The 57,671-nt window shown below is 60.6% G+C and carries 46 protein-coding genes (1 of these 46 running past the window's edge); 32 read left to right on the plus strand and 14 right to left on the minus strand.

What is annotated here, in order from left to right; all coding sequences use genetic code 11:
- The first annotated feature begins 298 nt into the window (after positions 1-298).
- The 15 genes from rnr (at position 299) to ACTJLA_RS19585 (ending at position 20,139) form a co-directional block, all read left to right on the plus strand.
- Positions 299-2,926: a ribonuclease R gene (gene rnr, locus ACTJLA_RS19515; RefSeq protein WP_314545979.1), complete on the plus strand. Its 2,628-nt coding sequence runs from the start codon at positions 299-301 to the stop codon at positions 2,924-2,926.
- On the plus strand, positions 2,923-3,684 hold the full coding sequence (gene rlmB / locus ACTJLA_RS19520; protein ID WP_003188074.1) for a 23S rRNA (guanosine(2251)-2'-O)-methyltransferase RlmB: 762 nt from the start codon (positions 2,923-2,925) through the stop codon (positions 3,682-3,684). Before rnr ends, rlmB begins: the two co-directional genes overlap by 4 nt.
- A 324-nt stretch (positions 3,685-4,008) precedes the next feature.
- Positions 4,009-4,431 carry a 30S ribosomal protein S6 gene (gene rpsF, locus ACTJLA_RS19525; protein WP_003236224.1) on the plus strand — a complete coding sequence of 141 codons (423 nt, stop codon included), beginning with the start codon at positions 4,009-4,011 and terminating at the stop codon, positions 4,429-4,431.
- A gap of 28 nt (positions 4,432-4,459) precedes the next feature.
- On the plus strand, positions 4,460-4,690 hold the full coding sequence (gene rpsR, locus ACTJLA_RS19530; protein WP_002551829.1) for a 30S ribosomal protein S18: 231 nt from the start codon (positions 4,460-4,462) through the stop codon (positions 4,688-4,690).
- 36 nt (positions 4,691-4,726) lie between these two features.
- Positions 4,727-5,620: a hypothetical protein gene (locus ACTJLA_RS19535; protein WP_314545982.1), complete on the plus strand. Its 894-nt coding sequence runs from the start codon at positions 4,727-4,729 to the stop codon at positions 5,618-5,620.
- A gap of 18 nt (positions 5,621-5,638) precedes the next feature.
- A complete protein-coding gene (gene rplI / locus ACTJLA_RS19540; protein WP_003171376.1) occupies positions 5,639-6,085 on the plus strand; it encodes a 50S ribosomal protein L9 in 447 nt (148 codons plus the stop codon).
- 110 nt (positions 6,086-6,195) lie between these two features.
- Positions 6,196-7,593: a replicative DNA helicase gene (gene dnaB, locus ACTJLA_RS19545; RefSeq protein WP_003188079.1), complete on the plus strand. Its 1,398-nt coding sequence runs from the start codon at positions 6,196-6,198 to the stop codon at positions 7,591-7,593.
- Between the two features lie 124 nt (positions 7,594-7,717).
- Positions 7,718-10,021: a YgiQ family radical SAM protein gene (locus ACTJLA_RS19550; RefSeq protein WP_034125867.1), complete on the plus strand. Its 2,304-nt coding sequence runs from the start codon at positions 7,718-7,720 to the stop codon at positions 10,019-10,021.
- Positions 10,022-10,223: 202 nt separating this feature from the next.
- The gene (locus ACTJLA_RS19555) at positions 10,224-11,156 is read left to right on the plus strand and encodes a hypothetical protein (protein ID WP_014716676.1); all 933 of its coding nucleotides are present in this window, start codon (positions 10,224-10,226) and stop codon (positions 11,154-11,156) included.
- Positions 11,153-11,602, plus strand: a complete 450-nt coding sequence (locus ACTJLA_RS19560; protein WP_314545988.1) for a hypothetical protein — start codon at positions 11,153-11,155, stop codon at positions 11,600-11,602. The genes ACTJLA_RS19555 and ACTJLA_RS19560 overlap by 4 nt, the downstream gene beginning before the upstream one ends.
- Positions 11,603-11,769: 167 nt before the next feature.
- Positions 11,770-12,690, plus strand: a complete 921-nt coding sequence (locus tag ACTJLA_RS19565; RefSeq protein WP_034125657.1) for a hypothetical protein — start codon at positions 11,770-11,772, stop codon at positions 12,688-12,690.
- Positions 12,687-13,136 carry a hypothetical protein gene (locus ACTJLA_RS19570; RefSeq protein ID WP_034125658.1) on the plus strand — a complete coding sequence of 150 codons (450 nt, stop codon included), beginning with the start codon at positions 12,687-12,689 and terminating at the stop codon, positions 13,134-13,136. Before ACTJLA_RS19565 ends, ACTJLA_RS19570 begins: the two co-directional genes overlap by 4 nt.
- A 187-nt stretch (positions 13,137-13,323) precedes the next feature.
- On the plus strand, positions 13,324-16,614 hold the full coding sequence (locus ACTJLA_RS19575; protein ID WP_314545996.1) for a transglutaminase family protein: 3,291 nt from the start codon (positions 13,324-13,326) through the stop codon (positions 16,612-16,614).
- 148 nt (positions 16,615-16,762) lie between these two features.
- A complete protein-coding gene (locus ACTJLA_RS19580; RefSeq protein WP_105225565.1) occupies positions 16,763-19,249 on the plus strand; it encodes a circularly permuted type 2 ATP-grasp protein in 2,487 nt (828 codons plus the stop codon).
- Complete coding sequence (locus ACTJLA_RS19585) at positions 19,249-20,139, plus strand: transglutaminase family protein (protein ID WP_089042129.1); 891 nt, start codon at positions 19,249-19,251, stop codon at positions 20,137-20,139. Before ACTJLA_RS19580 ends, ACTJLA_RS19585 begins: the two co-directional genes overlap by 1 nt.
- A 131-nt stretch (positions 20,140-20,270) precedes the next feature.
- Here the strand turns inward: ACTJLA_RS19585 and ACTJLA_RS19590 are convergent, their stop codons facing one another.
- Complete coding sequence (locus tag ACTJLA_RS19590; protein ID WP_034125662.1) at positions 20,271-20,453, minus strand: hypothetical protein; 183 nt, start codon at positions 20,451-20,453, stop codon at positions 20,271-20,273.
- Between the two features lie 333 nt (positions 20,454-20,786).
- Here ACTJLA_RS19590 and azu point away from each other — a divergent pair, with 333 nt between their 5' ends.
- Positions 20,787-21,233 carry an azurin gene (gene azu, locus ACTJLA_RS19595; RefSeq protein WP_314546004.1) on the plus strand — a complete coding sequence of 149 codons (447 nt, stop codon included), beginning with the start codon at positions 20,787-20,789 and terminating at the stop codon, positions 21,231-21,233.
- Between the two features lie 138 nt (positions 21,234-21,371).
- Here azu and nadE read toward each other — a convergent pair whose 3' ends face one another.
- The 3 genes from nadE to ACTJLA_RS19610 all read right to left on the minus strand — a co-directional run bounded on the left by nadE (position 21,372) and on the right by ACTJLA_RS19610 (position 24,515).
- Positions 21,372-22,199, minus strand: a complete 828-nt coding sequence (nadE, locus tag ACTJLA_RS19600; protein WP_014716685.1) for an ammonia-dependent NAD(+) synthetase — start codon at positions 22,197-22,199, stop codon at positions 21,372-21,374.
- Positions 22,200-22,202: 3 nt separating this feature from the next.
- The gene (gene pncB, locus ACTJLA_RS19605; protein ID WP_003188094.1) at positions 22,203-23,417 is read right to left on the minus strand and encodes a nicotinate phosphoribosyltransferase; all 1,215 of its coding nucleotides are present in this window, start codon (positions 23,415-23,417) and stop codon (positions 22,203-22,205) included.
- A 207-nt stretch (positions 23,418-23,624) separates the two neighbouring features.
- Positions 23,625-24,515 carry a LysR family transcriptional regulator gene (locus ACTJLA_RS19610; protein ID WP_034125663.1) on the minus strand — a complete coding sequence of 297 codons (891 nt, stop codon included), beginning with the start codon at positions 24,513-24,515 and terminating at the stop codon, positions 23,625-23,627.
- Positions 24,516-24,668: 153 nt separating this feature from the next.
- Between ACTJLA_RS19610 and amaB the strand changes: the two genes are divergently transcribed.
- The 9 genes from amaB to ACTJLA_RS19655 all read left to right on the plus strand — a co-directional run bounded on the left by amaB (position 24,669) and on the right by ACTJLA_RS19655 (position 35,941).
- Positions 24,669-26,159: an L-piperidine-6-carboxylate dehydrogenase gene (gene amaB, locus ACTJLA_RS19615; protein ID WP_019818294.1), complete on the plus strand. Its 1,491-nt coding sequence runs from the start codon at positions 24,669-24,671 to the stop codon at positions 26,157-26,159.
- A gap of 197 nt (positions 26,160-26,356) precedes the next feature.
- Entirely contained in the window at positions 26,357-27,640 is a 1,284-nt protein-coding gene (gene amaA, locus ACTJLA_RS19620) for an L-pipecolate oxidase (protein ID WP_054918839.1), read from the plus strand.
- 374 nt (positions 27,641-28,014) lie between these two features.
- A complete protein-coding gene (locus ACTJLA_RS19625; protein ID WP_034125665.1) occupies positions 28,015-29,151 on the plus strand; it encodes a branched-chain amino acid ABC transporter substrate-binding protein in 1,137 nt (378 codons plus the stop codon).
- 284 nt (positions 29,152-29,435) lie between these two features.
- A complete protein-coding gene (locus ACTJLA_RS19630) occupies positions 29,436-30,350 on the plus strand; it encodes an ABC transporter permease subunit (protein ID WP_003188099.1) in 915 nt (304 codons plus the stop codon).
- Between the two features lie 2 nt (positions 30,351-30,352).
- Positions 30,353-31,630: a high-affinity branched-chain amino acid ABC transporter permease LivM gene (livM, locus tag ACTJLA_RS19635; RefSeq protein WP_003188100.1), complete on the plus strand. Its 1,278-nt coding sequence runs from the start codon at positions 30,353-30,355 to the stop codon at positions 31,628-31,630.
- Positions 31,627-32,502 (plus strand): ABC transporter ATP-binding protein, encoded by an 876-nt coding sequence (locus tag ACTJLA_RS19640; RefSeq protein WP_005784285.1) that lies wholly within the window; start codon positions 31,627-31,629, stop codon positions 32,500-32,502. Before livM ends, ACTJLA_RS19640 begins: the two co-directional genes overlap by 4 nt.
- Positions 32,499-33,215 carry an ABC transporter ATP-binding protein gene (locus ACTJLA_RS19645; protein WP_005784287.1) on the plus strand — a complete coding sequence of 239 codons (717 nt, stop codon included), beginning with the start codon at positions 32,499-32,501 and terminating at the stop codon, positions 33,213-33,215. The genes ACTJLA_RS19640 and ACTJLA_RS19645 overlap by 4 nt, the downstream gene beginning before the upstream one ends.
- Before the next feature lie 823 nt (positions 33,216-34,038).
- Positions 34,039-34,806: an SDR family oxidoreductase gene (locus tag ACTJLA_RS19650; RefSeq protein ID WP_034125868.1), complete on the plus strand. Its 768-nt coding sequence runs from the start codon at positions 34,039-34,041 to the stop codon at positions 34,804-34,806.
- 229 nt (positions 34,807-35,035) lie between these two features.
- Positions 35,036-35,941, plus strand: a complete 906-nt coding sequence (locus ACTJLA_RS19655) for a cation diffusion facilitator family transporter (RefSeq protein ID WP_003188105.1) — start codon at positions 35,036-35,038, stop codon at positions 35,939-35,941.
- Positions 35,942-36,050: 109 nt separating this feature from the next.
- Here the strand turns inward: ACTJLA_RS19655 and ACTJLA_RS19660 are convergent, their stop codons facing one another.
- The 5 genes from ACTJLA_RS19660 to ureE all read right to left on the minus strand — a co-directional run bounded on the left by ACTJLA_RS19660 (position 36,051) and on the right by ureE (position 39,717).
- Complete coding sequence (locus ACTJLA_RS19660; protein WP_313042470.1) at positions 36,051-37,160, minus strand: AGE family epimerase/isomerase; 1,110 nt, start codon at positions 37,158-37,160, stop codon at positions 36,051-36,053.
- Positions 37,161-37,321: 161 nt separating this feature from the next.
- Positions 37,322-37,894, minus strand: a complete 573-nt coding sequence (locus tag ACTJLA_RS19665; protein ID WP_057977783.1) for a HupE/UreJ family protein — start codon at positions 37,892-37,894, stop codon at positions 37,322-37,324.
- Between the two features lie 22 nt (positions 37,895-37,916).
- A complete protein-coding gene (gene ureG, locus ACTJLA_RS19670; RefSeq protein ID WP_003188109.1) occupies positions 37,917-38,531 on the minus strand; it encodes an urease accessory protein UreG in 615 nt (204 codons plus the stop codon).
- Positions 38,532-38,545: 14 nt separating this feature from the next.
- Complete coding sequence (locus tag ACTJLA_RS19675; protein WP_314546025.1) at positions 38,546-39,220, minus strand: urease accessory protein UreF; 675 nt, start codon at positions 39,218-39,220, stop codon at positions 38,546-38,548.
- A complete protein-coding gene (gene ureE / locus ACTJLA_RS19680) occupies positions 39,217-39,717 on the minus strand; it encodes an urease accessory protein UreE (RefSeq protein ID WP_054896372.1) in 501 nt (166 codons plus the stop codon). Before ureE ends, ACTJLA_RS19675 begins: the two co-directional genes overlap by 4 nt.
- Positions 39,718-40,057: 340 nt before the next feature.
- Here ureE and ACTJLA_RS19685 point away from each other — a divergent pair, with 340 nt between their 5' ends.
- Positions 40,058-40,564, plus strand: coding sequence for a C40 family peptidase (locus ACTJLA_RS19685; RefSeq protein ID WP_034125672.1), 507 nt, complete (start codon positions 40,058-40,060; stop codon positions 40,562-40,564).
- A gap of 5 nt (positions 40,565-40,569) precedes the next feature.
- Here ACTJLA_RS19685 and ACTJLA_RS19690 read toward each other — a convergent pair whose 3' ends face one another.
- Entirely contained in the window at positions 40,570-41,202 is a 633-nt protein-coding gene (locus ACTJLA_RS19690; protein ID WP_003188114.1) for a TetR family transcriptional regulator, read from the minus strand.
- 151 nt (positions 41,203-41,353) lie between these two features.
- A complete protein-coding gene (locus ACTJLA_RS19695; RefSeq protein WP_003188116.1) occupies positions 41,354-41,674 on the minus strand; it encodes a hypothetical protein in 321 nt (106 codons plus the stop codon).
- A 357-nt stretch (positions 41,675-42,031) separates the two neighbouring features.
- Between ACTJLA_RS19695 and ACTJLA_RS19700 the strand changes: the two genes are divergently transcribed.
- Positions 42,032-44,098 (plus strand): AsmA family protein, encoded by a 2,067-nt coding sequence (locus ACTJLA_RS19700; RefSeq protein WP_440841941.1) that lies wholly within the window; start codon positions 42,032-42,034, stop codon positions 44,096-44,098.
- A gap of 98 nt (positions 44,099-44,196) precedes the next feature.
- Here the strand turns inward: ACTJLA_RS19700 and ACTJLA_RS19705 are convergent, their stop codons facing one another.
- On the minus strand, positions 44,197-44,727 hold the full coding sequence (locus ACTJLA_RS19705; protein ID WP_034125674.1) for a ferritin-like domain-containing protein: 531 nt from the start codon (positions 44,725-44,727) through the stop codon (positions 44,197-44,199).
- Positions 44,728-44,824: 97 nt separating this feature from the next.
- On the minus strand, positions 44,825-45,715 hold the full coding sequence (locus ACTJLA_RS19710) for a DMT family transporter (protein ID WP_060764594.1): 891 nt from the start codon (positions 45,713-45,715) through the stop codon (positions 44,825-44,827).
- Between the two features lie 98 nt (positions 45,716-45,813).
- On the opposite strand from ACTJLA_RS19710, the gene ACTJLA_RS19715 reads away from it, so the two are divergent.
- From ACTJLA_RS19715 to ACTJLA_RS19725, 3 genes are all read left to right on the plus strand, one after another.
- On the plus strand, positions 45,814-46,602 hold the full coding sequence (locus ACTJLA_RS19715) for an AraC family transcriptional regulator (protein WP_034125676.1): 789 nt from the start codon (positions 45,814-45,816) through the stop codon (positions 46,600-46,602).
- A 71-nt stretch (positions 46,603-46,673) separates the two neighbouring features.
- The gene (locus tag ACTJLA_RS19720) at positions 46,674-46,973 is read left to right on the plus strand and encodes a PsiF family protein (protein ID WP_003188123.1); all 300 of its coding nucleotides are present in this window, start codon (positions 46,674-46,676) and stop codon (positions 46,971-46,973) included.
- Positions 46,974-47,215: 242 nt separating this feature from the next.
- Positions 47,216-48,229: an AI-2E family transporter gene (locus ACTJLA_RS19725; protein WP_003188124.1), complete on the plus strand. Its 1,014-nt coding sequence runs from the start codon at positions 47,216-47,218 to the stop codon at positions 48,227-48,229.
- A gap of 620 nt (positions 48,230-48,849) precedes the next feature.
- On the opposite strand, the gene ACTJLA_RS19730 is transcribed toward ACTJLA_RS19725, so the two are convergent.
- The gene (locus ACTJLA_RS19730; RefSeq protein WP_054896375.1) at positions 48,850-50,118 is read right to left on the minus strand and encodes an Hsp70 family protein; all 1,269 of its coding nucleotides are present in this window, start codon (positions 50,116-50,118) and stop codon (positions 48,850-48,852) included.
- A gap of 158 nt (positions 50,119-50,276) precedes the next feature.
- Between ACTJLA_RS19730 and ACTJLA_RS19735 the strand changes: the two genes are divergently transcribed.
- Together ACTJLA_RS19735 and ACTJLA_RS19740 are read left to right on the plus strand one after the other, a co-directional pair.
- Positions 50,277-57,218, plus strand: coding sequence for a dermonecrotic toxin domain-containing protein (locus ACTJLA_RS19735; protein WP_294363308.1), 6,942 nt, complete (start codon positions 50,277-50,279; stop codon positions 57,216-57,218).
- A 230-nt stretch (positions 57,219-57,448) separates the two neighbouring features.
- Positions 57,449-57,671, plus strand: partial view of a DnaJ C-terminal domain-containing protein gene (locus ACTJLA_RS19740; RefSeq protein ID WP_034126393.1) — the start only. The gene runs 716 nt beyond the window's last position; 223 of the gene's 939 nt are visible here — the first part of the coding sequence; its start codon is at positions 57,449-57,451; its stop codon lies beyond the right edge, outside the window.

Here is a 57,671-nt window from a genome sequence, read left to right on the forward strand (position 1 = left end):
AGACTCGAACTTCCACGACCTTGCGATCACCAGCACCTGAAGCTGGCGTGTCTACCAATTTCACCACCTGGGCATTATCTGACAACGTTGCCGTCGTCGATGGCGCGCACTATACGGAGCGATATTTGAGCTGTAAACCCCTGCCATGAAAAAAGCCTGGAAAATTTCGCCAGTGGTCGTGCAAGGTGCGCTCCGGGGGCCGCAAAGGGCTTTTAAACGCTTGTTGATACCTGAAATTTCCCGTTTCAATACGCGTATGCCAAACTAACCCGCATATAGACAAGGTGAAAACTCTCTAATGGCCGATTGGCAGTCCCTCGATCCCGAGGCCGCTCGTGAAGCGGAAAAATATGAAAACCCTATTCCTAGCCGCGAACTGATCCTGGCGCACCTCGCCGATCGTGGTTCGCCTGCTAGCCGTGAGCAACTGGTTGAAGAATTCGGTCTGACCACCGAAGACCAGCTCGAAGCCCTGCGCCGCCGTCTGCGTGCGATGGAGCGCGATGCTCAATTGATCTACACCCGTCGTGGCACTTATGCGCCGGTCGACAAGCTGGACCTGATCCTGGGTCGCATTGCCGGCCACCGTGACGGCTTCGGCTTCCTGATCCCGGACGATGGCAGCGACGACTTGTTCATGAGCCCGGCGCAAATGCGTCTGGTGTTCGATGGCGACCGTGCCCTGGCGCGGGTTTCTGGCCTCGACCGCCGTGGTCGTCGTGAAGGCGTGATCGTCGAAGTGGTGTCCCGCGCCCACGAATCCATCGTCGGCCGTTACTTCGAAGAAGGCGGCATCGGCTTCGTTGTGCCGGATAACCCGAAGGTCCAGCAGGAAGTGCTGATCACCCCGGGCCGCAATGGCGCCGCGAAGGTCGGCCAGTTCGTCGAGGTGAAAATCACCCACTGGCCTACTGCGCGCTTCCAGCCCCAGGGCGATATCGTTGAAGTGGTCGGCAACTACATGGCGCCGGGCATGGAAATCGACGTTGCCTTGCGCACCTACGATATCCCTCACGTCTGGCCTGAGGCCGTGCTCAAGGAAGCCGCCAAGCTCAAGCCGGAAGTCGAAGAGAAAGACAAAGAAAAACGCATCGACCTGCGTCATCTGCCGTTTGTCACTATTGACGGTGAAGATGCCCGCGACTTCGACGATGCGGTCTACTGCGAAGCCAAGCCTGGCAAGCTGCGCCTGTTCTCCGGCGGCTGGAAGTTGTACGTCGCGATTGCCGACGTATCCAGCTACGTGAAGATCGGTTCGGCCCTGGATAACGAAGCCCAGGTGCGCGGCAACTCCGTGTACTTCCCAGAGCGCGTGATCCCGATGCTGCCCGAGCAGCTGTCCAACGGCCTGTGCTCCCTGAACCCGAAAGTCGACCGTTTGGCCATGGTGTGCGAGATGACCATCTCCAAAACCGGCGAAATGACCGACTACCAGTTCTACGAAGCGGTGATCCACTCCCAGGCACGCCTGACCTACAACAAGGTCAGCACCATCCTGGAAACGCCGAAGACCAGCGAAGCCAAGGCCCTGCGTACCGAGTACGCTGGCGTGGTGCCTCACCTCAAGCAGCTGTACTCGCTGTACAAGGTGTTGCTGGGTGCCCGTCATACCCGTGGCGCGATCGATTTCGAAACCCAGGAAACCCGCATTGTCTTCGGCTCCGAGCGCAAGATTGCGGCGATCACCCCGACCACCCGTAACGACGCGCACAAGCTGATCGAGGAGTGCATGCTGGCGGCCAACGTGGCCACTGCCGAGTTCCTCAAGAAGCACGAAATTCCTGCGTTGTACCGTGTGCACGACGGCCCGCCGCCGGAGCGCCTGGAAAAACTTCGCGCCTTCCTCGGCGAACTCGGCCTGTCCCTGCACAAAGGCAAGGACGGCCCGACGCCGAAGGATTACCAGGCCCTGCTGGCCAGCATCAAGGACCGTCCGGATTACCACGTAATCCAGACCGTGATGCTGCGCTCGCTGAGCCAGGCGGTGTACAGCGCCGATAACCAGGGCCACTTCGGCCTGAATTACGAGGCGTACACCCACTTCACTTCGCCAATTCGCCGTTACCCGGACTTGCTCACGCACCGGGCGATCCGCAGCGTGATCCATTCCAAGCAGAACACCCCGCACGTCAAGCGCGCCGGTGCCATGACCATTCCGAAAGCACGGATCTACCCGTACGACGAAGCGGCCCTGGAACAACTTGGCGAGCAGTGCTCCATGAGCGAGCGCCGCGCTGACGAAGCCACCCGCGACGTGGTGAACTGGCTCAAGTGCGAGTTCATGAAGGATCGCGTGGGCGAGTCGTTCCCGGGTGTCATCACCGCCGTGACCGGCTTTGGCCTGTTCGTCGAGCTGACCGACATCTACGTCGAGGGCCTGGTGCACGTCACCGCCTTGCCGGGTGATTACTACCACTTCGATCCTGTGCATCACCGCCTGGCGGGCGAGCGCACCGGTCGCAGCTTCCGCTTGGGCGATACCGTTGAAGTGCAGGTCATGCGTGTCGATCTCGACGAGCGCAAGATCGACTTCGGCATGCCTGACAAGCCGGCAGAGCCTGCGGGTCGTAAAAAACGTGGTGAAACCACGGCGCCTGCGTCCAAAGGCAAAGCGGCCACCCCAAAAACCACGGCCGAGCCTGCACCTGCCAAGGCTGGTCGTCGTTCTTCCGCCAAGGACAAGGCCCCTGAAGCCTACCGCCCAAGCGACGCGGCGGCGAAAAACGCCGAGCTGCGCAAGAGTCGCGAGTTGAAGCAGCAGTTGCTCAACGAAGCCAAAAGCGGTGGTAAAGCGGCGTCTGGGGGAAAGTCCCACGGGGCGGAAAAGCCGTCGAGCAAGCCAAGTAAACACCGTAAAGGCCAGCCAAAAGCGGGTTCGGCTCCCGCAAAAAGCGGCGGGTCGCGCAAACCTAAGGCCAAGTCATGAGTCTGGAAAAAATCTACGGCGTGCACGCCGTAGAAGCACTGCTGCGTCACCATCCCAAGCGCGTCAAGCAGGTGTGGTTGGCCGAAGGTCGCAGCGAGCCGCGCGTACAGGCGCTGGTCGAGTTGGCTACGCAGAATAAGGTTGCCATCGGCCAGGCCGAGCGTCGTGAAATGGACGTGTGGGTCGAAGGCGTTCACCAAGGTGTGGTGGCTGACGTCAGTCCGAGCCAGGTGTGGGGCGAGGCGATGCTCGACGAGCTGCTCGACCGTACCGAAGGTGCACCGTTGCTCTTGGTGCTGGACGGCGTGACCGACCCGCACAACCTCGGCGCCTGCCTGCGTTCGGCGGATGCTGCCGGTGCGCTGGCAGTGATCGTGCCCAAGGACAAGTCGGCGACCCTGACGCCGGTGGTGCGTAAAGTCGCCTGCGGTGCGGCGGAAGTGATCCCGCTGGTGGCCGTGACCAACCTGGCGCGTACCCTCGAGAAGCTCCAGCAGCGCGGCCTGTGGGTCGTGGGCACGGCGGGGGAGGCTGAGGTCAGCATTTATGACCAGGACCTTACCGGCCCTACCATCCTGATCATGGGCGCCGAAGGCAAAGGCATGCGCCGCCTGACCCGTGAGCATTGCGATTATCTGGTGCACCTGCCGATGGCCGGTAGTGTCAGCAGCCTCAATGTGTCGGTGGCGACGGGCGTGTGCCTATTTGAAGCCCAGCGTCAGCGTGGTGCCAAGGCTAAGGCCAAGCCCAAGAAGTAATCACCATGTGGGGCTTGCCCCAATCCTGATGTAGGGGCGAGCTTGCTCGCGAAAAACGTCAACGATAACGCGGGCTTCCTGAATGAGCGCGGTGTCTGTGAGTTTTTCGCGAGCGAGCTCGCTCCTACATTTGTGTTTGTGGTGCTTGGGGTTGTTCAAATAATCACCAATTGCCTTGCGCCGCTTCTCCCCCTTCTCTACAATTGCGCCCCTTGCCTTCCTGGCAGGCACCGATGTGCCTCCCTTGCGGCAAGATCCATAAGTGTCATTCACTCCTTGTCTGACCGTTTTTGAGCGGCAGGCTACAACCCGTAAGGAGCATTCATGCGTCATTACGAAATCATCTTTTTGGTCCACCCGGATCAAAGCGAGCAAGTCGGCGGCATGGTTGAGCGTTACACCAAGCTGATCGAAGAAGACGGCGGCAAAATCCACCGTCTGGAAGATTGGGGCCGTCGTCAACTGGCCTACGCAATCAACAATGTTCACAAGGCTCACTACGTGATGCTGAACGTTGAGTGCACTGGCAAGGCCCTGGCCGAGCTGGAAGACAACTTCCGCTACAACGATGCTGTGATCCGTAACCTGGTCATCCGTCGCGAAGAAGCCGTTACTGGCCAATCCGAGATGCTCAAGGCTGAAGAAAACCGCAGTGAGCGCCGTGAGCGTCGCGACCGTCCTGAGCACGAAGGCGCTGATAGCGCTGATAGTGATGACAGCGACAACAGCGATAACGCTGACGAGTAATCCACGGACCTTTTAAGGAGCCTATCAAATGGCACGTTTCTTCCGTCGTCGTAAATTCTGCCGCTTCACCGCTGAAGACGTGAAAGAGATCGATTACAAAGATCTCAACACTCTGAAAGCCTACGTATCCGAGACCGGCAAAATCGTTCCAAGCCGTATCACCGGTACCAAAGCACGTTATCAGCGTCAGCTGGCCACCGCTATCAAGCGCGCCCGCTTCCTGGCCCTGCTGGCCTACACCGACAGCCACGGCCGCTGAGACCGGGCAGTCGACAAGTAGTAAGGGATTGAATGCATGCGCGCCTTAGCTGAGTTCATCATGCGCGGTCGCGTGCAGGCCACTCTGGTAGTGGCTGGATGTGCGGCATTGCCGTTGCTTTATTGGTTGGGTGCTGCCGCAGGTTGCCTTGTGCTACTGCGGCGCGGTTTGAAGGACGCCCTTGGCGTTCTTGCCCTGGGTTTGTTGCCGGCCTTGATCTGGTGGCTGCAAATGGGTGATCCACGGGTACTTCTGGTACTGCTGGGGTCATCGAGCCTTGCGTTGGTTTTGCGCGCAAGTGAGTCCTGGGTCCGCACGCTGCTGGTCAGCGTGGCATTGGGGGTGGTGTACTCAGTGATGCTTGGCGCGGCTTTCCGCCCGCAGATCGAGGCGCTGGCGCAGGAGATCGTCAAGATCCTGCCGTTGGCCCTCGGGGATCTCTACCAGCATTTGTCGGTAGATGAGCGAGCGCGGTTTGCGTCACTGATTGCCCCGGTCCTGACCGGCCTGATTGCGGCTTTGTTGCAGGTCGTCAGCGTGCTGAGCCTGATTCTTGGGCGTTATTGGCAGGCGTTGTTGTACAACCCGGGTGGTTTTGGTCGCGAGTTTCGCAGTATCAGAATCCCAGCGGGGCCGGCGATGTTGCTGCTGGCGTGCATGGTTGTCGGGCCGAACTTCGGCCCACAGATGGCCTTGCTGGCGCCGATTTGCAGTGTACCGCTGGTGTTTGCCGGGCTGGCCCTGATTCATGGGCTTGCCGCGCAAAAGCGACTGGCCAGGTTTTGGCTGGTGGGGTTGTACGTCACGCTGTTGCTGTTCATGCAGCTGATCTATCCGTTACTCGTGGTCTTGGCCATTGTTGACAGCCTGATTGATTTTCGCGGTCGTCTGGCGTCGAAAGACGCCGATAACGCGAACGGTGAAGGTTAAAAGTTAGAGGATTTTCACATGCAACTGATCCTTCTGGAAAAAGTCGCCAACCTGGGCAACCTGGGCGACAAAGTGAACGTTAAGGCCGGCTACGGTCGTAACTACCTGCTGCCATACGGCAAAGCCACCGCTGCAACCGCTGCCAACCTGGCTGCGTTTGAAGAGCGTCGTGCTGAGCTGGAAAAAGCCGCAGCAGACAAAAAAGCGTCGGCCGAAACTCGCGCTGCCCAACTGGCTGAGCTGGAAGTGACTATCACTGCCACCGCTGGTGACGAAGGCAAGCTGTTCGGTTCGATCGGCACCCACGACATCGCTGATGCACTGACCGCCTCCGGCGTTGAAGTGCAGAAGAGCGAAGTTCGTCTGCCGAACGGCACCATCCGCAACGTAGGCGAATTCGACGTAGCCGTGCACCTGCACGCCGAAGTTGAAGCCACCGTACGCGTTGTCGTGGTAGCAGCTTAAGTCGCACCTAACTGACTGGCACCTCGCGTGCCAGCCGGTTAACATCGGGCACGATCCTGTTTACAGGTCGTGCCTTTTGTTTTTCTACACACCCCAAATTCCAAGTGGCCATGAACGAAATCTCTGCTCCTGAGCAATACGATCTGCAAACCGCTGCCCTGAAGGTGCCGCCGCATTCCATCGAGGCCGAACAGGCCGTGCTCGGTGGCTTGATGCTGGACAACAACGCCTGGGAACGCGTGCTGGATCAAGTCTCGGACGGTGACTTCTATCGTCATGACCACCGCCTGATCTTCCGCGCCATCGCCAAGCTGGCCGACCAGAACTCACCGATCGACGTGGTAACCCTGGCCGAGCAGTTGGACAAGGAAGGCCAGACCTCCCAAGTGGGTGGCCTGGGCTACCTCGGTGAGCTGGCAAAAAACACGCCGTCCGTCGCCAACATCAAGGCCTATGCCCAGATCGTCCGCGAGCGCGCCACGTTGCGCCAGTTGATCGGCATCAGCACCGAAATCGCCGACAGCGCCTTCAACCCCGAAGGCCGCACCGCTGCCGAGATCCTTGACGAAGCCGAGCGCCAGATCTTCCAGATCGCCGAGGCCCGCCCGAAAACCGGCGGCCCGGTCAGCGTCAACGACCTGCTGACCAAAGCCATCGACCGCATCGACACCCTGTTCAACACCGATGCCGCGATTACCGGTATTTCCACCGGTTACACCGACCTCGACGAAAAGACCAGCGGCCTGCAGCCGTCCGACTTGATCATCGTCGCCGGTCGTCCGTCCATGGGTAAGACCACCTTCGCGATGAACCTGGTGGAAAACGCCGTGTTACGCAGCGACAAGGCGGTGCTGGTGTACTCCCTCGAGATGCCAGGCGAATCGTTGATCATGCGTATGCTCTCGTCGCTTGGCCGTATCGACCAGACCAAGGTGCGTTCCGGCCAGCTTGAAGACGACGACTGGCCGCGCCTGACCTCAGCGGTCAACCTGCTCAACGACCGCAAGCTATTCATTGATGACACTGCGGGTATCAGCCCGTCCGAAATGCGCGCGCGTACCCGGCGCCTGGTGCGTGAGCATGGCGACATCGCCCTGATCATGATCGACTACCTGCAGTTGATGCAGATCCCCGGTTCCAGTGGCGACAACCGTACCAACGAGATTTCTGAAATCTCTCGTTCCTTGAAGGCCCTGGCCAAGGAATTCAACTGCCCGGTGGTGGCGTTGTCCCAGCTCAACCGTTCCCTGGAACAACGTCCCAACAAGCGTCCGGTGAACTCCGACTTGCGGGAATCCGGAGCGATCGAGCAGGACGCCGACGTGATCATGTTCGTGTACCGCGACGAGGTGTACCACCCCGAGACGGAACACAAGGGCATTGCCGAAATCATCATCGGCAAGCAGCGGAACGGCCCGATCGGGTTTATCCGGTTGGCGTTCATCGGCAAGTACACGCGTTTCGAGAACCTGGCGCCGGGTAGCTACAACTTCGACGACGACGAGTAGTTTCAAGCGCCTGTAAGGGCCTCATCGCAGGCAAGCCACAATTCCGACTACTACCGTCGGAATTGGTCAAAATTTGTGCTATATTCCGCGCCCGCGATTTTTCATCTTCACACCGGTCACCGTCATGCAAACAGCCAAGCCGTTATTTGACTATCCCAAGTACTGGGCCGAATGTTTCGGTCCTGCGCCATTCCTGCCGATGAGCAGGGAGGAGATGGATCAGCTTGGCTGGGATTCGTGCGACATCATCATCGTCACCGGTGATGCCTATGTTGACCACCCATCGTTCGGCATGGCGATCATCGGCCGGCTGCTGGAGTCCCAGGGCTTTCGCGTCGGGATCATCGCGCAACCGAACTGGCAGTCCAAAGACGACTTCATGAAGCTCGGCGAGCCGAACCTGTTCTTCGGCGTCGCGGCCGGCAACATGGACTCGATGATCAACCGCTACACCGCCGACAAGAAAATCCGCTCCGACGACGCCTATACCCCTGGCGGCATGGCTGGCAAACGCCCCGACCGTGCGAGCCTGGTGTACAGCCAGCGTTGCAAGGAAGCCTACAAGAACGTGCCGATCGTGCTTGGCGGCATCGAAGCTTCCCTGCGTCGTATCGCCCACTACGACTACTGGCAGGACCGCGTGCGCAACTCGATCCTGATCGACGCCACCGCCGATATCCTGCTGTACGGCAACGCCGAGCGGGCCATCGTCGAAGTTGCCCAGCGTTTGTCGTGGGGCCACAAGATCGAAGACATCACCGATGTGCGCGGTACCGCGTTCATCCGCCGTGATACGCCGGCCGGTTGGTACGAAGTGGATTCCACGCGCATCGACCGTCCGGGCAAGATCGACAAGATCATCAACCCGTACGTCAACACCCAGGACACCCAGGCCTGCGCCATCGAGCAGGAAAAGGGGCCGGTGGATGATCCGGAAGAAGCCAAGGTTGTGCAGATCCTGGCCAGCCCGCGCATGACCCGTGACAAGACCGTGATCCGCCTGCCATCGGTGGAAAAAGTCCGCGGCGACGCGGTGCTCTATGCCCACGCCAACCGCGTGTTGCACCTGGAAACCAACCCAGGCAACGCCCGCGCCCTGGTGCAGAAGCACGGTGAAGTTGACGTGTGGTTCAACCCGCCGCCCATTCCGATGACTACCGAAGAAATGGACTACGTGTTCGGCATGCCTTATGCCCGCGTACCGCACCCGGCGTATGGCAAGGAGAAGATCCCGGCCTACGACATGATCCGTTTCTCGGTGAATATCATGCGTGGCTGCTTCGGCGGCTGCACCTTCTGCTCGATCACCGAGCACGAAGGCCGCATCATCCAGAACCGTTCCGAAGAGTCGATCATTCGCGAGATCGAAGAGATCCGCGACAAAGTGCCGGGCTTCACCGGCGTGATCTCCGACCTCGGCGGCCCGACGGCGAACATGTACCGCATCGCCTGCAAAAGCCCGGAAATCGAATCCGCGTGCCGCAAACCGTCGTGCGTGTTCCCTGGCATCTGCCCGAACCTGAACACCGACCACTCGTCGTTGATCCAGCTGTACCGCAGCGCCCGTGCGTTGCCGGGTGTGAAGAAGATCCTGATCGCTTCCGGCCTGCGCTACGACCTGGCCGTCGAGTCGCCGGAATACGTCAAAGAGCTGGTCACCCACCACGTCGGTGGTTACCTCAAGATCGCCCCGGAACACACCGAGGAAGGTCCGCTCAACCAGATGATGAAGCCGGGCATTGGCAGCTATGACAAGTTCAAGCGCATGTTCGAGAAGTACACCAAGGAAGCGGGCAAGGAGCAGTACCTGATCCCGTACTTCATCGCCGCCCACCCGGGCACCACCGATGAAGACATGATGAACCTGGCCCTGTGGCTCAAGGGCAATGGCTTCCGTGCCGACCAGGTGCAGGCGTTCTACCCGTCGCCGATGGCCACCGCCACCGCGATGTACCACTCGGGCAAAAACCCGCTGCGCAAGGTCACCTACAAGAGCGACGCGGTGACCATCGTCAAGAGCGAGGAGCAGCGCCGCCTGCACAAGGCGTTCCTGCGTTACCACGACCCGAAGGGCTGGCCGATGCTGCGTGAAGCATTGACCCGCATGGGCCGTGCCGACCTGATCGGGTCGGGCAAGGACCAGTTGATCCCGCTGCACCAGCCGTCCACCGACAGCTACCAGAGCGCCCGGCGCAAGAACTCGACGCCGGCCGGCAGCCATAAGGTCGCCAAGGAAACCACCACCAGGATCCTCACCCAGCACACCGGCCTGCCACCCCGTGGCAGCGACGGCAGCAACCCGTGGGACAAGCGCGAGCAAGCCAAGGCTGCGGCCCAGGCGCGCAATAAGCAGGCGGCCAAAGAGCGCAGCGATGCGGCCAAGGGCAAGGGCGGCAAGCCTACGCGCAAGCCGGTTGTACCGCGGTGATCGACGCCTGAAATGCAAAACGCCAGCCTCGTGCTGGCGTTTTGCTTTCTGGTCGGTGGTGAGTCTGTTTGGTAAGGTGGCGCCCATTAGATTTCTATCGCAGGCAAGCCAGCTCCCACAGGAGAATGTATTTCAAGCGTGGGAGCTGGCTTGCCTGCGATGAGGCCGGTCTGGGCACTCTCGATTTCAAGGAAGAACACTTATGGGCAACCCCTTGCTCAACATCGGCATGGACTCCAACCGCTCCCAATTCATGGCGCGCCAGCGCATTGAGAGCCAGATCAACCTGCCGCGGCTGTTCGCCGTCATTGACGCCGACCCCAGCATCGTCGGCGCTGGCGTGGTGTACATCGACGCCGACTTCAACGTGATCACCCTGCGCGAATTCAAGCCCATCTGCAGCATCAAACCCAAGCGCGTCATTTTGCGCGAGGCGCAGAAGTACATCTCGCCGGCGCAGTTTGTCGAGCAGGTGAAGACCGACCCCCGTGAAGGGCGCCTCCAGAAGGAGGCCTTTGACATGGGGCTTTCCTGTGGGGCGGCGGTGATCGGCTGGATCGTGGTGTTCAGTGGCAGCGTCGCCGTACCGTTCACCGCCGGTGCCAGTGCTTTTGTGGTGGGTATCGGTGTCACGGCGGCGCTGGCCAGCAGCGCTCAGTGCGGGTTTGGCGTGGCCCGGACCTATAACGAGATCCTTGACCCAGATGCCAACGACCGCATGGACGACGCCCAGTGGTATGGCGCGGTGTCACCGATTCTCGATGCCGCGTCGTTGGTCGGGATCGGAACGGGAGCCTTCACCACATTAAGGCTGCTCAAGGCCAAAAAAGCCGCTGCGTTGGGCAAGAGCTGGTATGAATTGCTCAAGGGCTTGAATCGCCAGGAGCGCAAGAAGTTGACCCAGGAATTGCTCAGTCTCAAAGACCCAAGCCTGACCCCCAAGTTGCTCAAGTTGCAGCAGCGCGCCGGCACGTTGCCCAAGCGCTACAGCTCCACGGAAATTCGTCATGCCACGCTCACCCAGCTCAAGGACGCCTTGGGCGGCATGTTGGGTATCTGGGGCAGCTATCGAACCGGTCACGTTGGCTCGGCATCGACGCTTGCCATTGGCCTGTATGAGGAACTGACGGAATGAAGGGGTTTCCCGATAGGCGCAGTTTCCTTGCGCGTTATTTTCCGGTGTTCATGGGCACCATCTTCATGGCGATTTTCTCTGGTTCGGTGGCTGTGTCCACGGCGGGCGTAACCTATTTGCGCGGGGTTGAACCGGCGCTCAAGGCCAACTACTCCGGGGCTGCAATACTGGTGCTGGTAGCGGTGCTGGTGTTTGGCAATGTGATGATTGCACGCGGATTCCCCTGGGCGACCCGGCTGGTGGCGAGCTACTTGGTGTGTTGCCTGCTGTTCGTTTTGCCGATGATTCAATACGGCCTCAATACCCTGGTGTACGGTTCGGCGGTGCTGTTTCCGCTGCTGGGTTTGTTGCTGCTCAACAGCAAGCGCCATCGTGAAATGCGTCAGCGATTACTCGAAATACGTCACCTGCGTCGGGCGGCGGTTGCGCAACGCAAGACCCGTTGATTAGATAGGTTTATTGGCGGTAGGTGGCCTGTTTGTTAGGGGGGGCGCTCATCAGATTGCTATCGCAGGCAAGCCAGCTCCCACAGGGGAATGCATTTCAAGTGTGGGCGCTGGCTTGCCTGCGATGAGGCCGGTCTGGGCACTTTCAATTTCAAGGAAGAACACTTATGGGCAGCTCCTTGTTCAACATCGGCATGGATTCCAACCGCTCTCAATTTATGGCGCGCCAGCGTATCGAGAGCCTGATCAACCTGCCACGGCTGTTCGCCGCCATCGATGCAGACCCCGCCATTGTCGGTGCAGGTGTTGTGTATATCGATGCCGATTTCAACGTTGTCACCCTGCGCGAATTTCAGCCCATCTGCAGCATCGCACCCAAGCGTTTGATCCTGCGTGAGGCGCAGAAGTACATCGCGCCAACGCAATTCGCTCAGCAGGTGCAAGACAATCCGCGTGAGTCCCGCTTGGTGGGCGAAGCGGTCAATACCACGCTATCGTGTGCCGGCGCGGTTATCGGTTGGATCGTGGTGCTCAGTGGTTCCGTCGCAGTTCCGTTTTCGGCGGGGGCCAGTTCGGTGGTCGTGGCGCTCGGCTATACGGCCGCGGCAGCCAGTTCTGTGCAGTGCTTTGCCAGCGGCTATCGCACCGTCAATGAGATCCGCAACCCCGCGCGCAATGATCAGCTCGACAGTGAGGAGTGGTACCAATACACCATGATTGCCCTGGATGCGGCGTCGTTGGTTGGGGTGGGTTCATCGGCATTGGCAACGGTCAAGCTGGTGCGGCTGAATAAGGCCTCTACCGGGAAAAGTGTGAGAGAGGTGCTCAGGGGCCTGAATCGACAGGAGCGCGCCAAGTTGACCAAAGAGCTGCTGAGCATCAACGACCCACGCTTGACGTCCAAGATGATCAAGTTAAAGCAGTTGTCGGGCGAGTTGCCTAAGCGGTTCACGCCCACCGAGGTCAAGCATGCAACGGTCACGCAGATCAAGGACGCGTTGGGCGCAGCCATCGGTTTTACCGGTAGTGCGGTGTCAGGGAACGTACGCACAATTGCCATAGGTCTGTATGAGGAGGCCGAACAATGAACGAGCTGCCTAGCATTCGCAGTTTTCTGTCGACGTATTTCCCCGTCTTTATGGGGGCGATATTCGTCTGCATTTTCACCCTCGTGTTTGCGGTTCCGGTGTTCTTCGATAGCTATATGCCAAGCCTGTCCATGGCAGATAATGCCAAATACTCCTTCCTGGCGGGTATCGCACTCACGCTAGTCATTGTGCACTGCAATTTCATGATCGCACGCGGGCGTCCCCAATGGATTTGGCCGCTAGTGTTGCTGCTGGGGGTATGCTTTCTGGGTGTATTGCCAACACTCAATGATCAACCGAACGGGGTGGTATACGCCTTGAGCCTGGTGTTTCCATTAATTGGGCTATTGCTGTTCAACAGCAAACGCCACCGTGAAATGCGCCAGAAACTGGTCGAAGTCCGCTGCCTGCGCCAGGCCATGATTGCCCAACACAAACACCATTGATTGGGTAGATTCACCACCTGCCCTCAGCCCGGCGCTACAAATGTGTGCAGCGCCTGCACCATAGCCACAACGTTGGCGCCGTTTTGGTGCTGTACTGCACCGGGCCTGACGTTTTAGTGCAATGACTGCTGCTGTGGCATAAGTCTTGCGCGCGTTGTGCTTATGCCCTGGCTCGCAGGAGGCCGCCGTGTCGATTCATGTCGCGTTGCACCACGTTACGCATTACCGCTACGACCGTGCTGTCGAACTCGGCCCACAGATCGTTCGGCTACGCCCGGCAGCCCATAGTCGTACGCGAATACTGTCCTACGCGCTGAAGGTGTTGCCCGAGCAGCATTTCATCAACTGGCAGCAAGACCCCCAGGGCAATTATCTGGCGCGCCTGGTGTTCCCGGAAAAGACTGACGAGTTGCGCATTGAGGTCGACCTGGTCGCCGAGATGGCGGTGTTCAATCCGTTCGATTTTTTCCTCGAGCCGTACGCCGAAAAAATCCCGTTCAGCTACGCCGCCGATGAGCAGCGCGAGCTGGCGCCGTACTTGGAAACCCTGCCGCTGACGCCAAGGTTTGCCGCTTACCTGGCCGGTATCGATCGCACGCCGCTGCCTGCTGTGGATTTCCTGGTCGGCCTCAACCAGCGCCTGGCCGCCGATATCGGTTACCTGATTCGCATGGAGCCGGGTGTGCAAACCCCGGAATTTACCCTGGAAAACGCGTCCGGCTCCTGCCGCGACTCGGCCTGGTTGTTGGTGCAATTGCTGCGCAACCTCGGGTTGGCGGCGCGATTTGTCTCTGGTTATCTGATTCAACTGACCGCCGACGTCAAAGCCCTCGACGGCCCGTCCGGTACCGAGGTGGACTTCACCGACCTGCACGCCTGGTGCGAAGTGTATCTGCCCGGCGCTGGCTGGATTGGCCTGGATGCCACGTCCGGGTTGTTCGCCGGTGAAGGGCATATCCCCTTGGCCTGCAGCCCCGATCCATCGTCTGCCGCGCCCATCAGTGGGTTGGTTGAGCCGTGCGAATGCGAGTTCACCCATGAGATGTCGGTGGAGCGCATCTGGGAAGCGCCACGGGTGACCAAGCCCTACACCGAAGCACAATGGTTGGCGATCCAGGCCCTGGGCCGGCAGATCGACGGCGACCTGCTCAAGGACGACGTACGCCTGACCATGGGCGGCGAGCCGACCTTCGTCTCTATCGACGACCCAGACGGCGCCGAATGGAACACCGCAGCCCTGGGCCCGGACAAGCGTCGCCTGTCGGCCGAGCTGTTCCAGCGCCTGCGCCAGCACTATGCGCCCAAGGGCCTGGTGCATTTCGGCCAAGGCAAGTGGTACCCCGGCGAGCAACTGCCGCGCTGGTCGCTCAATTGCTACTGGCGCCGCGACGGCGTGCCGATCTGGCACAACAGCGCACTGATCGCCGATGAGCAAGAAGACTACGGCGCCGATGGGGTGATGGCCGGGCGTTTCCTGGCCAGCGTCGCCGAGCGCCTGAAACTGCCGGCGCGCTTTGTGTTCCCGGCGTTCGAGGACAATTTCTACTACCTGTGGCGCGAAGGGGCGCTGCCCCAGAACGTCACCGCCCAGGACCCGCGCCTGAGCGACGACCTGGAGCGTGAGCGCCTGCGCAAAGTGTTCAGCCAGGGCCTGGATAAAGTCATCGGCCAGGTGCTGCCGCTGGCACGTACTGCGGCCAATGACCGCTGGCAGAGTGGGCGTTGGTACCTGCGCGACAACCATTGCCGGTTGGTGCCGGGTGATTCGCCGCTGGGTTACCGGCTGCCCTTGGCTTCCCAGCCCTGGGTGACGGCGGCTGAGTATCCGTTCATACACCCCACCGACCCGAACCAGGACCAGCCCGAGCTTCCCACTGCGGCGCAATTGCGCAGCCATGGCGAGCCGGCCCCGGACGACGAGCGTGTGCCCAAGGTCGACGAGTCCGCCGACTGGCTGACCCGTACCGCGCTGTGCGCCGAAGCACGAGAAGGCCGCCTGTACCTGTTTATGCCGCCGCTGGAGCGCATCGAGGATTACCTGGAGCTGGTGACTGCCATTGAGGCCACCGCCGAAGAGCTGCATTGCCCGGTACTGCTGGAGGGCTACGAGCCGCCAGCGGATACGCGCCTGAGCAATTTCCGGGTCACGCCAGACCCTGGTGTCATCGAGGTCAACGTACAGCCTTCCGCCACCTGGGACGAGTTGGTAGAACGCACCGAATTCCTCTACGAAGAGGCCCGGCAAACCCGCCTGACCACCGAGAAGTTCATGATCGATGGGCGCCATACCGGCACCGGTGGCGGTAACCACTTCGTACTGGGCGGTGCGACGCCCAAGGATTCGCCCTTCCTGCGCCGACCGGACCTGCTGCGCAGCCTGATCAGCTACTGGCATAACCACCCGTCGTTGTCCTATTTGTTCTCCGGCCTGTTTATCGGCCCCACCTCCCAGGCACCCCGGGTGGATGAGGCGCGCAACGATGCGCTGTATGAACTGGAAATCGCCTTCGCACAGATGCCTGCACCGGGCGAGGAGTGCCCGCCGTGGTTAGTGGATCGCCTGTTGCGCAACCTGCTGATCGACGTGACGGGTAATACCCATCGCGCCGAATTCTGTATCGACAAACTTTACTCACCCGACGGCGCCACTGGCCGCCTGGGGCTGCTGGAACTGCGCGCCTTTGAAATGCCCCCCCATGCGCGCATGAGCCTGACCCAGCAGTTGTTGCTGCGGGCGCTGGTCGCGCGGTTCTGGCGCGAGCCCTATGCGCCGCCGAAGCTGGCGCGCTGGGGCACTGAACTGCATGACCGTTTCCTGTTGCCGCATTTTATCGAGCAGGACTTTGCCGACGTGATCGTCGAGCTGAACGCGGCCGGCTACCCGCTGCGTGCCGAATGGTTCGCGGCGCATCTGGAGTTTCGTTTCCCCAAGGTGGGCGACTACGCCGTCAGCGGTATCGAACTGGAAATGCGCCAGGCCTTGGAACCCTGGCACGTGCTGGGCGAGGAGGGCGCAGTGGGTGGCACGGTGCGGTATGTGGATTCGTCCCTGGAGCGCCTGCAAGTGAAGTTGAGCGGGTTGCCACCGCAACGCTACCTGCTGACCTGCAATGGCGTGCCGGTGCCGCTGCAACCAACCGGCCGCGTCGGCGAGTTCGTGGCGGGCGTGCGTTACCGCGCCTGGCAACCGGCCAACTGCTTGCAACCGACCATCCCCGTGCATGCGCCGCTGGTATTTGACCTGCTCGACACCTGGATGCAGCGTTCGTTGGGTGGCTGCCAATACCATGTGGCGCACCCGGGCGGGCGCAATTACGACAGCCTGCCGGTGAACGCCAATGAGGCGGAGAGCCGGCGCATGGCGCGGTTTTTCCGCTTGGGGCATAGCCCGGGCAAGCTGCCAGTGCCGGCTGTAACGGTAAACGATGAGTTGCCAATGACCCTGGATTTGCGGCGCTTCACAAAAAATAAGGAATGAACATGATCCAAGTGTGGGAGGGCTTTTGTGGCGAGGGAGCTTGCTCCCGCTGGGGTGCGAAGCNCCCTCGCCACAACAAGCCAGCTCCCACATTGGATCGTAGTGAATTTGAGTTAACCTGACTTCCCTTGCCTCTGCCGAGCGTTCCATGTCCGACTTGCTCGACCGTTACCCGCTCACCGCGGGCACCTATCACGAACTGCTGGACGCCAGCGGCGCGGTGCGTGCCCATTGGCGACGCTTGTTCGATCACCTGCAACGCAGCACGCCCGCACAACTGGCCCAGCGCCAGGCGTTGTTGACGCGTCAGATCCAGGAAAACGGCGTCACCTATAACGTCTACGCCGACCCCAAGGGCGCCGACCGCCCCTGGGAACTGGACCTGCTGCCTCATGTGCTGGCGGCCGAGGAGTGGCAGCAACTGTCGGCCGGCATCGCCCAGCGTGCGCGCCTGCTCAATGCGGTGCTGGCCGACCTGTATGGCCCGCAGCGCCTGATCAAGGAAGGCTTGCTGCCGGCCGAACTGGTGTTCGGGCATAACAATTTTCTGTGGCCGTGCCAGGGCATCCAGCCGCCCGACGGTGCGTTCCTGCATCTGTACGCGGTCGACCTGGCGCGCACGCCGGACGGCCGCTGGTGGGTCACCGCCGACCGTACCCAAGCCCCATCGGGCGCCGGCTACGCCCTGGAAAACCGCACCATCGTGTCCCGCGCCTTCCCGGACCTGTACCGGGATATGCAGGTGCAGCACCTCACCGGTTTCTTTCGCACGCTGCAGGAAACCCTGGCGCGCCAGGCCCCTGGCGATGACCAGCCGCCACTGATCGTGCTGCTCACGCCGGGGCGTTTCAACGAAAGCTATTTCGAACACCTGTACCTGGCGCGCCAGCTCGGCTACCCCTTGGTAGAGGGCGGCGACCTCACCGTGCGCGACAGCACCGTGTTCCTGAAAACCCTTAGCGGCCTGCGCCGGGTGCACGCGATCATGCGTCGCCTTGATGATGATTTCTGCGACCCGCTGGAGTTGCGCACCGACTCCGCGCTCGGCGTGCCGGGCCTGCTCGACGCCGTACGCCAAGGCAATGTGCTGGTGGCCAATGCCTTGGGCAGCGGCGTGCTGGAGTCCCCGGGGTTGCTGGGCTTTTTGCCCAAGATCAACGAGTTTTTGTTCGGTGAAGCCTTGATCCTGCCGTCGATTGCCACCTGGTGGTGCGGCGAAGCGCCGGTGCTTGCCGAAGCCTTGGAAAAACTCCCGGAGCTGCTGATCAAGCCGGCATTTCCCTCACAAAGTTTCGCCCCGGTGTTTGGTCGCGACCTTGACGACGAACAGCGCCAGGCCCTGGCTGAACGCATGCGTGCGCGACCCTATGCCTATGTCGCCCAAGAGCTGGCGCAACTGTCTCAGGCGCCGGTATGGCACACCGTGGATGACCACTTGCAACACCGTGCCATTGGTATGCGTGTCTACGCCGTGGCCAGTGAAGACGGTTATCGGGTACTGCCCGGCGGCCTGACTCGCGTGGCGGCCGACGCCGATGCCGAGGTGGTGTCGATGCAGCGCGGCGGGGCGAGCAAGGACACCTGGGTACTCGGCGAACGCGTGCCGGGTGGCGAGCAGTGGCGCGCCCAACGCACCATTGGCGCCTATGACCTGGTGCGCCGCGATCCCTATCTGCCCTCGCGCGTGGTGGAAAACCTGTTCTGGTTCGGTCGTTACTGCGAGCGCTGCGACGACAGTGCGCGCTGGCTGCGCATTGTGCTGGCGCGGTATGTCGATGGCGACGATCCGCTGGCGTTGCAGGCCGCCGTCGAACTGGGCGAAAGCCTGCGCCTGTTGCCGGAGGAGGGCGAGCTGCCTGAGCGCCTGCTCGCCGCCTTGCTGGGTGATGACTGGCCTTCAAGTCTGCGCGCCAACCTGCAGCGTCTGCAGTGGGCGGCGTCCCAGGTGCGCGGCAAGTTGTCCAGGGAAAACTGGCAGGCCCTGGTGGAGCTGCAACGCGAAGCCATGGAACTGGAAAGCGACACTGCAGACTTTGGCGAGCTGCTCGACTTTCTCAACCGCCTGGTGATGTCCCTGGCGGCACTGTCCGGTTTTGCCCTCGACGACATGACCCGCGATGAAGGCTGGCGCTTCTTGATGATGGGCCGGCGCATCGAGCGTCTGCAGTTTCTGAGCAGCAGCCTTGCGGCATTCCTGCGCGGCGTGGCGGTGTTCGATCAGGCCGGGCTGGAATGGTTGCTGGAGCTGGGCAACAGCAGTATCACCTACCGCTCGCGCTACCTGGCGGTGCCGCAGTTGATCCCGGTGCTCGACCTGCTGCTGCTCGACGAGCAGAACCCCCATGCGGTGCTGTTCCAGCTCAAGTTGGTGAGCCGCACCCTGCGCCGTCTCAATGATGATTTTGGCGTGCCCCGTGAAACCGGGCTGGCGCCTTTGGTCGAGTGCCTGGCGCGTTTTGACCTGGGCTGCCTGGAGAACGGCCTGTTTGGCGAAACCAGCGTGCGTGCCGCGCTGGACGGCCTGGCCGACCTGCTGCAAGCGGTGGCCGATGAAAGCGGGCAAGTGTCGGATCGCCTGGCGCTGCGCCATTTTGCCCACGTGGATGATGTCAGCCAGCAAACGGTGTCGGTGTAATGAGCGCGCGCTACCAGATTTTCCACGATACCCATTACCACTATGACAGCCCGGTGTCCCTGGCCCAGCAACTGGCGCACCTCTGGCCAAGGCCGTGCGCCTGGCAGAAGTGCACCTGGCAGCAGTTGGATATCAGCCCGGAACCCACCTCGCGCCGCGACGAACTGGACGTATTCGGCAACCCGATCACTCGCCTGGCGTTCGAACGGCCCCATGATGAATTGCTGGTGAACGCCGGGCTCACCGTGGAAGTGCTGGCGCGACCCGCTCTGGACTTCCAGCGGTCGCCGCCCTGGGACCACACCCGCGACAGCCTGACTTACAGCAGCCAGGCATTGAGCACCGAACTGATCGAAGCCTGTCGTTATCGCTTCGAGTCGCCCTATGTCCATCTGAAGAAAACTTTCGTCGAGTTCTCCGAAAGCTGCTTCCCGCCCGGCGAGCCTTTACTGCTGGGCACGCAGGCATTGATGGAGAAGATCTTCAGCGAATTTACCTTCGATGCCGAAGCCACCCAGGTCGCCACGCCGCTGGTTGAAGTGCTGGAGCGCCGTCGCGGCGTGTGCCAGGACTTCGCTCACCTGATGCTTGCCTGCCTGCGTTCGCGGGGCCTGGCGGCGCGCTATATCAGCGGCTACCTGCTGACCCAGCCACCGCCCGGCCAGCCACGGCTGATTGGCGCGGATGCGTCCCATGCGTGGGTCTCGGTGTTTTGCCCGGTATCAGGCTGGGTGGATTTTGACCCGACCAACAATGTGCAGCCGGCGCTGGAGCACATCACCCTGGCCTGGGGCCGGGATTTCTCCGATGTGTCGCCGTTGCGTGGGGTGATTCTGGGGGGAGGCAGCCACGACCCGGAGGTGCGGGTGACGGTGATGCCGCTGGAATGAAAAACGATCATTCCCACGCTCTGCGTGGGAATGCCTGCTGTGACGCTCTGCGTCACCCTTGCGCTGGCTTCAAGCCTGGTGCGGGACGCGGAGCGTCCTGGGCTGCATTCCCACGCGGAGCGTGGGAACGATCATTCAGTTGGAGCTTTCGGGGTTTCGGTCTCGTCAGGTGCCGCTTCACCTTCGGCATCCGGGTTCAGCGCGCCGGCTTCTTCCTCAGCAGCGGCTTTCTTGCGTTGCAGCTTTTCCTCTTTCTTCTGTTCCTTGGCCAAGTCTCTCTGACGTTTGGCGAAGGAGTAATTAGGTTTGGCCATGGGCGATCCTCTAGGGTCGAAGGTGAGGGTGGGCGGCGCGCAGCTGCCTCGGGTCGTCATGGTAGCAGCTTCGGGGGGGCGTTTGCTTTCACTTACCGCAGGCGTAGGCAGCCAGGAGGCCGTTGAACAGGTGATTGAGGTGCATGGCATGAACTCCCGTGAGTGATGGGCCGATCATAATCAGGGTGCGGCAGTTTGGCTGGTTGATTGTGTTGATGAAGCTGATAGCCTAAAGTTGTATACAATCTGTTGATTCAGATCATAAGAACTCAAGCCTGATTGAGGCACCCTTACCGCAATCCGCGTTTTTAAAACCCTGCCTTGGAGATTCACATGTTTGCCAAACTCGTTGCTGTTTCCCTGCTGACTCTGGCGAGCGGCCAGTTGCTTGCTGCAGAGTGCAAGGTCACTGTCGACTCCACCGACCAAATGTCGTTCAACACTAAAGAAATCACCATCGACAAGAGCTGCAAGCAGTTCACCGTTGAGCTGACTCACTCGGGTAACCTGCCCAAGAACGTGATGGGCCATAACTGGGTGCTGACTACCGAAGCCAATATGCAACCGGTGGCAACCGACGGCATGGCTGCGGGGATCGACAAGGATTACCTGAAAGCCGGTGATGAGCGCATCATCGCCCACACCAAGATCATCGGTGCTGGCGAGAAAGACTCGGTGACCTTCGACGTCTCCAAGCTGAAGGCCGATGAGACGTACAAATTCTTCTGCTCGTTCCCAGGCCACATCTCGATGATGAAAGGTGCTGTGGTCCTGAAGTAAGACCGCGTTACCGTTCATCGCAGGCAAGCCAGCTCCCACACTTGACCGCATTCCCATGTTGGAATCCGGTCAAGNGTGTGGGAGCTGGCTTGCCTGCGATGCCGATCTGACAATCAATGCAAAACGATCGGGTTCACCTCAAGGCGCAAACGGCATCACCCGCTTGTGCTCGGTCTTGCGATAGGTCTCGCAGATAATCCTGAACGCCTCCTCACGCACCGGCTCCCCCTGCAGGAACGCATCGATCTCGGCATAGGTCACGCCATGTGACGCCTCGTCCGGCTTGCCCGGCGACAGGTCTTCGAGGTCGGCGGTCGGCACCTTCTCCACCAGCGATTCCGGCGCACCAAAGTGGCGGGCAATGGCCCGCACCTGATGTTTCACCAGCCCGCTCAACGGTGCCAGATCGCACGCGCCATCACCGAACTTGGTGTAGAAGCCCATCACCGCCTCCGCCGCATGGTCGGTGCCGATCACCAGCCCACCGGCCGCGCCAGCGATGGTGTACTGCGCCACCATACGCATGCGCGCCTTGGTGTTGCCCAGCACGAAGTCACGGGACGCCGCGGCCTTGCCTTCAAAGGCGGCCACTTCATTGGCCAGGGCTTTAACCGCCGGGCCGATGTTCACGGTGTGACGTTCATCCGGCTCGATAAAGTCCACCGAGGCCTGGGCGTCGTGCTCGTCGAACTGGGTTTCGTAGGGCAGGCGCACGGCGATAAAGCGGTACGCCTCATCGCCGGTGCTGGCGCGCAGTTCCTGCACCGCACGTTGGGCCAACAGGCCTGCGGTCAGGGAGTCGACACCACCACTGATGCCGAGCACCAGGGTCTTGAGCCCGGAATTGCGCAGGCAGTCCTGGATAAAGGCCACGCGCCGGGCAACCTCGGCTTCGAGTGCGGCCTGGTCCTTGAACGGGGCTTGCACCTTGAGCTGTTGTGCAATCTCACGCTGTACGGCTTGCATGATTCACTCCTTGCTGGATAGGGCAGGTACTTTGAAAACGTGACGCAAATAGGCGACAAAATTCGGGTCGGTGCAATGGGTCTTGCCCGCTTCATCGGAGATCTTCGCGACGGGCTGGCCATTGCAGGCGGTCATTTTAAGCACGATGCTCATCGGTTCCACCCCTGGAATATCACAGGTCAGGTTGGTGCCGATGCCAAAGCTCACATTAATGCGACCGCGCAACGCCCGGAATATTTCCAAGGCTTTGGGCAATGTCAGACTGTCGGAGAACACCAGGGTCTTGCTCATCGGTTCGATGCCCAGCTTGTGGTAGTGAGCGATGGCTTTTTCTGCCCACTGGATCGGATCACCGGAGTCATGGCGCAGGCCGTCGAACAGCTTGGCGAAGTACAAGTCGAAGTCGCCGAGGAAGGCGTCGGTGGTGATGCAATCGGTGAGGGCGATACCCAGCAGGCCACGGTACTCGCGTACCCAGCAATCAAGGGCGGCGATCTGGCTGTCGATCAGGCGCGGGCCGAGTTGCTGGTGGGCCATGATCCACTCATGGGCCATGGTGCCCAGCGGCTTCATATCGAATTCGCGCGCCAGGTGCACGTTGCTGGTGCCGACAAAGCGCCCAGGGAAATCGTGCTTGAGCACGCTGACCACTTCCTCCTGCACCCGGTAGGAAAAACGCCGGCGCGTGCCGAAGTCCGCCACTTGCAGCTCCGACAGCTCATCGCTGCTGGCGTTGGCGGTCAACCAGTCGAACTTGCGATACAGCTGCTCGCGGGCCTGTTCAAGGATCACGGTCTGGTAGCGGTAGCGGTTACGCACCTCGCTGACGATGGCCAGCATTGGCACTTCAAACAGGATCACATGCAGCCACGGCCCGCGCAGGCGGATAAACAACTCGCCGTTTTCGATGCCGGTTTGCACATACCGCAGGTTGAAGCGAAACAGCCCGAGGAAGCGCAGAAAATCCGGCTTCATAAAGCTGATGCGTTCCAGGAAACCCAATTGATCGGGGCTCAGGCTCAGCTCGGCGAGGCGCTCGATCTGGTAACGAATCTCCGCCAGGTAAGGGCGCAGGTCTTCACTGTTACGGCAACGAAACTCCCATTCAACTTCCACGTTCGGGTAGTTGTGCAGCACCGCCTGCATCATGGTCAGCTTGTAGAAGTCGGTGTCGAGCAGGTTCTGCACGATGCGATCGGCAAACACACTCTCGCTCATAACGGAAATCTCCAGACGGGTCGGCGATGGAGGCCGGCCTTTACGCACAATTGAGGAAGGGGGTTAGTGGCGCATAGACTTGTGGGGTTTTGCCAGTGATTTTTTCAGTAAGGCCACTGGCGCCATCGCAGGCAAGCCAGCTCCCACATTTGGAGTGCATTCCAAACGGTGGGAGCTGGCTTGCCTGCGATGGCGATTCTCCAGGCGCTAAAGCACCTGCTCCATCATCCACTTCACAAACTCGCGCACCTTGGGCACCTCCGCCGAATGCTCAGGATACGCCAGGTAGTAAGCATCCTGGCTTGGCATCGCATGTTGCCAGGGGATCACCAACTTGCCCTCGGCCAATTCCTCCTCCACCAGAAAACGCGGCAACAGCGCCACGCCGCATCCCACCTGCGCCGCACGAATACACATATAAAACGTGTCGAACCGCGGCCCATGGTAGCTGTGCTCGGTATGGAAACCCTGGCTGGCGAACCAGTCATGCCAGCCTTGGGGCCGTGACGCGTTTTGCAGCAGCACCAGCTCGCTCAGTTGTGTGGGGTCGGTGAAGGGCTGGGCGGGCAGGCTGTCGGGCGAACACACCGGTACCAGCTCTTCACTGAACAATTTCAGGCTCTCGGTGCCGGGGCGTGCGCCCTGGCCGAAATAGAACGCCATGTCGGCCTTGCCTTGCAGTAACTCGTCCGGGTCCTGTTCGTTGCACAGGTCCAGGTGGATCTGCGGGTGGCGCAAACGCCAACCCTTGAGGCGCGGTACCAGCCAGCGTGCGCCAAAAGTGTAGGGCGTGGACACGCGCAGCACTTCGGTTTCACCGCCGTAGGAGCGCAGGTAGTGGGTGGACATTTCCACTTGGGTGAGGATCTTGCGCACTTCCACCAGGTACAGGTCGCCCGCCGGGGTCATCTGCAAGCGGCGGCGCACGCGGCGAAACAGCAAGTGTTGTAACAGCTCTTCCAGCTGCGCTACTTGTTTGCTCACCGCGCTTTGGGTGAGGTTCAGTTCCTCGGCGGCGCGGGTGAAGCTCAGGTGGCGGGTGGCCGCTTCGAAACACTGCAGGGCGGTGATCGAGGGCAAATATCTTTTGTTCAGCACGGCATGCCTCTTTTTATTCTTTGCATGAATAAAGGGAATGATATCTCGCCTAATCGTCGTTTGTTGGCAAGTCTTGGGCCAGCTACAAATAGGCTCAGGATCGCCGTGCAAGCAGCGGCGCGATTTTTCTACGCAGATTTGAAGGAGTGACCCATGGTTGCCGCATTGCTTGATCGTCTCGGGGTAAACCCGGCGCTGTACCAGGCTGGGAAACAACCCGTGCATTCACCGATTGATGGCAGCCGTATCGGCAGCGTCCATTGGGAAGGTGCCGCCGAGGTGGAGCAACAGGTCAGTCGCGCCGAGCATGCATTCGAAGCCTGGCGCAAAGTGCCGGCGCCGCGACGTGGCGAGCTGGTGCGCCAGTTCGGCGACGTATTGCGCGAGTACAAGGCCGACCTGGGCGAACTCGTTTCCTGGGAGGCCGGCAAGATCACCCAGGAAGGTTTGGGTGAAGTGCAGGAAATGATCGACATCTGCGACTTCGCCGTCGGCCTGTCGCGCCAGTTGTACGGCTTGACCATCGCCTCCGAGCGCCCCGGCCACCATATGCGTGAAACCTGGCACCCGCTGGGCGTGGTCGGCGTGATCAGCGCCTTTAACTTCCCCGTGGCCGTGTGGGCGTGGAACACCGCGCTGGCCTTGGTGTGCGGCAACGCGGTGATCTGGAAACCGTCGGAAAAGACCCCGCTCACTGCACTGGCCTGCCAGGCCTTGTTCGAGCGCGTACTGAAAAAATTCGACGGCGCCCCCGAGTACCTCAGCCAAGTGATCATCGGCGGCCGCGACGCCGGCGCTGCGCTGGTGGATGACCCGCGCGTTGCCCTGATCAGCGCCACCGGCAGCACGCGTATGGGCCGTGAAGTGGCACCCAAAGTCGCCGCGCGTTTCGCCCGCAGCATCCTTGAGCTGGGCGGCAACAACGCGATGATCCTCGGCCCAAGCGCCGACCTGGACATGGCCGTACGCGCTATCCTGTTCAGCGCAGTGGGCACAGCCGGCCAACGCTGCACCACCCTGCGCCGGCTGATCGCCCATGAGTCGGTCAAGGAAGAAATCGTCACCCGCCTCAAGGCCGCCTATTCCAAAGTGCGCATCGGCCACCCACTGGAAGGCAACCTGATCGGCCCGCTGATCGACAAGCACAGTTTCGACAACATGCAGGACGCCCTTGAGCAAGCCTTGAGCGAAGGCGGCAAAGTGTTCGGCGGCAAGCGCCAACTGCAAGACAAATTCCCCAACGCCTACTACGTATCGCCAGCCATCGTGGAAATGCCCGAGCAAAGCGACGTAGTGTGCAGCGAAACCTTCGCGCCGATTCTTTACGTGGTCGGCTACACCGACTTCGCCGAAGCCCTGCGCCTGAACAACGCCGTGCCACAAGGCTTGTCATCCTGCATCTTCACCACTGACGTGCGTGAAGCCGAGCAGTTCATGTCGGCGGTGGGCAGCGACTGTGGCATTGCCAACGTCAACATCGGCCCGAGCGGCGCGGAGATCGGTGGCGCGTTCGGGGGTGAAAAAGAAACCGGCGGCGGGCGTGAATCGGGCTCGGATGCGTGGCGCGGGTATATGCGCAGGCAGACCAATACCGTGAACTACTCGCTGGAGCTGCCTCTGGCACAAGGCATCACGTTCGACTGAGCCTCAGGTCGGAGTGAGATCAATGTGGGAGCAGGCAAGCCAGCCCCCACAGGTGATACTGATCGTTCCCACGCTCTGCGTGGGAACGCATCCTGTGACGCTCTGCGTCACGACAATGCGGACGCGGAGCGTCCAAGGCTACATTCCCACGCAGAGCGCGGGAACGAGCGGTGGTGAATTCATCCCGGAGTCTGGCAATGGCACTGCGCGAAACATGTTTATGGGAACACCTCACTCCAGGCCGCCCCGACCGAGCCGCGCTCAAGGGCGCTGTCAAGGTGGATGTGTGCGTGATCGGCGCCGGAATCACCGGTTTGTCGGCGGCCATTCATTTGCTGGAACAGGGTAAAAGCGTCGTCGTACTGGAAGCCCATCGCACCGGCCACGGTGGTTCGGGGCGCAACGTCGGGCTGGTCAACGCCGGCCTGTGGATTCCACCGGACGAGATCGAGGCCGGTTTCGGCACGGCGGTGGGCAGCCAACTCAACCGCATGTTGGGTGCGGCGCCGTCCCTGGTGTTCAGCCTGATCGACAAGTACAACATCGACTGCCAATTGCGCCGTGAAGGCACCTTGCACATGGCGCACAACGCCCGTGGCGAGGCGGATTTGCGCAGCCGTGAGGAGCAGTGGAAACGCCGTGGCGCACCGGTTGAGTTACTCACCGGCCAGGCCTGCGAGCAGGCCACCGGTACCCGGAAAATCGCCGCCGCGTTGCTGGATCGGCGCGCCGGCACCTTGAACCCCATGGCCTACACCACTGGGTTGGCGAATGCCGCCGCAGCGTTGGGCGGGCAGTTGTTCGATCATTCCCCGGTCACCCAGCTTGAACGCCAAGGCGCCGATTGGTCGGTGCAGACCGCCGAGGGCGCGGTGCAGGCCGCGCAGGTGGTGATCGCCTCCAACGCCTACACCGAAGGCGAATGGACCGAACTGCGGCGTAACTTCTTCCCCGGCTATTACTATCAGGTGGCCTCGGCGCCGCTGACCGATGACGCGGCCAAGCAGATCCTCCCCGGCGGCCAGGGTTCGTGGGACACGCGCCAGGTCCTGAGCAGCATTCGCCGCGATGCCGATGGCCGCCTGTTGCTGGGCAGCCTGGGTAACGGCAACCAGAAACCGGCGTGGTTCCTCAAAGCGTGGGCCGATCGGGTGCAGCAACACTACTTCCCGTACCTCAAACCGGTGCAGTGGGAATACACCTGGACCGGCTGCATCGCATTCACTCCCGACCACTTGATGCGCCTGTTCGAACCGGCCCCCGGCCTGGTGGCGGTTACCGGTTATAACGGACGCGGGGTGACCACCGGCAGCGTGGTGGGTAAGGCGTTTGCCGACTACCTGTGTCACCAGGACACCCAAGCCTTGCCGATCCCTTTTACGCCCATGCAACCCTTGGCCGCGGTGGGCTTGCGCAGCTGCCTGTATGAAGCCGGCTTCTCGCTCTATCACGCCGGGCAATGCCTGAGGATCGTGATCTGATCAGCGAAATACCCCTCAAAAGCCTGCGTTTTCTTAGCAGGCTACCCATCTGTATTGGTGCAAGTCGTAGCAATCGCGCACTGTAAATGTGCAGTTCCGTTACGCACATTGTTACAGCTGCAGGAACTGTCGTTTATGCCTGTGGTTGCAGGTGCGACCTGCCAGGGTTGTACTTTTTTGAAGTGTTGGTTGCACCTATAGACGCTAGACGGTTGCACGTCCTGGCAAAAGGCGTCGAAACGCCTGTAATAACAATGACACCGTGTCTTTTTGAAGAATAAAAAAGTAATGGCACGCGGCTTGCTCTGAGCTTTCGGTGAAAGGTTTGAATGCAAGTTGTCGTGCCAAAAATCAAAAATATCGGAGCACCACTCATGTCCCAGACGTTTTACAAGAAAGGTTTTCTGGCCCTCGCCGTTGCTGCGGCGCTGGGTGTTTCTACGTTTGTTCAAGCTGATGTGAAAATTGGTGTGGCGGGCCCGATGACGGGTGCCAACGCCGCTTTCGGTGAGCAGTACATGAAGGGTGCCCAGGCGGCAGCCGACGTTATCAACAAGGCCGGCGGCATCAACGGTGAGCAGATCAAGCTGGTGGCGGGCGATGACGCCTGCGAGCCCAAGCAGGCCGTGGCCGTGGCCAACCGCCTGGCCGACCAGGACAAAGTGATCGGTGTGGTCGGGCACTTCTGCTCATCCAATACCATCCCGGCGTCTGAGGTTTACGACGAAGCAGGCATCATCGCCATCACCCCAGGCTCCACCAACCCACAAGTGACCGAACGCGGCCTGGGCGCCATGTTCCGCATGTGCGGGCGTGACGACCAGCAAGGCATCGTCGCCGGCGACTACATCGTCGACGTGCTCAAGGGCAAGAAAGTCGCGGTGATCAACGACAAGGACACCTACGGCAAAGGCCTGGCCGACGCCACCGCCGCCCAGTTGACCAAGCGCGGCGTCAAGCCGGTGCTGGAAGAGGGCCTGACCCGTGGCGAGAAAGACTTCAGCGCCCTGGTCACCAAGATCCGCTCCCTGGGCGCCGACGTCGTGTACTTCGGCGGCCTGCATCCGGAAGCCGGCCCACTGGTGCGCCAGATCCGTGAAGCGGGCTTGAAAGACGTCAAGTTCATGTCCGATGACGGCGTGGTCACCGACGAGTTGGTGTCCACCGCAGGTGGTGCGCAGTACGTCGATGGCGTGTACATGACCTTCGGCGCCGACCCGCGCCTGCTGCCGGACAGCAAGACGGTCGTGGAAGAGTTCCGCAAGAACGGCACCGAGCCTGAAGGCTACACCCTGTACGCCTACGCTTCGATCCAGGCCTTGGCCGCCGGCTTCAACGGTGCCAAGTCCAACAAGGGCGAAGACGCTGCCAAGTGGCTCAAGGCCAACCCGGTTAAAACCGTCATGGGCGAAAAAGCCTGGGATACCAAGGGCGACCTGAAAGTCTCTGACTACGTGGTTTACCAGTGGGACAAAGACGGCAAATACCATCAGCTGGAAAAGCAGAAGTAAGTACAAGCACCACGGGCCTAAGGTTAGGGGGGCTTGCTGTGGCGAGGGAGCTTGCTCCCGCTGGAGTGCGTAGCACTCCCAACCGCTTACCGAAATACATCTGATGTATCTCGATTGCCCAGTTTGGGGCTGCTTCGCAGCCCAGCGGGAGCAAGCTCCCTCGCCACATAAGCCAGCTCCCACAGAGGGCGTGGTTGCCTGCTCCATTGCAACAAACCTGTCTTTTCCTCCAGAAGCGCCGCACACCCACCGGTGTGCAGGTGCTCACCGCGTGAGATTGCGTTATGGATGGTATTTTCCTGCAGCAACTGGTCAACGGCCTGACCCTCGGGTCGGTCTATGGCCTGATCGCCATCGGCTACACAATGGTCTATGGCATCATTGGCATGATCAACTTCGCCCACGGCGAGGTTTATATGATTTCCGCTTACCTCGCGGCGATCAGTCTGGCACTGCTGGCTTACTTCGGCATCGAATCCTTCCCGCTGCTCATTCTCGGTACCTTGATCTTCACCGTGGTCGTCACCGGCGTGTACGGTTGGGTGATTGAGCGTGTCGCCTACAAACCCCTGCGTAACTCCACCCGCCTGGCACCGCTGATCAGCGCCATCGGTATCTCCCTGATCCTGCAGAACTACGCGCAGATCGCCCAGGGCGCCAAGCAACAAGGCATTCCCACCCTGCTGGCCGGCGCCTGGCGCGTCGATATCGGCACCGGGTTCGTGCAACTGACCTACACCAAAGTGTTCATCCTGGTCGCCGCTTTTGCCGGCATGGCCTTGCTCACCTACATCATCAAATACACCAAGCTCGGCCGCATGTGCCGCGCCACCCAGCAAGACCGCAAGATGGCCTCGATCCTGGGCATCAACACCGACCGCGTGATCTCCTACGTATTCGTCATCGGCGCAGCGATGGCTGCCCTGGCCGGCGTGCTCATCACCCTCAACTACGGCACCTTCGACTTCTATGCCGGCTTCATCATCGGCATCAAGGCGTTTACCGCGGCGGTACTCGGCGGCATCGGCTCCCTGCCTGGGGCGATGCTGGGCGGGATCATCCTCGGTATCTCCGAGTCGCTGTTCTCGGGGTTGATCAACTCTGACTACAAAGACGTGTTCAGTTTCTCCCTGCTGGTGGTGATTCTGATTTTCCGTCCCCAGGGCCTGCTTGGTCGCCCACTCGTGGCGAAGGTGTAAACATGTCTGCTGCCAAATCCATTGATATCAAGAAAAGTGTGGTCGATACGGTACTCGCGGGGCTGATTTCGCTGATCGTGTTCGGCCCGATTGTCGGCGTGGTGCTCGACGGCTACAGCTTCAACCTGGAACCTGCGCGGGTTGCCGTGCTGGTCGCCATCGTGATGGCCGGGCGCTTTGCCCTCAGCCTGTTCCTGCAAACCCCCAAGGGCGTGAAGATCCTGCAGGGGTTCGAGAGCAGCGGCTCCGGCGTGCACGTGCTGCCACCGGATTACAAGTCGCGGCTGCGCTGGATCATCCCGGCGCTGATCGTGATCGCCATTGTGTTTCCGATCTTCGCCAACAAATACCTGCTCACCGTGGTGATCCTGGGGCTGATCTACGTGTTGCTCGGCCTGGGCCTGAACATCGTGGTGGGCCTGGCGGGCCTGCTCGACCTGGGTTACGTGGCCTTCTACGCCATCGGTGCCTACGGCCTGGCGCTGGGTTATCAATATCTGGGCCTGGGCTTCTGGACGGTCCTGCCACTGGCGGCCATCGCGGCGGCGTTGGCGGGGTGCATACTCGGCTTCCCGGTGCTGCGAATGCACGGTGACTACCTGGCCATCGTGACCCTGGGTTTTGGTGAAATCATTCGCCTGGTGCTCAACAACTGGCTGTCGTTCACCGGTGGCCCCAACGGTATGCCCGTGCCGTCACCGACCTTCCTGGGCCTGGAGTTCGGCAAGCGTGCGAAGGATGGCGGCATTCCGTTTCACGAGTTTTTCGGCATCGATTACAACCCCAACATCAAGTTCATGTTCATCTACATCGTGCTGTTTCTGGTGGTGCTGGCCGTGCTGTACATCAAGCATCGCCTGACGCGCATGCCGGTCGGCCGCGCCTGGGAAGCCCTGCGCGAAGATGAAATCGCCTGCCGTTCCATGGGCCTGAACCATGTGCTGGTCAAACTCTCAGCCTTCACCATCGGCGCGTCCACCGCCGGTTTGGCCGGGGTGTTCTTTGCCAGCTACCAGGGCTTCGTCAACCCGTCGTCGTTTACCTTCTTCGAGTCGGCGTTGATCCTCGCCATTGTGGTGTTGGGCGGCATGGGCTCGACGGTTGGCGTGGTGATCGCAGCGTTCGTGTTGACCGTGGCGCCGGAACTGCTGCGTAGTTTTTCCGAGTACCGCGTGCTGCTGTTTGGGGTGTTGATGGTGGTGATGATGATCTGGCGACCGCGTGGCTTGATACGGATTAGCCGTACCGGTGTGACGCCACGCAAAGGGGTAGCGCCATGAGCAAGGAAGTCGTGCTGTCTGTCGAACACCTGATGATGCACTTCGGTGGTATCAAAGCCTTGAGCGATGTAAGCCTCAAGGTTGAACGCAACTCGATCTTCGCCCTGATCGGCCCCAACGGCGCCGGCAAGACCACGGTGTTCAACTGCCTCACCGGCTTCTACAAAGCCAGTGGCGGCAAGATCGAGCTCAACGTGCGCGGCAAGCAAACCAACGTGATCCAACTGCTCGGCGAGCGCTTTGAGGCCACCGACTTCGTGTCGCCCAAAAGCTTCCTCAGCCGCGTTTACTACAAGATGTTCGGCGGCACCCACCTGGTGAACCGTGCCGGCCTGGCGCGCACCTTCCAGAACATTCGCCTGTTCAAGGAAATGTCGGTGCTGGAAAACCTGTTGGTGGCCCAGCACATGTGGGTCAACCGCAACATGCTTGCCGGCATCCTCAACACCAAGGGCTACCGCAAGGCCGAAAGCGATGCGCTGGACTGCGCGTTCTACTGGCTGGAAGTGGTCGACCTGGTGGACTGCGCCAACCGTCTGGCCGGCGAGCTCTCCTACGGCCAGCAGCGCCGCCTGGAGATCGCCCGCGCCATGTGCACGCGGCCGCAGATCATCTGCCTGGACGAACCAGCAGCGGGCCTCAACCCGCAGGAAACCGAAGCCCTCAGCGCGATGATTCGCCTGCTGCGCGACGAACACGACCTTACGGTGGTGCTGATCGAACACGACATGGGCATGGTGATGAGTATTTCCGACCACATTGTGGTGCTGGACCACGGCAACGTGATCGCCGAAGGCGGCCCGGATGCGATCCGCAACGACCCGAAAGTGATCGCCGCCTACCTGGGCGCGGACGAAGAGGAGCTGGTATGAGCGCACCTATCCTCGAAATGAAGGACCTGGACGTGTTCTACGGCCCGATCCAGGCCCTGAAAAAAGTCTCGCTGCACATCAACGAAGGCGAAACCGTCAGCCTGATCGGCTCCAATGGCGCGGGTAAGTCCACGTTGCTGATGTCGATCTTCGGTCAGCCTCGGGCCGAGTCGGGGCAGATCCTCTACAACGGCGTCGACATTACTCACAAGTCGTCCCACTACATCGCTTCCAACGGCATTGCGCAGTCGCCGGAAGGGCGGCGGGTGTTCCCCGACATGACCGTCGAGGAAAACCTGCTGATGGGCACCATCCCCATTGGCGACAAGTTCGCCAGCGAGGACATGCAACGCATGTTCGAGCTGTTCCCCAGGCTCAAGGAGCGACGCAACCAGCGGGCGATGACCATGTCCGGTGGTGAGCAACAAATGCTCGCCATCGCCCGTGCGCTGATGAGCCGGCCCAAGCTGTTGCTGCTCGATGAGCCAAGCCTGGGGTTGGCGCCGATTGTGGTGAAGCAGATCTTTTCCACCCTGCGCGAGCTGGCGTCCACCGGGATGACCATTTTCCTGGTGGAACAGAACGCCAACCATGCGCTGCGCCTGTCGGACCGGGCGTATGTGATGGTCAATGGTGAGATTCGCCTGACAGGCACCGGCAAGGAGTTGCTGGTGAACGAGGAAGTGCGCAACGCCTACCTGGGCGGTCACTGACCCAAGATCCAGGCGCATCAACCCTGTGGGAACCGGGCCTTATGTGGGAGCCGGGCTTGCCCGCGATAGCATCACCTCGGTTTAGCTGACATACCGAGGTGGCCGCATCGCAGGCAAGCCAGCGCCCACCCATAGCCGGTTCCCACATTTGTTTTTGCGGTGTCAACAAGCCCTCCACCAAATTGTGGAAAACAAATCCAGCCCACCTCAAAAGCGCGACATATAGCCGCCGCAAATCCCTGTTTTGTCACAGTTTTGACTTGTCCCCATCCACTGTGGAACCGGCTGTGGGTAACGTGGGAGTAGCTGGCTGAAAGCCTTTAACCACGTGGCTTGTAGCGTGTTGGTTGTTTTTCGATCAGGGTGTTTTTCGCGACCGTCTCAAGGGTTTGTCAACCTGTTTAAAGACACAGGTATATGAACGAAATAAGTCCTTCCAGCCTGTGGATAAGTCTGTGACTAAACTCTGGAAAGACTTGCGCAGGGGCCGGAATGACTGGCCTGGAGCCATCGTTGTGTTTTTCTGCATTTGTCAGCGGCTACATAGGCGCTCGCCCAGGTCAAGCAAAAAACTTTATAAAACCGCCTGCAACCCTTGTACACAGCGGCTTTGAGCCGTTTGCACTTGCCCCCAAAGACTGTGGGCGCAGTTGTGGATAACCTGCGCGTATATGGCTGCAAGCTACGGTTTATACGGCTTTGCGAAGGTTGGTTGAAAAATGATCAGCCAGGCATGCGTGTGTGTGCACAGCGGTTGCCGCAAACGCGGCGTAAGGGCATTCTGCTGGCTGTTTTTTTCCCCGATGCCCGCAAGGAGAACACCATGTCCGACACGCTGTTTATCACTGGCGCTACTTCAGGTTTCGGCGAAGCCTGTGCCCGTCGCTTTGCCGAGGCCGGTTGGAAACTGGTGCTCACTGGTCGTCGTGCCGAGCGCTTGAACGCCTTGGTCGAAGAGCTTTCCAAGCAGACCGAAGTGCATGGCCTGGTGGTGGATGTACGCGACCGCAAAGGCATGGAGGAGGCCATCGCCAACCTGCCGGCGTCGTTCGCCACGCTGCGCGGCCTGATCAACAACGCCGGCCTGGCCGTGGGCACCGACCCTGCGCCCAAGTGCGACCTCGACGATTGGGAAACCATGGTCGATACCAACATCAAGGGCCTGCTGACCACCACTAACCTGCTGTTGCCGCGCCTGATTGCCCATGGCCGCGGTGCCGGGATCATCAACCTGGGTTCCATCGCCGGTAACTACCCGTACCCGGGCAGCCATGTGTATGGCGGTTCCAAGGCGTTCGTGAAGCAGTTCTCGTTGAACCTGCGCTGCGACTTGCAAGGCACCGGCGTGCGCGTGACCAATATCGAGCCGGGCTTGTGTGAAAGCGAGTTCTCCCTGGTGCGCTTCGGCGGTGACCAGGCGCGTTATGACGCCACCTACGCAGGTGCGGAGCCGATCCAGCCGCAGGACATTGCCGATACGATTTTCTGGGTGATGAACACCCCGGCGCACGTGAACATCAACCGCCTGGAGTTGATGCCGGTGAGCCAGACCTGGGCTGGGTTTGCGATTGAGCGTGGGGCCAAGGGCTAAGCGCCTGCGCGACACACGCTGATCGTTTCCACGCTGCGCGTGGGAATGCCGCCGGGGGCGCTCTGCGCCCCGCTTTCTGCTGGTGACGCAGAGCGTCACGCGATGCATTCCCACGCGGAGCGTGGGAACGATCAGTGGCGGCAAATCGGTCAAAATGCGGCATAAGGTACACTGCCCGCCTGAAAACCCCACCGCACCCAGCGGTTTAAAGGTTTTGACAGGAGGCAATGTGAGTAACCGAGGTGAGCAGGCACTGCTCAAACAATCGACTATCCTGATGTTCGCAGTCGCGATCGCAGGGATTGTCACGGGTGTGATATCCGGCGCCCAATCCATTCTGTTCGACGGCTTTTTCTCGCTGATCGCCACCGCCATCAAGGTGCTGATGCTGATCACGGCCAAGCTGATCGCCAAGAAAAGCAACGAGCGTTTCCAATTCGGCTATTGGCACCTGGAGCCGATGGTGCTGCTGATAGAAGGCAGTTTCCTGCTGCTGATCGCCATCTACGCGTTCCTCAATGGCGTGTTCGGCATTATCAATGGCGGGCGCGAAATCGAGTTGGGGCTGGTGATCATTTATGCGGCGGTATTTACGGTCGTGGAGTTCGCGTACTTCTTTTATGTGCGCTACCGCAATCGCACACTCAAATCGTCATTGATCCAGTTCGACAACATCAGCTGGCTGGTGGACGCGATGCTGTCGGTGGGCTTGCTGATCAGCTTCCTGGCGGCGCTGTTGCTCAAGTCCCAGGGCTATGGCGAGTGGGCGGTCTACGTGGACCCGTTGATCCTGATCCTGCTGGCTCTGAGCATGCTGGCGCCGGCGTTCAAGATCCTGCGCCCGGCGCTGCGCGAAGTGTTGGGGATCGCGCCGGATCACTTGGACGACAAGGTCCGCGAGGTGATGGACGCGGCGCAGGCCAAGCATGGTTTCGACGACTACGTGTCCTATGTGCAGAAGCACGGGCGGGCGCGGTTTATCGAGATTCATGTGGTGCTGCCAGCGGATTACCCGGTGGATAACGTCGCCACCCTCGATGGGCTGCGTGAAGAGATATCCACAGGGCTGGGGGCGGCGGATGCGGCGCGGTGGTTGACTATCAGTTTTACGGGCGACCGCAAGTGGATTGCCTAAAGTCTGTTAGAGCGAGGTGAGGCTATCGCAGGCAAGCCAGCTCCCACATTTAAATGTGCGAACACAATCAACTGTGGGAGCTGGCTTGCCTGCGATGGAGCCCTGCAGGTCAGCCCAGATACTGGACCAAACCCTGATAGCAAGTCGCCAAATGATAGGGCGTAGTCGACGGCATATCCCGTCGGCTCACCTTACCCTCGGCATCCAGGCATTCATGCCAACCCTTGGCATGCAAAAAGCGCTGTTGCAGCGCCTGCAATTGACGCTGCAGCATCGCCTCGCTGCCTGGCCGCAAGGTCAGTGCCCGCAGGTACTCCGCCTGAGCCCAGATCCGTTGGGTACCGTCGCGCACCGTGCCATCCAGCGCCAGCATGCCGCTGACCGCACCGCTTAACTTATCCACACCCTTTTGCTCGGCATAGGCAAATGCCCGTGTCAGCGACTCATGCAGCGCAGTGCCGCGCAGCACAGCTGAAGATTCCAGCAAAAAGAACCATTCGAACTGGTGCCCCGGCTCAAACCAGTTATCCACAGCGCCCAAAGGTTTCTCCATCATCACGCCGTGCTCGCGGTCGATGAAGCGTTGCTGCATGGCCGTCGCCAGTGCCAGCAGTGCCGCTTGTACCTGGGCGTCCTCACGCACCGCGAGGGTGGCGAGGAACCCTTCAGCCAGGTGCATCAACGGGTTTTGCAACGGGCCGGAGTCGAGCGAGGCCCAGTTGCGCTCCAGTACGGCCTCGTACAAGCCGTCACCGGTGGCAAAGCGTTGGGCGACGACTTCCAGGGCAGCGTTGAGCACCGACTCGACCAACGGCTCACGCACCTTGGCCCAGTAATGGGCGCAGGCAAAGATAATGAAGGCGTGGGTGTAGAGGTCTTTGCGCTCGTCCAGCGGCTGGCCGGCGGGGTCGATGCTGTAGAACCAGCCACCGTGTTCGGCATCATGAAAGTGCCGTTGCAGGGAGCGAAACAGCGCAGCCGCACGTTCTTCGGCGAAAGCCGCGCCGGGTTCGCCAATCAGGCTGGCGAACAGGTACAACTGCCGGGCGCAAGCCATGGCGCGATAGCGCTGTGGGGGCAGTGGCTGGTGATCGGCATCCAGTGCCTCAAAGGGCAGTGCCAGGTCGGCATTCCAGCCCGGGCCTTGCCAGAGGGGCACGATCAGGTCATGGAAGTGCGTGAGCACAGGCGTCAGGGAAGAGGGGGAAGCGATGGGCATTGGCTGGCGTCGTCACGGCAGGGGTGTAGGCGCGCATGGTAGCAGGCTGATCGTTCCCACGCTCTGCGTGGGAATGCATTTTATGACGCTCTGCGTCATGCTTTGGGACGCAGAGCGTCCTAGGCTGCATTCCCACGCGGAGCGTGGGAACGATCTTTTCCTCAGCCCGCCAGCAACCACATCCCAGTCGCCGCCGAAGCAGCCCCGGCCACTCGCACCAAGGGTGCCGCAGCTGCCGGCAAAAAGCGCACCACTGCATAACCCGCAGCGTGCAACACGGCTGTTGCCCCCACGAACCCAGCCGCATACGCCCAAGGGCTGGTCATATCCGGCAGTTCCAGGCCATGGGCCACGCCGTGAAACAGCGCAAACAACGCCGTGGCGCCCACGGCCACGAACAGCGGCGGCCGGACCGCCAACGCTACCGCCAGGCCCAAGGCCAGCACCGATGCAGCAATCCCGCTTTCCAGCGCCGGCAATTGCAGCCCTTCGAAACCCAACACCCCGCCGATCAGCATGGTGCCGACAAAGGTGCACGGCAGCGCCCAGCGCGCGGCGCCTTTTTGCTGGGCCGCCCAGAGGCCCACCGCAAGCATGGCCAGCAAGTGATCGAGGCCGCCCAAGGGGTGGCTGATACCGGCCACCAGGCCATTGTCGCCATGGCCCGGATGGGCGAAGGCCAAGGCAGGGGCGAGCAGCAGCGCGGCGGCGGCGAAAAGTCTGTTGAGTCTCATGGACAGGTTCCTTATGGGTTGATCAGGCGGCGGTCAGCAGGCCCTGGCGTTCGATGAAGGCGACGATGTCGTCCAGGCCGACCCCGGTCTTCTGGTTGCTGAACACAAAGGGTTTGCCGTTGCGCATGCGCTGGGTGTCGCTGTTCATCAGTTCCAGCGAGGCACCCACCAGCGGGGCCAGGTCAATCTTGTTGATCACCAGCAGGTCGGATTTGCAAATACCGGGCCCGCCCTTGCGCGGCAGTTTGTCGCCCGCTGAGACATCAATCACATAGATGGTCAGGTCCGACAGTTCCGGGCTGAAGGTGGCCGACAGGTTGTCGCCGCCGGACTCCACCAGAATCAGGTCCAGGCCGGGAAAACGGCGGTTGAGTTGGTCCACGGCCTCCAGGTTGATCGAGGCATCTTCGCGAATCGCCGTGTGTGGGCAGCCACCGGTTTCCACGCCGATGATGCGCTCCGGCGCCAGGGCCTGGTTACGCACCAGGAAGTCGGCGTCTTCACGGGTGTAGATGTCGTTGGTGACCACCGCCAGGTTGTAGCGATCGCGCAGCGCCAGGCACAGGGCCAGGGTCAGGGCGGTCTTGCCCGAGCCTACCGGGCCTCCGATACCGACGCGCAGGGGTTGTGTGTTCATGTGCTTCTCCAGAATCAGGAACGGAACAGGCGGCTGTACTGGCGCTCGTGGGCCATGCACGCCAGGGACAGGCCAAAAGCGGCGCTGCCCAAATGGTTAGGGTTAATGCGTTCGGCATCCTGCTGTGCTTGTTGCAGCAGCGGCAGCAGTTCGCTGGTCAACCGCTGGGCCGCTTGCTGGCCCAATGGCAGGGTTTTCATCAGTACCGCCAGTTGGTTTTCCAGCCAGCTCCATAGCCAGGCGGCAAGAGCATCGCCGGGGTTAATGTGCCAGGCGCGCGCGGCCAAGGCCCAGCCCAGGGCCAGATGCGGTTCGTCGCGTTGTGCAAGAAAATCACGGGCGCTGTCGTCCAGTTCCGGCAAGCCGTTGAGCAGTTGTTGCAGGGAATAGCCCATCTGGCGACTCTCCTGATACAGCTCCCGGGTCTCACGGCTGGCGCGATGCTCGTCGCACCACTGCGCCAATTGGGCCCAGTCCTGTTCGAAGGCTGCGCGGCAGTGGGCGAGCAGCAGCGGGGCTTCGAAACGCGCCAGGTTGAGCAGCAACTGGTCACTGATCCAGCGCCGAGCGCTCGCGGCATCCTGCACGCGGCCGTTGTCCACCGCCATTTCCAGGCCTTGGGAATAGCTGTAGCCGCCAATCGGCAGTTGCGGACTGGCCAGGCGCAGCAGCGCCCAGGCTGGGTTCATAGACGCACGCCGAACTGATGCAGCTTGGGCGCGTAGTTGAAGTCTTCATCACCATGCCGTGAATGATGATGGCCGCCGCCATAGGCGCCGTGCTCGGGTTGAAACGGCGCCTCGAGGGTCTGCGCATCGGCACCCAGTTGCTCGAGCATGGCCTTGAGCACGTAGTCATCGAGCAGGCGCAGCCAGCCGTCACCGACTTGCAGGGCCACATGGCGGTTGCCCAGGTGATAGGCGGCACGGGTGAGCTCGAAGGCGTTGCGGCAGGTGACGTGCAGCAGTTGTTCAGGGCGGGCGCATACCCGTACGACGCGTCCGTCTTCTGCCTGCAGGAATTCACCATCGTGCAAGGGCGGCTGGCCCCGCTCCAAAAACAGGCCGACGTCTTCACCGTCGGCACTGAAACAGCGCAGGCGGCTTTTGCTGCGGGCTTCGAAGTTGAGCAGCAACTCGGCGGCCCAGAGGGCTTGGGGGGCGATTCGGCGGTGTATCACCAGCATCAGAGAGCTTCCAACTGTGAGCGATGAAAGACCTAGAGCAAGGGGCTTGCCAATCAGGGAATCGAGTAGGAATTCCCTGTAGTCAGGCAGGCATGCTGCTCAATAGGGCGTCGGATGATTTCCGCGCGTGTATCAATTTGGTGCGTGCCGAGGTTTATAGCACCGGGGAGGGGCATTCTGCGTTGATGGCGCCGCTCAGTTTGATGAAGTTTCTTTCATTTTTTTCTTTGTTGGTGTTTTTTAGGATTTTTCCTACGAGTCATCAGGATTTGGAGCTCATGAGATTACCTGCGGGTTCTTTAGGCTATGCGGCCTGTTTAATTCCACCGCGACGTTCATCATGCTTCGATCAATTTTTTGTGTATGCCTTGTCAGCCTGACCTGCTTTATTTCATCGGCAAAGGCCAATTTTCAACCCCGCGCCACCTTCAGCTCTTCGCTGCAAAGCATCAAGCCGGCCTCTATCGACGATGTCATTGACCGCGCCCATGAGTTACTGGGTACGCCATATAAGTGGGGCGGCACATCGGCAGAGCAGGGCTTCGATTGCAGTAGCTTCCTGGTGTACTTGTTCAAGACCCAAGCCAATATCCAGCTACCCCGCACCACTGCCGCCATGCACCGTTCATCGGCGACAACCATCAAACGCAGTGCTTTAAAGCCAGGGGATGCAGTGTTTTTCAAAGGCAACGGGCGGGGCCAGGTCAGCCATGTCGGCCTTTATATCGGCCAGGGCAAATTCATCCATTCGCCGCGCACCGGCAAAACCATCCGTATCGATTCATTGAGCAATAGCTACTGGAACAAGCACTACACCACCGCCAAACGGTTCCACACGGCGGGTTGATTGACTTACTCGGTACTGCCCAGCCCTTGCCAATGTTTAAGGCCGATAAAGATAAAGCGCAGCTGCTGGGTGATTTTCGCCTGGGGCGTAAGGTGGGCCGGCAAGGCGTGGGCCGGTGGGTCGATGATATCGGGCAGGGTGGCGAACACACTCTTGACGATCAGGTCGGCCATCACGTGCAAACCTTCGGCATCCAAGTGCTGAAGTTTGGGCATCAGTGTCAGGTCGGCGGCCAGGTCGCGAGTGATGTCTTCGCGCAGGGCAGCGATGGCTTGGCGCACGGCCAGGCAGCCGCCGTACTGTTCGCGAGCCAGGAACAGGAACTGAGAGCGGTTGGCCGAAACCACATCGAGAAAGATGCGCACCGAGGCATCAATGATGCCGCCCATCACGAATTCGTTGTGGCGCACCAGGCGGATCGTGGCGCGAAAGGTCTGGCCGACCTCGCTTACCAGTACCAGCCCAAGTTGGTCCATGTCGGCAAAGTGACGATAGAAACCGGTGGGCACGATACCCGCGGTCTTGGCCACTTCGCGCAGGCTCAGGCTGCCAAACCCACGGCCACACTCCATTAGATGGCGGGCTGCGTCCATCAGGGCGAGGCGGGTCTGTTGCTTCTGTTCGGCGCGGGGCAGCATGAGCGGATGAGCTTTGTCGGCAAGTACAGCGACGCACTCTAGCAAAAGCGCTTTGCCGGCGTCGAACTTGGCAGGGGCGGGGCGTGACGCGTTCTATATAAAAGCAAAAGCCCGATCGGCAGATCGGGCTTTTTTCTGGGCCACCACAGGCTTAGCTCTGTGCTTGATGCAGTTCTTGCAGACGGTCGGCACCGCCTTCAGCAACGCCTTCGGTGTAGGCGCGTTTGTTGGCTTGTTCAGCACCGCCTTCGACCAGACCTTTCTCTTGCAAGCGGTTGTAGCCATTTTCAGCTACGGCGCCTTTGGCGTAATCACGGTTTTCGTCTTCTTGCGAACCGCTGCGAGCCACGGTTTGGCTGGTTTGCACGGCTTGAGCTTTGTTCTGCGGGGTGGCCTGTTCGGCAGCTGGCAGGGCAAAAGCGCTGGAAGCCAGGACAGATAACAGAACGGTAGCGAGTAATTGGCGTTTCATGATGGTTGCTCCTAGGGAGGGCGATAAAGTGGGTACAGGGCTAATGTTACCCTTGATAAGTCGATATAAAAGTTCATAAACACAATGGTAATAATCAACAGAATTGATTGTTCTCGCCGGAGGCTCTAGATCGAGCCTCTCAAGCCCGCGGCTTTGCACCGATGTGGGTATTTTCGACACGAACCTGGGTAACAATGGTGCGTCGTCGATGGGGAGAATTGTCTGGTTGATCAGGAAAATCGCTTTTTTCGGTTAAATCCGCGGTTGCGTTAAACCCCCAGGCACTTTGCCAGTCGTAGTCCTATAAGCTGTTTAAAAGGCTGTTGCCCAGCCAGTCGTATTCAGGAGTCCTGTGCAATGACGCGCACTCGTAAAATTCTCGCTTGGAGCTGCGCCAGCTTCGTTCTGTTGATTGCCATCGTGGTACTGGTGTTGGTGTTCTTCGACTGGAACCGCATCAAGCCGCCCCTCAATGCCAAGGTCTCCGAAGAACTGCATCGTCCGTTCGCCATCAACGGCAACCTCGCCGTGGTGTGGCAGCGTGAGCCCGATGAAGGCGGCTGGCGCGGCTGGGTGCCGTGGCCCCATGTGATTGCCGAAGACCTGACTCTGGGGAACCCCGATTGGTCGAAACAACCGCAGATGGTCACGCTCAAGAAGGTTGAGCTGCGCATTTCGCCCCTGGCCTTGCTGGTGCAGCGTGTGGTGATCCCGCGCATCGACCTCACCGAACCCAGTGCCCAGTTGCAGCGCCTGGCTGATGGCCGCGCCAACTGGACGTTCAAGTTCGACCCCAAGGACCCCAACGCCGAACCGTCCAATTGGGTGGTGGATATTGGCGCCATCGGCTTCGACAAAGGCCATGTGACACTTGACGATCAAAGCCTCAAGACCCAGTTGGATGTGATCATCGACCCGCTGGGCAAGCCGATTCCCTTCGGTGAAATCGTCGGCGATGCCGATGCCAAAAAAGCCCTGGAAAAAGGCTCGGCGCCCCAGGACTACGCGTTCGGCCTCAAGGTCAAAGGCCAGTACCACGGCCAGAAACTCGCGGGCACGGGCAAGATCGGTGGCTTGCTGGCCTTGCAGGACGCGGCCAAGCCGTTCCCGCTGCAAGCCCAAGTCAAGATCGCGGACACCAGCATCGCCCTGGCCGGCACCCTGACCGACCCGCTGAACCTCGGTGCCCTGGACCTGCGCCTGAAACTGTCGGGCAGCAGCCTGGGCAACCTGTATCCGTTGACCGGCGTGACCCTGCCGGATTCGCCGGCCTATTCCACCGACGGCCACCTGATCGCCAAACTGCATGAGGCCAGCGGCGCCTCCTTTCGCTACGAGAACTTCAACGGCAAGATCGGCAACAGCGACATCCACGGCGACCTGGCCTATGTTGCCAGCCAGCCACGGCCCAAGCTCAGCGGCGCGCTGGTGTCCAACCAACTGCTGATGGATGACCTGGCGCCGCTGATTGGCGCAGATTCCAATGCCGAGCAAAAAGCCCGTGGCGGTGAAAGCAAGCAACCGGCGACCAAAGTGCTGCCGGTTGAAGAGTTCCGCACCGAACGCTGGCGCGAGATGGATGCCGATGTGGAGTTCACCGGCAAGCGCATCGTGCACAGTGCTGACTTGCCCTTTACCGATCTCTACACTCACCTGGTGCTCAACGACGGCCAACTGAGCCTCGAACCCCTGCGTTTCGGCGTGGCCGGTGGCAAGCTCGATGCGCAGATTCGTTTGAACGGCCGCACCACCCCGATGGAAGGCCGCGCCAAACTCACGGCGCGCAACTTCAAGCTCAAGCAGCTGTTCCCCACGTTCGAACCGATGAAAACCAGCTTCGGTGAACTCAACGGCGATGCCGATATTACCGGGCGCGGCAACTCGGTGGCGGCACTGTTGGGCACGTCCAACGGTGACCTGAAGATGCTCATCAACGATGGCGCCATCAGCCGAAGCCTGATGGAAATCGCCGGGCTCAACGTGGGCAACTACGTGGTGGGCCGTCTGTTCGGCGACGAAGAAGTGAAGATCAACTGCGCGGCGGCGGACTTCGGCATCAAGACGGGCCTGGCGACCACGCGGCTGTTTGTGTTCGATACCGAGAACGCGATCATCTACATCGACGGCACCGCAAATATGGCCACCGAGCAGTTGGACCTGACCATCACGCCGGAATCCAAGGGCTTTCGCCTGTTCTCCCTGCGTTCACCGCTCTACGTCAATGGACCTTTCATCAAGCCCAATGCTGGCGTGAAAGCCATTCCGTTGGCGCTACGCGGTGCGGGCATGGTCGCCCTCGGCGTGATCGCCGGGCCTGCTGCTGGCTTGCTCGCCTTGGTTGCCCCAAGCGGTGGCGAGCCCAATGAGTGCGCACCGTTGCTGCAACAGATGAAGGAAGGCAAGGCGCCCAAGACCGTTAAGTAACTGTGGGAGCGGGCTTGCCCGCGATAGCGGAGTATCAGTCAATGATTTATCAACTGATCCANGCCCGCTCCCACAGGGGGATGTTGCGGTGTTAGTTATTACAGATCTTGCAGAATATCCGCCATATCGTCGGCGTGTTCTTCTTCCTGAGCCAGGATGTCTTCGAAGATGCGACGGGTAGTCGGGTCTTTGTCACCGATGTACTGGATGATCTCGCGGTAGCTGTCTACCGCGATCCGCTCGGCCACCAGGTCTTCGTAGACCATTTCCTTCAAGGTGTTGCCCGCCACGTATTGCGCATGGGAGTTTTTCGACAGCAGGTCGGGGTTGAACTCCGGCTCGCCGCCCAGTTGCACGATACGCTCGGCCAGTTTGTCGGCGTGCTCGGCTTCCTGGGTCGCATGTTCCAGGAACTCATCGGCAGCCACGCTGGCCTTGAGGCCGTTGGCCATGAAGTAGTGACGCTTGTAGCGCAACACGCAGACCAGTTCGGTGGCCAGCGACTCGTTGAGCAGGCGGATGATTTCTTCGCGGTCGGCGTCATAGCCTTCGGTCACGGCGCCGTTTTCGACGTTCTGGCGGGCGCGGCTGCGCAGGGTTGCAACGTCAGTCAATCGTGCTTCAGTCATTTCAATCTCCTGGGGCTAATCCGGTTGTACGCCACGCTCTGCCGGCGTGATCGCTATTGGTTGTGAGTCCCGGGCCAGGCGAAAAGTTTTATCGGATTTAACAGGATGTGTCCTGAGGGCGTCTGACCGGTGTGGTCCAACGCTCTGACAGAATTACTCCACCCAGGGTCAGCAAGCCCCCCACCAGGTGATACAGCGCCAACTCTTCCTTCAGCACCACGGCTGCAATCAGCGCGGTAATCAACGGCAGCAGGTTGAAAAACAGTGTGGTACGGCTTGGCCCCAGGGTCTTGACCGAGTGCATCCACGCCAGCGGTGCCAGCATCGAAGCCAGCAGGCAGGCGTATAGCACCAGCGGAATATTCGCCCAGCCCAAACCGGCCTTGGCCGAGAACAGATACAGCGGCAGCAGCACCACCACCGCGACCAGCACCTGCAAATACAGCAGCACCAACGGCGGCAGGCGCAGTTGCCATTTTTTCAGCAGGGTGCTGTAGACCGCATAAGCCAGGGTCGCCACCAGCATCATGCCGTCGCCCAGGTTGACCCCATGTTGCAGCAACGCGCCCAGGCTGCCGGCCGACACCACCACTACCACGCCTGCGAACGACAGCACTGCGCCGGTCAGCGCGCCAAAGGTCAGGCGTTGGCCGAGGCTGATAATCGCGGCGGTCAACGCCATCAGTGGCATCAGCGAGAGGATGATGCCCATGTTGGTGGCACTGGTCAGCGTTGCGGCGTAGTAGGCCAGGCTTTGATACACCGCCATGCCGAGTACGCCGAGGATAAAGATCTTGCCCAGGTTGGGGCGGATCTGCGGCCAGTGGGCGACCACCGGTTTGAGCATGAACGGCGTGAACAGCAACGCAGCGAACAGCCAGCGGTAAAAGCCGATTTCAGCCGGGAAGATCGAGCCCACGGCCAATTTGTTGACCACGGTGTTGCCGGCCCAGATAAAGATAGCCAGCAGCGGATACGCGTATTGCATTGAAAAGAAACCCAGTGTGTTGACGAGGCAGGATTATCCTCTGTCTGGATCGAAGCCTATACTGCGATCCAGACAACTGAGCGTTGAATCCAGACAATATGTCCCGACACACCGTGCGCCTGCCCGATTTTGCCCGCCTGCCAAGCCCGGTGTACTTTCGGTATTCCGATTTTGCCCCGGACACCGAATGCACCCCGCACCAGCACACCTGGGGCTCGCTGGATTACTCGGCCAGCGGTGTGATGCGCATGGAAGTGGCGGGCAATCGCTTCATGTCGCCACCGCAATACGCGGTGTGGGTGCCGCCGCATACTGAGCACAGCTCCTACAATGCCGAGGCGATTGTCTACCACTCCGTAGGGCTGGCGCCGCAGCTGTGCGAGCAGTTGCCACAGCAGCCTTGCACGCTGGCGATCAGCGACATTCTCAAGGCGATCCTCAAGGATTTCGCCCTGCGCGATGTCAATGCACCGCGCACCGACGCCGACATCCGCCTGGCCCAGGTGCTGGTGGACCAGCTCAGGCAGGCGCCGGTCCACGACTGCTTCCTGCCCTACGCCCGCCACCCGGGATTGCTTGGGGTCTTGGAGGGCATGCAGGCAGAGCCGGGAGACAACCGCCCTCTGGCGCAATGGGCCGAGCAGGTGCATGTGAGCGAGCGCACCCTGGCGCGCCAGTTTGTGCGCGAGCTGGGCATGAGCTTTGGCGAATGGCGCCAGCGCCTGCGCTACCTGGCGGCCATCGAGGCGCTGGACAGCGACCGCAGTGTGCAACACGTGGCGTTTGATCTGGGCTATAGCACCGCCTCGGCGTTTATCGCCATGTTCCAACGCCACGCCGGCTGCACGCCGGAGCAATACCGGCGGGCGAATATTCGTGGCCGGTGAAGTTGTAACAGGTTTTGACTACACTGCGCTGTAGGCCGTGCCCGTCGGCACGGTAACAGGGAGAAAACTCCATGAAGATGCTGCGTATTCCGTTGTTGATGATGGGCCTGCTGATGTGTGCCCAGGGTTTTGCCGCCACTGCCCAGCAGAACAAAATGACCACCTGCAATGCCGAGGCCACCACCAAGACGCTCAAGGGCGATGACCGTAAGGCCTTCATGAAGACCTGCCTGTCGGCACCTGCCGCCAACGACGCCAAGACCCTGACCCCGCAGCAGCAGAAGATGAAAGACTGCAATGCGTCGGCGAAAACCCAAGCCTTGGCCGGTGATGCGCGCAAAACCTTCATGAGCACTTGCCTGAAGAAATAATAGCCCCGGGCCATAGAAGGCTGCGACACTCGCACACAGCCCCTTTGTAGGAGCGAGCAAGTGTGGCGAGGGAGCTTGCTCCCGCTGGAGCGCGAAGCGCTCCCAAACCGAACAGACGAGTATGCCTGGTGCACACCGGCTCAATGGTTTGGGGCTGCTTCGCAGCCCAGCGGGAGCAAGCTCCCTCGCCACAGCAAGCTCGCTCCTACAACATCCTTCAACGCCGTTTGTTTTGAGGCTGTATGCCAACGTTTTCTCAGCGTCATGTGTTGTTGCTGTCCAGCTACATCATCATTTTCGGCGGGTTGCTGCTGGTACTGCCGCTGAAATTGCTGCCCAGTCTGCTGGCCGGCCTGTTGGTCTATGAACTGGTCAACATGCTCACCCCTCAACTGCAACGCCTGATCGAAGGCCGGCGCGCGCGTTGGCTGGCGGTGGCCTTGCTGGGCACCTTGATCGTCAGCGTGTTGGCCTTGATCTTCGCTGGCGCCATCAGCTTCCTGCTCCACGAAGCGGAAAACCCGGGGGCTTCCCTGGACAAATTCATGGGCGTGGTCGACCGCGCGCGCGGTCAATTACCGCCGTCCATCGACGCCTATTTGCCCGCCAGCGCCGCGGAGTTTCGCGTGGCCATTGGCGATTGGCTAAGCAAGCACCTGAGCGAACTGCAACTGGTTGGCAAAGACGCCGCCCACATGTTCGTCACCTTGCTGATCGGCATGGTACTGGGTGCGATCATCGCCTTGCAGCGCGTGCCCGACCTGACCAAGCGCAAACCCTTGGCCGCCGCGCTGTTCGACCGTCTGCACCTGCTGGTCCAGGCGTTTCGCAATATCGTGTTCGCCCAGATCAAGATCGCCGCGCTCAACACCGCCTTCACCGCGGTGTTCCTGGCAGTGGTACTGCCGTTATGTGGCATTCACCTGCCGTTGACCAAGACCCTGATCGTGCTGACCTTCCTGCTCGGTCTGCTGCCAGTGATTGGCAACCTGATCTCCAACACCCTGATCACCATCGTGGCGTTGTCGCTGTCGATCTGGGTGGCGGTGGCGGCGCTGGGGTATTTGATCGTGATCCACAAGGTCGAGTACTTCCTCAACGCGCGAATCGTCGGCGGGCAGATCAGTGCCAAGTCATGGGAGTTGTTGTTGGCGATGCTGGTGTTTGAGGCAGCGTTCGGCCTGCCGGGGGTGGTGGCGGGGCCGATTTACTATGCCTATCTGAAAAGCGAGCTGAAGCTGGGTGGGATGGTTTAAGCCTTGTGTCGCCTGGGCTGACGCCATCGCGGGCAAGCCCGCTCCCACATTCAAATGCGATCACCTGTGGGAGCTGGCTTGCCTGCGATGACGGCCTGCAGCCGAAGCCTATCTACCTGACACAACCCGATCAAATTGTGGGAGCTGGCTTGCCTGCGATGACGGCCTCACAGCCGGCCCCTATCTATCTGACGCCCCGCGATCAAACTGTGGGAGCGGGCTTGCTCGCGAAGGCGGCCTGACTGCCGACCGGGATATTGGATTTGACCGCGTACATATCCGTTATTTAGGTAACGGCCACTTAGGGTTCCGCCCTGACGGCGTCTCACTTTTGAGAAGCGCAAAAGTAAGCAAAACGCTCTTGCCCCACCACTCGGCACCTCGCTTGGGCTCGGTGTGCCCGTAATTCGCCAGTGATTTGGGGGGCCGCCGCCACGCGCCATCCATGGCGCGGGGCGGCTAAACCGGCATCCCTGCCGGTTTACCCCCCAAATCCCTGTCGAATTCCGGCCAGCGTGGTTTAACGGGGCGCCTAAGATCAAAAGCAGATCAAGATCAAAAGCGGCTCGCTTCGCATCGTGGTTACCGTCAAGTGGGGGCGCCACGGTGTCAGCTACAACTCAGCAACCGTAACGCTTGCTCGCCTCAATCGCCAAACCACTGCCAATGCTGCCGAAGATATTGCCTTCCACATGCCGCGCATTCGGCAGCATTGCAGAGATGCTGTGGCGCAGCGCCGGGATGCCGCTGGAACCGCCGGTAAAGAACACCGTGTCCACCTGCGCCACGCTCACCGAGGCGTCGTTGAGCAACTGTGTGACGCTGCCGCGTACACGTTCCAGCAAGCTGTCGATGGACGACTCGAACAGTGCGCGGCTCAGGTCTACGCTCAGGCCCGCTTCGATGCGGTCCAGCGGCACGTGGCGGCTGTCTTGATGGGTGAGCTGGATCTTGGTTTCTTCCACTTCCATGGCAAGCCAGTGCCCGGCGCGCTGTTCGATCAGTTTGAACAGGCGGTCGATGCCGCCGGTGTCTTCGATGTCGTAGCGCATGCTGCCCAGGGCCAGCTGGGATTTTTGCGAGTACACCGAGTTGATGGTGTGCCAGGTGGCCAGGTTCATGTGGTGGCTGGTGGGCATGTAGGCGCCGCTCTTCATGCGGCTGCCGTAGCCGAACAGCGGCATCATGCCTTGCAGGCTGAGCTGTTTGTCGAAGTCGGTACCGCCGATGTGCACGCCGCCGGTGGCGAGGATGTCGCTCTGGCGATTGTCGTTGTGACGACGATCCGGCGACAGACGCACCAGGGAGAAGTCGGAGGTACCACCGCCGATATCGACGATCAACACCAGCTCTTCTTTCTCGATGGTCGACTCATAGTCGAACGCCGCTGCAATCGGTTCGTACTGGAACGAGATGTCCTTGAAGCCGATTTTGCGCGCCACATCCACCAGGGTGTTTTCCGCTTCCTGGTCGGCCATCGGGTCGTCATCGACGAAGAATACCGGGCGGCCCAGTACCACTTCTTCGAATTCACGACCGGCGTTGGCTTCGGCGCGGCTCTTGAGTTGGCCGATAAACAGTGCCAGCAGGTCGGTGAAGGGCATGGCAGTGCCGAGCACGCTGGTGTCGTGCTTGATCAGCTTGGAACCCAGCAGGCTCTTGAGCGAGCGCATCAGGCGGCCTTCGTAGTTCTCCAGGTATTCGTGCAGCGCCAGGCGACCATATACCGGCCGGCGCTCCTCGAAGTTGAAGAACACCACTGACGGCAGGGTGATCTTGTCGTCCTCCAGCGCGATCAGCGTCTCCTCGCCGGGGCGGATCCAGCCGACGGTGGAGTTGGACGTGCCGAAGTCGATGCCGCAGGCACGGGCTGGAGATTCGTTTTTCATGTCTTACAGGTTCCGGGCAAAAAACGGCCGCGCAGTGTATGTCACTCGCGAGCGGATGCGTAGACCGGCGATCCGTAAATTCGCGCTATATAGCTACGTCTTGAACCGGCAGGGGCTTGGTTAGGCTCGGGTTTTACTGCCCTCACGGACGAATCGCTATGCCTGATGCAACCTTCAACGCCGACCTGCGCGGCGTGCATTACGACTTTCTCAAACAACGCGTGCCGAACTGGTTCATGGAAGGCTCGCCGCAACGCCAGCAAGAGCTAGGCACGCACGAGATGGATATTCCTGCCTGGTACCTGGCCGCCACTCACCAAGACAAAACCACTCTGGCTGTCCGGCACACGCGCTTTCGCGAAACGCTCAATGCAATTGAAGAGCACCTGGGCCAGATTGAAGACGTCCTGGCCTTCGCCGAACAGCCGCTCAAAGAGGCGATCAAGAAAGAATTCAACCTGGAACTGGATGTGCGCAATGTATTTTTCGTGCGCAAATACGGCTCAAAAGGTGCTCGCGATGACTTCTACGGTGCCTTTGTTTTCGAGCAGCAAAACGACCCGTCACTGAGCTACAGGTATCGCGGCATTTCCCTGTTGGAAGCAGCCCTGGCCAATTTCGAGGCCGATGAAGAGCAGCCGTCGTCATGCACCGATTGCCAACTGATCACCACCTTCAACCTAGAAAACCCCCACATCATTGCGACCTTCGCGGCCGTCCAGGCACAGGCGGTGGCGATCACGCCCCATGCTTTCGCCAGGCTTTGCCGCACATTGGACCTTGGCGCGCTTTATCAGGCGCATATCAAGGCCATTGTAGAGCCCCAGGACGCGGATGAACGCCAGGCGCTTGAACAGCTGTTGGAAGAGCATCAACGCGAGCAGTTGGCACTGTGCATCGATATTGCCCGGTTGCAAAGCACCGGACCGCTCAGTGCCGACGCCTGCCAGATGCTCCAGAATGTGGTCACGGGCTCCGCCACGCCGAAACTGGCCGGGAAGCCTGTGACATACACCGCGCTCAACGTGTTCGACAGCGTATTGGTGGGGCCGCTGCTGATCGGCCCTGATCGGCAAAACACCAACCGCCCCGAGCCTCTGGTGGTGTACATCCCCGGCGACCCGCAACAGCCCCTCAAGGAGTATGCGTCCAGTGGCGAATTCATGGCCGACTTGCGTACCCGTCTGCACAGCGCATCGTACCGGCGCTTCTTCAGCCGCTTTGTGCCGGTGCGCGAACAAGGCGGGTTCTTCACCCGGTTCAACCGTCTGTACCAGCCTGCCAGTAACGGCAATGGCGGCGCGGACTACCCGTTGCGCACGCCGTTGGCGCGCTTGCCTATGCAAGAGTTCGCCCTTGCCGGTGACCTTTGGCAGCGCAGTCGCCAGGCGCATATCAGCAAGATCCTGAGCGATGCACGCGCAGTGGCCGTGCCCACCGAAGACGAGGACCGCAAGGCCCGGCTCGAACGCCTGGAAGGCTTTTTCGAGGCGGCCGTCAGCGTATTCAACCTGGCCGCGTTCGTGGTGCCGGGGCTCGGCCCGATCATGTTGGCCGTGGGCGCATCGCAGATGTGCTACGAAGTGTTTGAAGGCATCGAGGCCTACGATCAAGGCGAGCCCCGGCAGATGTGGGCGCATTTTGCATCGGTAGCCCTGAACGTAGCGTTCATTGCCACCGGGTCCAAGGTGCTGCCCGCCGTCAAATGGCAAAGCGCAGTGGATCACCTCAAACCGGTGACGCTGCCCACGGGCAAGCAGGTGCTGTGGAACCCCGACCTCAGGCCCTATGCCTCTACCACCAAACCGGCGCCAGAGGTCAAGCCCAATACGTTGGGCCTGTACGATCATGCCGGTCAGCAATGGGTGTCGTTCGAGAATACGCATTACCAGGTCAAGCAAGACCCGAGCGGCCAGTACCGTATTCAGCACCCGACTCGCCCCGACGCCTACGCGCCGGAATTGGAACACAACCATAACGGGGTGTGGACCCATGAGCTGGAAGAACCGCTGACCTGGGACGAGCCCACCTTGATCAAGCGCCTCGGGCTGGTCGAGCAGGCGGATCCGTTGCGTATCAGCGGCGTCGAAACTGACGCTCTGCGCCAGGTTGCGGTCGATCATGAACCCTTGCCGCTGTTGCTTGACGACACCATCAAGCGCTTCGAGCTGCATCAGCAACTGACTACCTTTGTCGAGCAAATCAAAAGCAGTGACCCGCTGGTCTACCAGAAGGCCGAACCGGCACTGCAGTTTGACCTGCTTCAACGCCGCGGCCTGCTGCCTGATGGCGTAGCGCTGAAAGTCATCGGCCCAACAGGCGAGGTCGTGTGGGAAAGCGCCGATGCGTCGCCCTTGTTGCCCAAGCGCGTGATGGTGTTGACCGAGACCGCCATGGCCCAGGGCCGTTTACTCAGGGAGTTGCTGTACACCTTGCAAGGCGTCGACCCGCAGCTCAAGGAATTCCCCGGCAGCCCCGAAGAGTCGCTGGACGTTCGCGCCGCCAAGCTGCGCCAGTACCTTGGCGATGCCGTTGATAGCCTCAAGGGACCGCTGCTGGAGGAGCGTTACCGTGCGTTGAACCCAACGCCTGACGCCGATGTGCAGCGCGTGCTGGATGCCTACCCGGCCTTGCCGACGCTGGCCGCCGAACGCTTGCTGCAAGGCGCTGCTGTGGATGAGCTGACCGCTTTTCGCAGCAGCGGGCGCCTGCCTGACCGGTTGGCCACGCAGGCTCAATGGTGCGCGCAGGAAACCCGCGTGGCGCGCGCCTACGAAGGGCTGCACCTGGACACTCAGACCCACCTCGACAGTCAGCGCCTGGCCTTGCGCACCCTGGAAACCCTGCCGGGCTGGCACCGTGGCTCGCGGGTGGAGTTGCGTCAGTATTCGGCGGAGGGCACGCTGATGGATGCCATCGGCTCCCCCGACTTCCCGCACAAGCGCAGCCTGATACTGCTGGACAGCGGTGAGTTCCAGGCAACCATGCCCGGCGATTTCTACAGCGCCATCTGGGAGCAACTCGCGCCCGATGAGCGTCAGCGTCTCGGGTTGGGCAGCGCGGTCGAATTGAAGCAGGCGATTCAACGCAGCCCTCTTTCGCGCCAGGCGTTGCGCACGGTGCTGGAGGACCAACCGCTGCGCAAGCCCGAGTACGATCCGATGGTCCGCTTGATGGGCGGCGCTCCGGGCTTTCGGCATATGGCAAGGGTGGCGGCTAATGTGCTGCGCTCTCCAGCAGAGCGGGTACGCCGGTTGTATCCATCATTCACTGAGGAGCAAGTCACAGCGTTTATTCAGTCGCTGGGCGAAGATGTCCCAGGCGGGTTGGCCAGTCGTGAGCTGGAATACCACCACCTGAAAAAATCCTTGAAAGCGTGGGCTCGCTCCAGAGGGCCACATGCCCTGGCGTACTACAGCGCCGAATGGCGTGTGAGTGATGCAATCAAACGCTGCTGGCGTCGCGAGACCGGAAGCCAGTTGAATATCCGTCGTTCAAAAGACGAGATTCGTTGGGTGGATTTGCCGCCGCTGAAGGCCGACTTCAGTCATGTCCAGGAAGTGGCGTTATCGGGGCTCACATGGAAGGGGCACTCCAGCTCGTTGTTCCTCGAAAATTTCACGCATATCAAGAGCCTGAGCATGACTGGCGCCGAGTTGGTCGAGTTGCCGGCGGTGATCGGCGATATGAAGCAGCTCACGTCGTTGAAACTGCCCTCCAATGAACTGAAACTGAGCGAGCGTAGCGCGGCAAGCTTGAGCGCTCTGGATGCCTTGCAAGTGCTGGATCTTTCGGAAAATCCGCTGGGTACATTGCCTGATTTCGGCGGTATGCCGCATTTAAGAGCGCTGAATCTATCTTTCACCCGAATCGAGCGTTGGCCTTCGGGGTTGAGGACGCAGACTGGGCTGGAGCGCGTCGACTTACGTCACAATCGACTGCTGCAGGTACCGCAGGACAATCTTGTTCCGCCGGCAGATCAACTGGAAACGATCGTGCGGATCAATAACGTCACCTTGCTTGATGGCAATCGCTTCCCACACGATTACTGGGAAACATTCGATAAGTATTGGCAGGACGTGAACCAGTCACGCCCCGACCTTGTGTCAGGCGCTCTCGATGGCGCCTTTGACAGCAGAAATCCACGCCTGGAAATGGTGCAGCACATGTACCCCGAGTATTCCCTGCAAAAGGCCCGGGAGCTTGTCTGGAGCTGGGGCGAAGGCGCCGATACCGAGCTGGACCGGCGCTGGCAGGAGTTTTCTGTGCTGCTCAGGCAGTTGAACGCGTGGGCATTTTCAGGCGGCGGCGAGCGCCAGCGCTATGTGCGCGTGGGGGAGCGCGCCACCGATGCTGCGTCACTGCGTGATCGCAACCTGGCGCACAACCGCATCATGCGCTGCTGGCGCCGTGAAACCCCGCAACAGCTCACCAACGACGGCGAGCCCTTCGGCCTGGAGCTGGACCTCAGCGGCCTGACGCTGCCAAGCCTGCCCGACCTGGATGCGGACTTCAGCCACGTAGGCTCACTCAAGCTGAGCAACATGAACCTCAGTACTTCGCCTGAGGGGTTCCTCGCTCGCCATCAGGGCGTACGCTGGCTGGACATGTCGCGCAACCAGTTGCGCGAGTTGCCGCCGGCGCTGGGGCAGATGCATGGCCTGACCCGGCTGTCGTTGCAAAATAACCAGATACGCCTGAACCCGGAGTCGGCTGCGATGCTGGCGTCGCGCAGCACCCTCAGAGCCTTGATCCTCAATTCAAACCCCCTTGATATCGCGCCGGATTTCAGCCAGATGACGGATTTGCGTTCGCTGGGGATGGGCAATACCCATATTGAAACCTTTCCCACCGGGCTGGGGGCGCAGCCCAGCCTGGATGCGGTGTACCTGAGGGGCAGTCGGATTTCAACGCTGCCCGATGCGCTGATTGCCCCCTCGGACGAGGCGTTGGCGCAATCCCTGCGGGTAACCAGCGTCACTGACCTGGGCCTGAACCCCTTGTCCGCCGAAACTCAGGCGCGAATCGCCGATTACAACCGTCGGCTTACCGACCCGGAGCGAGCGGCCAACAGGTTGGTGCGCAGCACTCTGGAGGTGACTGTGCCGCAGGCCGTTACTGGCGACTCAGCGCCGTTTCAGCGCTGGGCCAGAGGGTTGTCAACGCAGCAGCTTGCCCAGCGCCAAAGCCAATGGTCCACCCTGCGTGCACTGCCAGGCTCGGACGGTTTTTTCGACATGCTCAGAGACCTGAACGTGGCGCCCGCTGAATATGAGGATGTGCAGCAGCGGGTGTGGGAGGTGATCGACGCGATTGCCAGCCACAGCGCCGAGTCGGAGCAGCTGCGCAAGGAGATGTTCGAATGGGCGGGCCAGGCGACGTGTTGCGACCGTGCCGCGTTGACCTTCGGTAATCTGGAAATCCTGCTGATGACCAGCAATGCCAAGGCCCAGGCGTTGGATTCGACTCAGGGCGCCGCGCTGGTGAAGCTGTCCAGGGGCTTGTTCCGTCTGGAGGAAGTGGAAAAGATCGCCCTTACGGATATCGACCAGCGCCGGACTGCGATCAATAGCCGCGAAGACCTGACGGCGACGCAGAAGGCTGACGCTCTAAGGGCTCTGGAAGAAGTGGAAATCAGGCTGGCCTATCGTTACGGCCTTAAAGAGCGGCTTGACTTGCCTGGCCAGGCGCAGCAGACCAGGTTCATTCGTTTCGGCAACGTCAGCCAGGCGATGCTGGATGCTGCGTACGATAAGGTGATCGGCCTGGATAATTCGGTGCATGAGTTTCAAGCCATGCTCGCCAGGGAATTCTGGCAAGACTACATCGCGAACAAATACCGCTCGCGGTTCGAGGCGCAGAACCAACCCCATCACGAACAAATGAATGCGTTGTTGCGCGATTTCGAGTCCGGTGCAATCTCCAAGGCGGTGTTCGACGGTGAGGCCGAAGCACTGCAGGGGCAGTTTGCAATCGAAGAAGCACAGCTGATTCAAACCCTGTCCCGCGATGAAGTGGCGCAGGCGTTGATGCCCACTGCGAGCCTTGAAGTGTTGGTGGAGCCTGTGGGTCAGGAGCTGCAACTGTCTGAGGCTAAAGCCATCGATTTCAACGGCAAACAGTATTTTGTCGCGAGCATGCCGGATGCGGGCGATGGCGAGCATTACATCTTGCGGGTGCAGGCACCCCAGAACCCGTTGGCGCTGGTCAGCAGTGGGGTGGTAGCCAAGCCCGATATCCATGGGGTCTGGAAGCGCAGGGGGTTGGCGGGTGGGATGAAGCCGCAGGGCTCCGACGATGAGTTTTTCGACGCGTCGGAGTCCATGCCGGTAACGCCGTACACGGCGGAGGAACTGCGCCATATGCGTCGCGATATCCACTTTACGGCCAGCCCCAATCGCATCGGCAGTTATAACCGTGCCAATAACGGCAAATACCCGCTCAGGGACTATCAAGGCCGGGCGATCCGCATTCGCGAATTGGAGCAAGCGGTCACGATAGCTCCCGGTGTGCGCTACACCTCGGAGCAGATCAAGCCCTACATTCAATTTCAGGGCTATGAGCAGGTGGGCGCACGCTATGAAGAGAAACTCCAGCTACGTTCGTTTACGGCCCAGGACATGAAAGCGCCCGGTGAAAGCGCGTTGATAGGCCAGGCCACGGTGGTTGCCAACCGGCGTATCGCCAAGGGCGAGATCGTCGGCGTGTACGGCGGAACGGTATTGCCCATGGGGATCTTCGGACCCAGCGGGCAGACGTACACCATGAGGGTAGGAAGCAAGGAGGTCGCGCGGGGCAATACCCTGGTGGAAGAGCCGATCCACCTGTCGGGGGATAATATTATTTCCAGAATCAATACCCTCTTCGAGTATGACGCCCAGGGCAAACCGTTGCGCCAGGCCCCCAGTGGCTACAACGTTGAAGCGGTGGGCTTCAATGTCGAGGCAGACAGGTGGATGGGGGTAGGGGAGGGTGCGCGAACCAAACGCGAGAATTTGATACTGACGGCGGTATTTGCCACTGAAGACATTTCAGCGGGCGCCGAGCTGCGCATGGATTATCAGTACACTGAGGGGGCAATAAAAAACCTGTTTGCTTGATCCTACCCGAGTAAGTAAAGGGTCTGTCGTCGTAAATAGCCATATCCCATCTTGAAAGGGCGGGTTTTGCCCCAATCTTGTGGGCATATCCAGGCGGTACACAGTGATTGCACTGACCCTGTGTGCCGCCGATTAACTTATGACGCGCCCTGACATCAATTCCCAGGCTGCCAGCCATGGCGTGCCGTGTGGCGGGCTGCGCGATATCGATAACGGATGGTGATGCCCCCATGGATTTCAAAGACTACTACAAGATTCTCGGTGTCGAGCCCACGGCTGATGACAAAGAGATCAAGTCGGCTTATCGCAAGCTGGCGCGCAAATATCACCCGGACGTCAGCAAGGAAAAGGACGCCGAAGCCAAGTTCAAGGATGCGTCCGAGGCCTATGAAGCGCTTAAAAGCGCCGACAAGCGCGCCGAATACGACGAACTGCGCAAGTACGGCCAGCATG

This window comes from Pseudomonas sp. 22072 (assembly GCF_052046095.1).
Taxonomy (GTDB): Bacteria; Pseudomonadota; Gammaproteobacteria; order Pseudomonadales; family Pseudomonadaceae; genus Aquipseudomonas; species Aquipseudomonas paracarnis.

Bases quoted from the DNA above. Each gene is read 5' to 3' on its own strand.
- rnr (WP_314545979.1), top strand. From the start codon at position 299: ATGGCCGATTGGCAGTCCCTCGATCCCGAGGCCGCTCGTGAAGCGGAA.
- rlmB (WP_003188074.1), top strand. From the start codon at position 2,923: ATGAGTCTGGAAAAAATCTACGGCGTGCACGCCGTAGAAGCACTGCTG.
- rpsF (WP_003236224.1), top strand. From the start codon at position 4,009: ATGCGTCATTACGAAATCATCTTTTTGGTCCACCCGGATCAAAGCGAG.
- rpsR (WP_002551829.1), top strand. From the start codon at position 4,460: ATGGCACGTTTCTTCCGTCGTCGTAAATTCTGCCGCTTCACCGCTGAA.
- ACTJLA_RS19535 (WP_314545982.1), top strand. From the start codon at position 4,727: ATGCGCGCCTTAGCTGAGTTCATCATGCGCGGTCGCGTGCAGGCCACT.
- rplI (WP_003171376.1), top strand. From the start codon at position 5,639: ATGCAACTGATCCTTCTGGAAAAAGTCGCCAACCTGGGCAACCTGGGC.
- dnaB (WP_003188079.1), top strand. From the start codon at position 6,196: ATGAACGAAATCTCTGCTCCTGAGCAATACGATCTGCAAACCGCTGCC.
- ACTJLA_RS19550 (WP_034125867.1), top strand. From the start codon at position 7,718: ATGCAAACAGCCAAGCCGTTATTTGACTATCCCAAGTACTGGGCCGAA.
- ACTJLA_RS19555 (WP_014716676.1), top strand. From the start codon at position 10,224: ATGGGCAACCCCTTGCTCAACATCGGCATGGACTCCAACCGCTCCCAA.
- ACTJLA_RS19560 (WP_314545988.1), top strand. From the start codon at position 11,153: ATGAAGGGGTTTCCCGATAGGCGCAGTTTCCTTGCGCGTTATTTTCCG.
- ACTJLA_RS19565 (WP_034125657.1), top strand. From the start codon at position 11,770: ATGGGCAGCTCCTTGTTCAACATCGGCATGGATTCCAACCGCTCTCAA.
- ACTJLA_RS19570 (WP_034125658.1), top strand. From the start codon at position 12,687: ATGAACGAGCTGCCTAGCATTCGCAGTTTTCTGTCGACGTATTTCCCC.
- ACTJLA_RS19580 (WP_105225565.1), top strand. From the start codon at position 16,763: ATGTCCGACTTGCTCGACCGTTACCCGCTCACCGCGGGCACCTATCAC.
- ACTJLA_RS19585 (WP_089042129.1), top strand. From the start codon at position 19,249: ATGAGCGCGCGCTACCAGATTTTCCACGATACCCATTACCACTATGAC.
- ACTJLA_RS19590 (WP_034125662.1), bottom strand. From the start codon at position 20,453: ATGGCCAAACCTAATTACTCCTTCGCCAAACGTCAGAGAGACTTGGCC.
- azu (WP_314546004.1), top strand. From the start codon at position 20,787: ATGTTTGCCAAACTCGTTGCTGTTTCCCTGCTGACTCTGGCGAGCGGC.
- nadE (WP_014716685.1), bottom strand. From the start codon at position 22,199: ATGCAAGCCGTACAGCGTGAGATTGCACAACAGCTCAAGGTGCAAGCC.
- pncB (WP_003188094.1), bottom strand. From the start codon at position 23,417: ATGAGCGAGAGTGTGTTTGCCGATCGCATCGTGCAGAACCTGCTCGAC.
- amaB (WP_019818294.1), top strand. From the start codon at position 24,669: ATGGTTGCCGCATTGCTTGATCGTCTCGGGGTAAACCCGGCGCTGTAC.
- amaA (WP_054918839.1), top strand. From the start codon at position 26,357: ATGGCACTGCGCGAAACATGTTTATGGGAACACCTCACTCCAGGCCGC.
- ACTJLA_RS19625 (WP_034125665.1), top strand. From the start codon at position 28,015: ATGTCCCAGACGTTTTACAAGAAAGGTTTTCTGGCCCTCGCCGTTGCT.
- ACTJLA_RS19630 (WP_003188099.1), top strand. From the start codon at position 29,436: ATGGATGGTATTTTCCTGCAGCAACTGGTCAACGGCCTGACCCTCGGG.
- livM (WP_003188100.1), top strand. From the start codon at position 30,353: ATGTCTGCTGCCAAATCCATTGATATCAAGAAAAGTGTGGTCGATACG.
- ACTJLA_RS19640 (WP_005784285.1), top strand. From the start codon at position 31,627: ATGAGCAAGGAAGTCGTGCTGTCTGTCGAACACCTGATGATGCACTTC.
- ACTJLA_RS19645 (WP_005784287.1), top strand. From the start codon at position 32,499: ATGAGCGCACCTATCCTCGAAATGAAGGACCTGGACGTGTTCTACGGC.
- ACTJLA_RS19650 (WP_034125868.1), top strand. From the start codon at position 34,039: ATGTCCGACACGCTGTTTATCACTGGCGCTACTTCAGGTTTCGGCGAA.
- ACTJLA_RS19660 (WP_313042470.1), bottom strand. From the start codon at position 37,160: ATGCCCATCGCTTCCCCCTCTTCCCTGACGCCTGTGCTCACGCACTTC.
- ACTJLA_RS19665 (WP_057977783.1), bottom strand. From the start codon at position 37,894: ATGAGACTCAACAGACTTTTCGCCGCCGCCGCGCTGCTGCTCGCCCCT.
- ureG (WP_003188109.1), bottom strand. From the start codon at position 38,531: ATGAACACACAACCCCTGCGCGTCGGTATCGGAGGCCCGGTAGGCTCG.
- ACTJLA_RS19675 (WP_314546025.1), bottom strand. From the start codon at position 39,220: ATGAACCCAGCCTGGGCGCTGCTGCGCCTGGCCAGTCCGCAACTGCCG.
- ureE (WP_054896372.1), bottom strand. From the start codon at position 39,717: ATGCTGGTGATACACCGCCGAATCGCCCCCCAAGCCCTCTGGGCCGCC.
- ACTJLA_RS19685 (WP_034125672.1), top strand. From the start codon at position 40,058: ATGCTTCGATCAATTTTTTGTGTATGCCTTGTCAGCCTGACCTGCTTT.
- ACTJLA_RS19690 (WP_003188114.1), bottom strand. From the start codon at position 41,202: ATGCTGCCCCGCGCCGAACAGAAGCAACAGACCCGCCTCGCCCTGATG.
- ACTJLA_RS19695 (WP_003188116.1), bottom strand. From the start codon at position 41,674: ATGAAACGCCAATTACTCGCTACCGTTCTGTTATCTGTCCTGGCTTCC.
- ACTJLA_RS19700 (WP_440841941.1), top strand. From the start codon at position 42,032: ATGACGCGCACTCGTAAAATTCTCGCTTGGAGCTGCGCCAGCTTCGTT.
- ACTJLA_RS19705 (WP_034125674.1), bottom strand. From the start codon at position 44,727: ATGACTGAAGCACGATTGACTGACGTTGCAACCCTGCGCAGCCGCGCC.
- ACTJLA_RS19710 (WP_060764594.1), bottom strand. From the start codon at position 45,715: ATGCAATACGCGTATCCGCTGCTGGCTATCTTTATCTGGGCCGGCAAC.
- ACTJLA_RS19715 (WP_034125676.1), top strand. From the start codon at position 45,814: ATGTCCCGACACACCGTGCGCCTGCCCGATTTTGCCCGCCTGCCAAGC.
- ACTJLA_RS19720 (WP_003188123.1), top strand. From the start codon at position 46,674: ATGAAGATGCTGCGTATTCCGTTGTTGATGATGGGCCTGCTGATGTGT.
- ACTJLA_RS19725 (WP_003188124.1), top strand. From the start codon at position 47,216: ATGCCAACGTTTTCTCAGCGTCATGTGTTGTTGCTGTCCAGCTACATC.
- ACTJLA_RS19730 (WP_054896375.1), bottom strand. From the start codon at position 50,118: ATGAAAAACGAATCTCCAGCCCGTGCCTGCGGCATCGACTTCGGCACG.
- ACTJLA_RS19735 (WP_294363308.1), top strand. From the start codon at position 50,277: ATGCCTGATGCAACCTTCAACGCCGACCTGCGCGGCGTGCATTACGAC.